The following is a 57,671-nucleotide window of genomic DNA, read 5'->3' as shown; positions in this document are numbered from 1 at the left end:
GCGCGCGGAAGTGCTGTTCGTTCACACCGATTTTCTACCCGTCGTCGAAGCGATCAAAGATCAGCTCGAAACGGTGCGCAAATTCATATGGATCGACGAGCCGGACAGCGAGGCATGCGCGCACACCATTCCGTTCGCGACGGAATACGAAGCGATGCTGGCGGCGAGTGCAACCCACTACGACTTTCCAGACTTCGACGAAAACACCCGGGCCACCACGTTCTATACGACGGGCACGACCGGCCTGCCCAAGGGCGTGTACTTCTCGCATCGTCAACTAGTCTTGCACACCATCACGCTGATGGCGGCGCTCGGGAGCCCGGTGTCGGGGCAGCGTTTTCATCGCGGCGACGTCTATATGCCGCTGACGCCGATGTTTCACGTACACGCATGGGGCATGCCGTACATCGCGACGGTGCTGGGCGTGAAGCAGGTCTATCCGGGCCGCTATGTGCCCGAGCGGCTGGTGAAACTGGTGCGCGACGAAGGCGTCACGTTCTCGCATTGCGTGAGCACGATCCTCCACATGGTGCTGAACTGCCCGGACGCGCAGTCCACGGATTTCAGCAACTGGAAGATCGTGATCGGCGGAGGCGCGCTGCCGCACGGCATCGCCCATGCCGCAGTCGAACGTGGCATTGACGTGTTTACCGGCTATGGCATGTCCGAAACCTGTCCCGTGCTGAGTCTCGCGCAGCTTCCGCCGGGCTATGAACAGCTCGACACCGAAGAACAAGTGCGCCTGCGCTGCAAGACCGGTCTGCCGGTTCCGCTCGTCGATCTGCGTATCGTCGACGACGCGCTGAACGATGTCGCGCACGACGGCAAGGCCTATGGCGAAGTTGTCGTGCGTGCCCCGTGGCTGACCCAGGGATACTTCGACAACCCGGAAGCGTCGGCACAGCTCTGGGCGGGCGGCTACCTGCACACGCAGGACATCGCGAACATCGACGCGACCGGCAATCTGCAGATCACCGACCGCATCAAGGACGTGATCAAGTCCGGCGGCGAGTGGGTCTCGTCGCTCGAGATAGAAAGCCTGATCTCGCTGCACCCGGGTGTCTCGGAAGTCGCGGTGATCGGGATCAAGGACGAGAAGTGGGGCGAAAGGCCCGTGGCGCTGGTGGTGCTCAAGGCGGGCGCCGCGGTCACCGAGGACGACATCAAGCAGCACGTTCTCAAGTTCAGCCATACCGGACAAATCTCGAAGTACGCGGTGCCGCAGCTCGTCAAATTCATCGATGCGCTGGAGAAGACGAGCGTCGGCAAGATGAACAAGAAGTGGCTGCGCGAGCAGTTCGCGTAACCGGTCACTAGGAGCATGCACGATGAGCATCAGTAAATATCGCATCGCGACGATCGACGACTTCGTTGGCCGCGAGCTGGGCGTGTCGGACTGGGTCACGGTCGATCAGGCACGCATCGACGCGTTCGCGCAATGCACGGGCGACAAGCAGTGGATCCACGTGGACGTGGAACGCGCGAAGCGCGAAAGCCCGTTCGGCGGCACGATCGCCCACGGCTATCTGACGCTCTCGCTGCTTGCCGCGCTGGCCATCGAGATCGGCCTCATTCCCGAGGACGCGTCGGCCGGCCTCAACTACGGGCTGGACAAGGTGCGTTTCATGACACCGGTCAAGGCCGGCGCGCGGGTGCGCAACCGCGTGACCGTCATGTCCGTGGAGGCGAAAGGCGGCGGCCGGATCATCGTGAAGACGATGAACGAGTTGCAGATCGAAGGCGAGGACAAGCCGGCACTGATCGCCGAGTCACTGGCGATGTTGGTGGCATGACCTCTACTACTGGTGACAAAACAAAGCGTCGTTCGAGGAGCATCAAGATGGCGGAGACAACTGACAACGCGTCGCGAAACGATCAGACGGACGATCTCGCGGCATCGGCCGCCGAAGGCATGCTGGGCCCCAACCCGTTTGTCGGGCTGCGCCCGTGCGACATTCTGGCGGCCGCGCAGCAGATCGGCACCCAGGCGCTGCGGCAACCCGGCCTGGTCCTCGAGCAGGAAGCGGCGCTGGTGCGCGAACTGATCGCCGTGCTCTACGGCGGTGCCCGTGATGGCGCGGAAGCGCCGCCGTCGAAGCCCGACAGGCGGTTTGCCGACCCTGCCTGGCGCGACAACTCGCTCTACCGCGTTACGCTGGAGAGCTACCTTGCGTGGCGCAACGCGCTCGCCGGATTTGTCGAGCGCTCCGCGCTGGATCCGAAATCGAAGGAGCGCGCGCAGTTCGTGATGTCGCTGTTCACCGAGGCGCTGTCGCCGACGAACTCGCTGTTCGGCAATCCTGAGGCGTTGAAGAAGATCGTCGATTCGGGCGGCGCGAGCCTCATTGGCGGCATGAAGAACCTCATGACGGACTTGCTGCAGAACCAGGGCATGCCCGCGCAAGTCGACAAGTCCGCGTTCGAGGTGGGCAAGAATCTCGGCACGACGCCGGGAGCGGTGGTGTTTCGCAACGAGGTACTCGAGCTGATCCAGTATGCGCCGGCGACCGCGCAGGTCTATACCCGCCCGCAATTGATCGTGCCGCCGCAGATCAACAAGTTTTATGTGTTCGACCTGTCCGAAGGCAAGAGCATCGTGGACTACCTCGTCAAGAGCGAGTTTCAGGTGTTCGTCGTGAGTTGGCGCAATCCGACCGCGGCCCAGAGCCACTGGGATCTCGACACGTACGTCGGCGCGCTCCTCGAAGCGATCGCGGCGGTGCGCGACATCACCGGCAGCGACGATGTGAATCTGCACGGCGCGTGTTCCGGTGCGATGACGATCTCCGCGCTGCTCGGTCACCTCGCGGCCCGCGGCGAAACGACCGTCAACGCCGCGACGCTGATGGTCGCCGTGCTGGACAACAAGGCGGACTCGCAGCTCGGCCTCTTCGCCACGCCCGAAGCCATTGCGGCGGCGAAACAGAACAGCCTGTCGAAGGGTGTGCTCGCCGGCGAGGAGATGGGGCGCGTGTTCGCCTGGATGCGGCCCAACGATCTGGTGTGGAACTACTGGGTGAACAACTATCTGCTGGGCAAGACGCCGCCCGCGTTCGACATCCTCTACTGGAACAACGACGCGACCCGGCTGCCCGCGCGGATGCATGGCCAGCTGCTCGACATCTTCGTGGGCAACCTGTTCAGCAAGCCGCGTGCGCTGTCGGTGCTGGGCACGCCGATCGACCTGTCCGGCGTCACGTGCGACAAGTACGTGGTGGCGGGCATGACGGATCACATCACGCCGTGGAAGGGCGTGTACAACACGGCGCGGACATTCGGCGGCGACACGCGGTTCGTGCTGAGTTCGAGCGGGCACATCCAGAGTCTGATCAACCCGCCCGGCAATCCGAAGGCGAAGTTCTTCGTCAATGCCGGCTTGCCGGCGCATGCCGACGCATGGCTGGCCGGCGCGCAGGCGCAGAAAGATTCGTGGTGGGGCAATTGGACGGACTGGCTGCGCGAGCGGTCCGGCGAGCGGCGCGCGGCGCCGGCCGCGCCCGGCAACGAGCGGCACCCGGCTGGCGTCAAGGCGCCGGGCACCTATGTGATGGAAGCATGATGCACATCCTTGTGGCCGGGTGATGGCCAGCCTTTTCCTGATGCAAATTTTTTGGAGAGTCGATCATGGATTCAACCAACGCTAACAGCATTTTCACCGAGTACACGAAGCTCACCAGTCAGTTCAAGCTGCCGGGTATCGACGCCGGCGCGATCCTCGAGTCGCGCCGCAAGGACATCGAGGCGCTCGCCGAAGCCAACACCACCGCACTCGCGGGGTTCCAGTCGCTTGCCAGCAAGCAGGCGGACATCCTGCGGACGACGCTCACCGAACTGCAGTCGCTGGTCGGTCGCTTGAGCGCGTCTGGCGGCCAGCCCGCGAAGGCCGGCGAAGTGGTTCAACAGGCACTGCACAAGGCGCTGACCGACATGCAGGAACTCGCCGACACGGCGTACCGTGCGCAGTCGGACAGCGTTGCGGTGGTCACGAAGCGCGTCGCGGAACACGTCGAGGAGTTGAAGACGCTGCTGCAGCCGAAGAAGTAAGGCGGGCTCGCGATGCGACGCGCCCAATCCCCGATGTCATGCTCCACCAGAGGGTCGTCCGGATGATAGATATGGAACCCACCCCCGCGTCTGTCGGCGGCATGCAAATCCAGATGGTCGATCTCAACGGCCAGTTGTTGCGTGTCGCGACGCGGCAGGGCAGCGACGCGTCGCCGCCGCTGCTCATTTTCAACGGCATCGGCGCCAACCTCGAACTGGTGGAGCCGTTCGTCACCGCACTCGAGGACGTGAGCGTGATCATCTTCGACGTCCCCGGCGTGGGCGGTTCGCCCGCGCCCGTCGTGCCGTATCGCTTCTCGACACTGTCCGTGCTGAGCGAGCGGCTGCTATCGCGGCTCGGCTACGACGGACCCGTCGACGTGCTCGGCGTTTCGTGGGGCGGCGCGCTCGCGCAGCAATTCGCGCGTCTCTATCCGGCGCGTTGCCGCCGGCTGATTCTCGCGGCGACCTCGCCGGGCGTCATCATGGTGCCGGCGAAGCTGTCGGTGCTGTCGAAGCTGATCGGACCGCGCCGCTATACCGATCCGGCATATCTTCAGGAGGTGGGCGCGGAAATCTACGGTGGTGCGTACCGGCGGGATCCGTCGCTGCTGCGGGATCACGCGCGGCACATTCAGCCGCCCCGTGGCCGCGGCTACCTCTACCAGCTGCTGGCCGCTTCGGGCTGGAGCAGCCTGCCCTGGCTCGGCGCGTTGCGCCAGATGACGCTCGTGATGCACGGCAACGACGATCCCATCGTCCCGCTCACCAACGCGAAGATTCTCGCCGCCCGCATCCGCAACGCGACGCTGTATGTGATCGACGACGGCCACCTGTTCCTCATCACGCGCGCCAAGGAGGTCGCTCCCGTGGTGCGCCGGTTTCTGCGGCAGGAGGCGGGTTGAGTGCCGTCGCGAATGGCGACGAAGGCGCGCGGCGTGCCGCGGCCGATGCGCCGGAGTACCTGAAAACGCTGCGCCTGAAGCGGATGCGGCGAACCGCGACGTGTTTGCTCGTGGTGCTGATCGCGCTGCTGCTCATGTCCGTCGTCTGGCAGGGCGAGTATCCGTGGCTGGCATGGCTGCGTGCGTTTGCGGAAGCCGGCACGGTCGGCGCGATCGCCGACTGGTATGCGGTCGTCGCGTTGTTCCGGCGTCCGTTCGGTCTGCCGGTCCCGCATACCGCAATCATTCCGCAGAACCAGCAGCGGATCGCCGAGAGCCTCGGCAACTTCGTCGAAGAGAATTTCCTGACGCCTGAGCTCATCATCGGCAAACTGAGCGGCCACAACGCCGCGCAAGCGATGGCGCAGTGGCTCGCCGTGCCGGCCAACAGCCGGGCGATCGCCGATGTCGTCGCGGATTCGCTGCCGGGATTGCTGAACGGGATGGACGAAGCGGACGTCGAACGGTTCTTCGAGCGTATGGTGATACCGCAATTGCGTGCGCTCGATGTGTCGCGTGCGGCCGGCAGCGTGCTGAAAGTGCTGACGGAAGAGGGCCGACATCAGCCGTTGCTGGACCACGGGCTTCTGGCGCTGGAGAAGTGGCTGACGGCCAACGTGGACATGATCAAGGCCAGATTCAGCGCGGCCTCGAGATACACGCCCGTGCCGCTCGATACGTATATCGTCAGGAAGTTCGTCGAAGGCATCATCGCGCTGCTTCATGACGTGGCGGCGGATCCCGATCACGAGCTTCGTCGTCAGTTCGACGACGCGGTGCAGGACCTGATCGTCCAGTTGCAGACCTCGGCGGTGCATCGCCGCGTCGGCAAATCATTGATGCGCGACTGCATTCGCTACTTCAGAAACGGGGACTCGTATCGCGTGCTGCTCGACTACGTGTGCACACGCGTGAGCGCCGATCTCGCGCACGAGCATTCGGCAATGCGCGGCGCGTTGGCGGGTATGCTGGCGTCGCTCGCGAGAGGCGTGGGCAGCGAGCCTGCGATTCAGCACAAGCTCAACGCCTGGTGGCTCGCGCTGGCCCACGAACTGGTCGTGCGCTATCGGCGCGAACTGTCGGCGCTGATCACCGACGTCGTGAAAAGCTGGAACGCGGATGAAGTGAGCGGGAAGATCGAAGCGGAAATTGGCCGCGATCTGCAATACATCCGGATCAATGGCACGTTCGTGGGCGGCACGGTCGGCGTGCTGCTCCATGCGGCCGCACTCATGGTCACGCGGTGAAACGCATGAGCGAGTGGCTCGTCGAAAATGCGTAAACAGCCTGCTAGGTTTGCTTTACGAGTCCCAGCGCCTGCGCGCGCGCAACGGCTTGCGCGCGCTTGTCGACCGAGAGCTTCATGAAGATGCTCTTCACGTGAGACTTGACGGTTTCCGGCGCGATGCCTAGGCTGCGCGCGATTTCCTTGTTCGACTGCCCGTCGGCGATCAGGTCGACGATGTTGCGTTCGCGTGCACTAAGCGACTCCCGTTCGGTGTCCCGCGCGGATTTGCTGCCGGGTTGGTACAGAGCCCGCCAGCCGTCGAGCAGGCGATCCACGTAGGACAGCAATGTTTTTGTCTGCGCGGTCGCGCGCGTGTCGTCGCGCACGGCCTGCAGCAGCGCGCCGATTTCCGGAAACAGGTCGATGATCGACTGGTAGATGCCCGCGGCTGCGGCTTCCTTCAGGAGGTCACGAAAGATCTCGACGGCGCGGTCGCGTTCGCCGGCACCGAGGCAAATCAGGGCGAGCACGCTTCGCAGGCGTAGCGCGAGATAGTGCTCGCGCCGTGCGTCGACGACCTCCAACGCGGCCGTCACGATTTCAATGCCGTCTTGCGTTCGCTTCTGCGCCATCGCGAGATAGGCCGCGGCGAGCGAGCGATAGGTTCCGATCTCCGGCGAGACGGCAGGCGAACCAGCGGAGCCGGGAGCGGCGAGATGTTCCAGTTGCGCGACACATCCCGCGGCTTCCGCCATTCGTCCTTCCAGCAGATAGAGCCGCGTGCGCTCGACGAGGCCGCCCGCGATCAGCCGGTTCCAGTGGCGCGCATGGCCGAGCGCCTCTCCCTGGTTGAGCAGCGCGTAGGCCCGCACGGTATCGGAACGCGCCGCTGCGATCCGGATGAGCAACCGGAAGGCGATCAAGGTGCTGTCGAGCAGGACCGCCAGTTCAATCACCGGCATGAGATCGACGAGCAAGGCCTCGGCCTCGTCGAGCCGGCCCTGCTCGTAGCGGATCTGCGCGATCATCGGTGCGCACAGCGCGGCGGAGACAGATTGCGGACCGGAATGACGCTCGGCCAGCTGCATCGCCTCGGTGAAATACCGCTCGGCCAGATCAAAGTGCATCTGCTGCATTTCCGCATGACCGAGCAGGCACAGCCGGTAGGTCGAAGCGAAGACATTGCGCTGGTCCTCTTCGATCGAATAGGGGATCCACGGCGTCGCGTAGAGCGCTTCGAGATTGCCCGCCTTCCAGTGCGCGAAACGCACGACGTTGGAGGCGACATTGGTGCTCCAGATATCGGTCGACGGCCGGTCGAGGCACGGCTGAGCGATCGCGAGCGCTCCTTGCGGATCGTCCTGCAGCGCGACCGCGACCGAGCGAATCACCCGGCACTCCCAGCGGATGCCGTCGGGGTCGGCACTCGCGTGCGCATCGCGCTCGATCGCATCCAGCATCGCAAGCGCATCGTTCGGACGTATCGCGAGCGCCATGCCCCAGGCGATCGCCAGCGTGACCTCGACCTGTCCGCGCATCAGGTGCGCCGGAAAATGGCGTTGCCAACCGAGCAGTGTCAGCAGGTCGCCTTTCTTGACGAGCGCCATCGCGCAGTTGCCGATCAGGGCAATCGCATCGTCCGTGTCGCCTGCGGCGATCGCGTGCCTGACGGCGTCTGTCCAGATTTCTTGCGATGCATACCACCGGCACGCGCGGCGATGCAGATCCGCCAGTTCGTCGCCCGACTGCGCGCCGAGGCGTTGGCGCAGATACTCGCGCAGCAGAGGGTGATAGCGGAACCAGTGCCCTTCGAGATCCATCGGCTCCAGTAGCAACTGGCGCGCGGCGATAGCTTCCAGCATGCTCTGACTGGCCTTGACACCGGTTACCGCCTGGCAGAGCGGGGCAGTCAACCGATCGAGTATCGCCGTGTGCAGCATGAAGGCGACCATGTCGTCGGGCAAGCGCATGAGCATGTCTTCGAGGTAGGCGGCGAACGGCCGTGAAGCGCCGGACGGCACACTCGACTCCCAACCCGGCCTGGGTTCTTCGCGCGACAGCACCGACGCCGAAATGCGCAACGCGGCCGCCCAGCCCTCCGTGGTCGCGTGCAGCGATTTCACGCCGGACGTGCCCAGCCGGCCAAGGCATTCGCGTTCGACAAAGCAGCGCGTCTCGTCGAAATTGAAACGCAATGTCGACGCGTCAACTTCCAGCAGTTCGTTTTGCGCTCTCAGCCTGGCGAGCGGCAGCGCGGAATCCGCACGGGTGCAAACGATCACATGCACATGCGACGGTGCGTTCGCGATGAAGAACGACATGGCGTCGTGAATCGCCGGGAGACTGATCAGATGGTAATCGTCGAGGAACAGGCACACCTCGTCCTCGACTTCGACGAGGTCGTTGATCAGCGTCGAGACGATGGCATGCGCGGGAGCCAGAGAGCCGCCTGCCGTCAGACCGATCGCCGACGCGCCTACGTTGTTGCAGGCGTGCCGCAACGAGCGGGCGAGATGGTGGAGGAAGCGCGCGGGTTCATCGTCTTCGTCATCGAGCGATAGCCACGCTACGCGCGCGCCGCTGGCGCGCAGCCGATTGAGCCAGGTGATCGCGAGCGAGGTCTTGCCGAAGCCGGCGGGCGCTTTGATGACGGTGAGCCGTTTGTTCTCCGCCTGAGCCGCCAGATCGAACAGGCGCGGACGATCGATCAGCCCCGGCGACAGGCGCGGCGGAAGAACCTTCGTAGCGAGCAGGAGGGGCAGCTTCTCGGCGGGCATCGGTTCCTCGGTCAGACGCATGAACTGCTTCGGGCATTTGGGTTCTCCCTGGGTGCCCTCCCCCGTCCATGCGATCGCGCTCCCCTGTACGGGGGATATTGCGCAGCGCTTCGCGGGTACACCATGGTTTCCATAGAGGACATCGAAGTGCAACCGGACCACCCTGCAGCGCGCCGATCGGTTAACGCGTCACGGGCCAGTCGAGCACACCCGGGACCGGTGCGTCACCGGGGAAATGATACGCCCAACCACCTCCAAGGAGGAGACATGTCGACCGCATCGAATCACGTTGCAATGCACAAACTCGGCCCGCTAGGTGCTGAACCTGAGTTGTCGGAGATGGGGCAGATGGTTCAGCAGACCGTCCATCGTTACGCGGAAGAGGTCATGCGCCCCGTCGGCGTCAAACTCGATCGCATGACGCCGGAGGAGGCCATCGCGCCCGGGTCGCCTTACTGGGACGCCCGCAAAAAATTTGTCGAGCTGGGGTTCGGCGTCGACGGGCTCTTTGAGCTCGAGCCTGCCGAACGTGCCAAAACCATGTGCATCCTGTTCGAGGAACTCGGCTGGGGCGATTCCGGACTCGCGGTTTCGTACGGCGCGGGGTTGCTCCCGGCGCTGATGAGCGCGCTGTCAGGCAACCCGTTTTGCCGGGCGCTCGCGCCGGATTCGAAGCTCGGCTGCTGGGCCATCACTGAACCCGATCATGGCTCCGACATGCTGGACGCGAGCGGCATGATCCTGCACCCGCAGGGAACCTACGGCCGGCCCAACTGCGTGGCCACACTGCGTGGCGACGACGTGATCATCAATGGGCAGAAGTCGGCGTGGGTGTCGAACGGCATCGTAGCGGATGTCTGCATTCTCTACTGCGCGGCGGACAGCGGCGCCGGTGTGGAGACGAAGCGCGGGGCCGTGATCGTCGTGCCGATGGACGCGCGAGGCGTGTCGCGTGGCAAGCCGCTCGACAAGATCGGACAGCGCGCCCTCAACCAGGGCGAAATCTTCTTTGAAAACGTCAAGCTTTCCAGGGACCACATCCTTGCCGGCCCGGATCAATACCTTGACGCCGTCTACGCCATTCACACGCTCGCCAACGCGATCATGGGCACCGTGTTTACCGGTGCGGCACGCGCCGCCTTCGAACTTGCGCTGGGCTATGCGCATGAACGCAAGCAGGGCGGCTTGCCGATCATTCGTCATCAGTCGGTGGCGTCGCGGCTCTTCCACATGTTCAGGAAGGTGGAAGCAGCCCGTGCCCTGGCTCACCGTGTCGTGCACTACAACTTCACGTCGCCGCATCCGTCGCTGCACGCGGCGATGACGGCCAAGATCACCGCGACCCAAACCGCCTTCGAAGTTGCCAACGACGCACTGCAGATCTTTTGCGGCAACGGACTCACGCGCGAGTATCCGATCGAAAAGATCTGGCGCGATGCGCGGGCGTCGTTGATCGAGGACGGCTGCAACGAAGTCCTCGCGATCAAGGGCGGCTACTACCTGATTGACCCCGAGCTGCTTTGAATCTCGCACACGGTGCAAAGCACTGCGATAGCAACTTCAAGGAGACGACGAAATGGCAACGACATACGAAGTGGTGCTCTACGGAGCGAGTGGTTACACAGGCAAGCTCACGGCGTGGAAGCTCGCCGAACGCGGGATTCCGTTCATTGCGGCGGGGCGCAACAAAGAGCGCTTGCAAGAGGAGATGTCCAAGGTGCCGGAACTTGCCGGACATGACTATCAGTGCGTCGCCGTCGAGCACGAAACGAACGCGCTGACAGAACTATTCAAAGGCAGGAAGGCGGTCATCAACATCGTCGGGCCGTTCATGCAACTCGGCCGCCCGGTGGTCGAGGCCAGCCTCGCGGCGGGTTGCCACTATGTCGACACGACGGGCGAAACCGACTGGATGGCCATGTTGAAGCGCACATACGGCGAGGCGTTTGCCGCAAAAGATCTGGCGCTGTGTCCCGGCAATTCGTACATGTGGACCGAAGGCAATCTGGCGACCGAGATCGCGCTGGAAACACCGGGCATCGACACCCTCGACGTGATCTACCTCGGGGATTCGGAAGTCAGCGTCGCGTCGACGATGTCATTTCTGCGGATGTGCACGAAGCCGCAGTTTTTCCTGCGGAACAACGAGCTCGTGCAATGGCCCTGGGCGACGCCGTATCAGGTTCACGTGCCCGGTGAACACGTGCCGCTGAACGCGCTGCCCTGGGGCGGTGGCGGCGAGCCGATCTGGTACGAGGGCGATCCGCGTGTGCGCAATTGCCAGACGCTGGTGTCGTTCAGAAATCAGGAGCGTTTCAATGCAGTCGTCGGCTTGCTGAAGAAGTTCGAGGACGAGTGCCGGCATCTCGATCCAGCCAAGCAGGAAGAGATCACCAACGAATGGGGCAAGGCCGTCACGCAAACCGAACCCGCCCGCGAGAATCCTGACGTCAACCGCTGCACGCTGTCATGTCAGGGACGAGGCAACGTGAATTCCGTCAGTGTGATTCTGCGCGGCAATTCGCCCTACGCGCAAACCGGCGTGCTGGGTGCGGAAGCAGTACGCCGCATTCTGCGAGGGCAGTTGCATGCGGTCGGCTTCGTCTCGCCGGCGCGGGCGTTCGGCGCGCGCAATCTCCTCGCGGCGCAGGCCGAAGAAGGCTACCTGCACTACGAAGTGAAGAGCGTTTGAACAGCGTGGATCGGAACGCGCCGCGTTGCATGGTCGCGTAGCCAATGAGCGAGGGAGAAGTGAACATGAGCAAGGAAGTGTACGTCGTGGGCATCGGGATGACGCCCTTTGGCAAACATCTGGACACCAGCGTGAAACAGATGACGTGCAAGGCCGTGGAGGAGGCACTCGCCGACGCCGGTTGCGATAAAGGCCAACTGCAGGGCGCGTTCTTCGGCAACTCGACGCAGGGGCATATGGACGGCCAGCACATGATTCGCGGCGAGCTTGCCTTGCGCGCGATGGGCGTGCACGGGTTGCCCGTGATCAACGTCGAGAACGCCTGCGCGAGCGCCAGTACCGCATTTCATCTGGCGGTGAACTACGTGAAGGCAGGGGCTGCGGACATCGTGCTCGCCGTGGGCGCCGAAAAGATGTTTTCGACGGACAAGGCGCGCACGTTCAGCGCGTTCGACGGTGCATGGGACGTGCACGATACCGAGAACGGCAGGCGCAGGCTGCTCGAGATGGGAAAGGGCATTGAGCCGCCCGAAGGAAGCGTATCGGAGAAGCCTTATAGCGTGTTCATGGATATCTACGCGTCGATGGGGCGCATGCACATGCGCGAATTCGGCACGACTCAACGGCAGATTGCCGCGGTGTCCGCCAAGAACCACGGGCACTCGGTACACAATCCGCTCGCCCAGTACCGCCAGGCCTACTCCGTGGAAGAAGTACTCAGCGCGCCGCCGATCACCTATCCGCTGACGCTGCCGATGTGCTCGCCGATCAGCGACGGCGCGGCTGCGGCGATCGTGTGCAGCGAGGCCGGCCTTGAACGGCTCAAAGGCGGGCGCACACGGGCAATTCGCGTGCTGGCGTCCGTGCTTCAGACCGGCAGCGACCGGCCGGCCGCCGCGCTCGACCAGCATCTGGTCCGGCTCGGCTCCATCAAGGCCTATGAACAGGCCGGCGTGGCGCCGCGAGACGTTTCGGTTGCCGAAGTACACGATGCGACTGCAATCGGCGAAATCATCCAGTCTGAAGTGCTCGGGCTGTGTGAACGCGGCATGGGCGGCGTGGCCGCGGAGCGCGGAGACACCTCGATCGGCGGGCGGATTCCGATCAATCCATCCGGCGGCCTGGAATCGAAAGGGCATCCAATCGGCGCGACCGGGCTGGGCCAGATCTATGAGCTCGTTACCCAGCTACGTGCTGAAGCGGGACAGCGCCAGGTCGAGGGCGCGCGCATCGCACTTGCGGAGAACGGCGGTGGTCTGTGCGGCGTGGAAGAAGCCGTGGCCAGCATCACGATTCTCGGACGTTAGCGTTGAGGCCGTGACGGCCGGCAGAGATCCGGCACGCACGCGATATCGAACACCATCAGGAGACACCGTGCCATGAGCACCAGACCAGACACCATCCTGGCGGCGCTGATCGCCAATCGCGTCGACACCATGCCGGATCGGGACGTACTCACGATCGAGGGCGCCGGTGTGCGGCCCGACGAGGTGCGCACCTACCGGCAACTCTGGGACAACGGCCAGCGTCTCGCTCAAGTCCTGATCGATCGCGGCCTGCGCCCCGGAGAGCACTTCGCATTGCTGATGGCCAACCATGCCGAGTTCATCGAAGCCATGGTGGCCGCATCGATCTCGGGCACCGTATTCGTGCCGATCGATCCGCGCACCAAAGGCGACAAGCTAGCCTACATGCTCGACAACGCACAGTGCAGAGGCGTCATCGCCGCCGACTACGCGCTCGGCAATCTCGCCGCCGTGCGGGGAACGCTTACGCAACTGTCGTGGGTGATCGGGCTCGAAACGGACAAAGGCGCGAGGCCGCTCTCTGACTTCGCCGATGTGCTGTCCTACCGCGCGTCACGGCCGGAGCACGTGCCCGAGTTGCCCATTCTGACGCGTGACCCCGACAGTCCGATGCAACTGATCTTTACGTCCGGCACGACCGGCGATCCGAAGGGCATCGTCATGACGCATCTGCGCTACTGCTCAACCTCGGCAGTGGTGCCGGCGATGTTCGGTTACGCAGCCGACGAGCGTCCCTATTCAGGACTGTCGCTGACCCACGCCAACGCTCAGGTCATTACGCTCGGTGCATCGCTCGCGACCGGAATGCGGGCCGTGCTTTCGCGCCGTTTCACGAAGTCGCGGCTGTGGGACATCACGCGCAAGTATCAGTGCACCACCTTCACGCTGCTCGGCGGAATGACGACGGCGATCTACAGCGAACCGGCGAGGCCAGACGACTCGGACAACCCGGTGCGCTTCGTGGTGTCAGCGGGGATGCCCGCGGCGATCTGGGCCGACTTCGAGCAGCGCTTCGACGTGCGAATCGTCGAGTTCTACGGCGCCGCGGAGGGCGGGCTCACGGTCAAGCACGTCGGGGTCGGGCCGGTCGGCAGTATTGGCAAGCCGGTGCCCACGCTCAAGCATCGCATCATCGACGACGACGGCCGCGACTGCGCGCGAGGGGTGCCCGGCGAATTGCTCTTCCGGCCGGCGGACGGCTCCCCGTTCAAGGTCGAATACTTTGGCAATCCGGACGCGTCCGCGAAAAAAAGCAAGGACGGCTGGTTGCACATGGGCGACGTCGTGCGTGAAGACGAGAACGGCTGGCTCTTCTTCGAATACCGCAAAGGCGGCGGGATTCGCCATAACGGTGAATTCATCAATCCCGCGCCGATCGAGAAGGTGATTGCCGAGTCAGGCGTAATCGAAGACGTCTATGTGTACGGCGTAGCAGCGTCATCCGGCGCGCCAGGCGAGAAGGATGTGGTCGCGGCCGTCGTGCCGAAACGGGCGGCGGACTTCGACCCGCAGCAGGTGTTCCGTCTCTGCCGCGCGAAGCTCGAAGCGAGCTCGGTGATCTCCTTCCTGCAGGTCGTGCCCGAGATTCCCAAGACTGCATCGGAGAAGCCACTGGAGCGCCATCTCGTCGAAATGTTCGGGCAGCGGCGCGACAGCGTTTTCACCGAGATCCCATGACGGTTCCCGCCAGGGAGTCGAATACCGCGCACGTGTAGTCGAGATCGAATCGGCGGACCGTGCCCCATGCACCTGAATCGACCGGTTCGTTGCCGGCCGGGCGGAGCGTTTTTGTCAAAACGGAGTAGGCAATGAAAGTACTTGTTCCCGTCAAGCGCGTCGTCGACGCCAATGTGAGGGTTCGTGTGAAGGCCGATGGCAGCGCCGTCGACATCGCCAACGTGAAGCTGTCGATGAACCCGTTCGACGAGATCGCCGTGGAGGAGGCCGTGCGTCTGAAAGAGGCCGGTACCGCCACGGAGGTGGTCGTGGTGTCCTGCGGCGTACAGGCGTGCCAGGAAACGCTGCGCACTGCGATGGCGATCGGCGCCGACCGCGCGATCCTGGTCGAGACCGACGCCGAACTACAGCCGCTCGCCGTGGCCAAGCTGCTGAAGGCACTGGTCGACAAGGAGCAGCCGCAACTGGTGCTGCTCGGCAAACAGGCCATCGACGACGACGCCAACCAGGTCGGCCAGATGCTCGCTGCGCTGCTCGGCTTGCCGCAGGCGACGTTCGCATCGAAGGTGGTCGTGGAAGCCGGGAAGGCGACGGTGACGCGCGAGATCGACGGCGGCCTGGAAACGATCGAGGTCGACCTGCCTGCAGTGATCACCGCCGATCTTCGGCTCAACACGCCGCGTTACGCAACGCTGCCCAACATCATGAAGGCGAAGAAAAAGCCGCTCGATGTCGTGACGCCCGAAGCCCTCGGTGTCGACGTCACGCCGAGGCTGACGACGCTCAAGCTGGCGGAGCCCGCGAAACGGGAGGCGGGCATCCGCGTCGCCGACGCCGCCGAGCTGGTGGAGAAGCTGAAGAACGTGGCACGTGTGATCTAGAGAAAAGAGGAGATGAACATGGCCGTACTCGTTATTGCAGAACACGACAATCAAACGCTCAAGGCAGCGACTCTGAGCGCCATCACCGCTGCCGCTCGCCTCGGCGACGAAATTCATGTGCTTGTGGCGGGATCGCAATGCGGAAGAGTTGCGGAGCAGGCGGCCAGCATCGCAGGCGTAGCCCGCGTGCGCGTGGCTGACGCCGCGCAATATGAGCACGCGTTGGCGGAGAACCTGGCCGCGCTCATTGTCGGGCTAGCTCCCGGCTACAGCCACCTGTTCGCGCCCGCCACCACTTCCGCGAAGAACGTGATGCCGCGCGTGGCGGCTCTGCTCGACGTCGCGCAGGTCTCGGAGATCGTGGCGGTGGAGTCGGCGGATACGTTCGTGCGTCCCATCTACGCGGGGAACGTGCTCGCCACCGTACGAAGTGCGGATCGCATCAAGGTCCTGACGGTTCGCACCACGGCCTTTGCCGCGGCGCCGGCCGAAGGGGGCTCCGCGGTGATCGAATCGCTCGCACCGGCCGCGGAGGTTTCGGCTTCCCGCTTCGTAAGCCAGCAGCTGACGCGCTCCGAGCGTCCTGAACTCACCGCCGCGCAACGCGTCATCTCCGGCGGCAGGGGCATGGGTTCCAGCGAGAGCTTCGCGCTCCTCGACGAGATCGCCGACCGGCTCGGCGCGGCGGTCGGCGCATCCCGCGCCGCCGTGGATGCCGGTTTCGTTCCCAATGACTATCAGGTGGGCCAGACCGGCAAGGTCATCGCTCCGCAGCTTTATATCGCGGTGGGCATATCGGGCGCGATCCAGCATCTGGCCGGCATGAAGGACTCGAAGGTGATCGTGGCGATCAACAAGGACGAAGAAGCACCCATCTTCCAGATTGCGGACTACGGCCTCGTCGGCGACCTCTTCAAGGTGTTGCCGGAGTTGTCGCGTGAACTGGACAAGCAGCAACAGAACTGATTTTCGGAGCACATGATGACCACCTATATTGCGCCGTTGCGCGACATGCATTTCGTGATGAACGAATTGGCCGGCCTCGACGCGTTATCGTCGCTACCGGGCTTTGAGGACGCGACGCCGGAACTCGCCGGCGCCGTGCTCGAGGAGGCCGCAAAGTTCGCCACCGAAGTGCTTGCGCCGTACAACAAGACCGGCGACGAGCAGGGTGCGCGCCTGAGCCGCGATGGCGTCATTGCGGCAGACGGCTTCGGGGCGGCCTACCAGCAATTCGTCGAAGGAGGTTGGAACGGGCTCAGTGGCGATCCTGATTACGGCGGTCAAGGTCTGCCCGAACTGCTGCATGCGGCGACCGTGGAGATGTGGAACTCCGCCAACATGTCCTTCGCCCTGTGCCCGCTGTTGACGGCGGGTGCCACCGAGGCATTGCGACTGCACGGCTCACAGGAACTCAAGGCCTGCTACTTGCCGAAGCTCATTGGCGGAGAGTGGACCGGCACGATGAATCTGACCGAGTCGCAAGCCGGTTCGGACCTTGCCGCCGTTCGCACGAAAGCCGTTCCTGAGGGAGATCACTATCGCCTGTATGGCCAGAAGATCTTCATCACGTGGGGCGATCATGACATGACCGGCAATGTCATTCATCTCGTGCTGGCGCGTACGCCTGATGCGCCCGAAGGCGTGCGCGGGATTTCGCTTTTCCTGGTGCCCAAGTTCCTTGTGAACGCCGACGGCTCTTTGGGACAACGCAACGATGTGCACTGCGTGTCCCTCGAACATAAGCTCGGCATTCACGCGAGCCCGACCTGCGTGATGAGCTTCGGCGATCAGGACGGCGCGATCGGCTATCTGGTCGGCCAGGAAAACAAGGGCCTCGCGCACATGTTCACGATGATGAACGAGGCCCGCCAGAAGGTCGGCATTCAAGGACTCGCGATGGCCGAGCGTGCGTATCAACAGGCACGTGAATACGCGAAAGAGCGCATTCAGGGCAAGCCGGCCACAAGCAAGTCGAGCACTGCGGTGGCGATCATCCAACATCCGGACGTGCGGCGCATGTTGCTGACGATGAAGGCTCAGGTGGAAGCGATGCGAGGCTTCGCCTATGTGATGGCGGCCAATGCGGACTACGCGCACCGGCATCCGGACACCGGCGAACGCAACCGCTATCAGACCCGCGTCGATCTCCTGATTCCGGTCCTGAAAGGTTGGTGCACTGAACTGGGTCAGGAGATCGCGTCGCTCGGCGTACAGGTGCACGGCGGGATGGGCTACATCGAAGAGACCGGCGCGTGCCAATACCTGCGCGACGCCCGCATTTCAACCATCTACGAGGGTACGACGGGCATCCAGGCAGCAGACCTTGCAGGCCGCAAGCTCGCCATGGACCAAGGGGCCGCAATGGCTGAGCTGATTGCAGAGATGCGCGAGCTCGCGCTTGAACTGGAGCACAGCACGGATACGCGCCTGTTCCCGATCGGCGCCGCGGTGGCCACCGGCGTGCAGGCGCTAGAGGACGCCACCGGATGGATGCTTCGAGCCTTGGCGAAAGACGTGGACGAAGCGTTGGCCAGTTCATTCGACTATCTGATGCTCACCGGCTATGTGTGCGGTGGATGGCAGATGGCACGCGCCGCGCTGGCCGCGTCGAGAAAATGCGCTGCGGGCGAAGATCCGGACTTCCATGAGGCGAAGATCGCGACGGTACGGTATTACGCCGACAAGATACTGCCCAAAGCGAACTCGCATCTGGAGATGATCCGGTCAGGCCCATCCAGCGCGTCGCACATTGCCGTCGAGCAATTCTGATCCAGGTTTTCAAATGAGTCGGCGAAATAACAAGTCTATATAAGTTCGTTATGCAAAATATAAAGTGGAGGCAATGGTGAAGAAAGTCAGGTATGTGCCCTTGTTGGCAGGGGTAATGTGCGCCGGGGCACTGGCCCAGAGTGCGGGCAGTTTCATCGCGACTGGCGGCGGTACATGGATTGACTATGGCATGTCGTCGGCAACGCCATTGCAAAGCACTTCGGCGGCAGGCACCTTCACCTCATCGGGGACGAGTGGCCAGATACACAATACGTGGACGGTCGAGACGGCGTTTACCTATTTCATCACGGACAACATCGCGATTGATCTGGCTACGGGCGTGCCCCCGAAGCTCAAACTCTACGCGCAGGGCACGGTGACACCGTTCGGCGCCGGCGGTCCCTCCCTCGGACTAGGCAATCTGCAACCGCTCGCGACAACAAGAGCGTGGCCGCCAATTCTTTTCCTCAAGTACTACTTCGGCGCGGCGCAGGCGAAAGTGCGTCCGTTTATCGGTGTGGGTGTCAACTACACTTGGTATACGGCGGTCCAGCTCAATCCGACATTCAATGGTGCGTTGCACACGGTCGCCGGGCCAAGAGGGGACGTGAAGGCATCGCTCAGTCCGTCGTGGAATCCAGCATTCAATGCGGGCCTCTCCTATAACTTAAGCAAGAACTGGTATGCCACCGCATCGGTGACGTATATGCCGCTCAAGACGAATGCGACGATCACCGCCGTCGCGGCCAACGGGCAAACGGTGCTGACCAACAGGACGCGCATTACGGCCAATCCGTGGATCGGCTTCGTCGGGATCGGCTACCGGTTCTAGCTGAATTGTTCAGTGATGCCCTTTCGGTGCGAGGGCGTACAACCAGGAGGGAAGCATGCTAGTGACTCGATACCTGGCGAACGACCTGTTCGCAGGCAAGACCGTTTTCATCACAGGTGGCAGCAGCGGCATCAATCTCGGTGTGGCGAAGAATTTCGCCGCCTTGGGCGCCCATGTGGCTATTTGCGGCCGCACTCAGGAAAAGCTGGATACGGCTGCAACGGAATTGCGCGCACTCGGCGCCGCGGTTTGTCCCATCGTTGCCGACGTGCGTGATTTCGCCGCGCTGGAAGCGGCTTTCGCGAGGAGCAGGGCGGAACTGGGTCCGATGGACGTGCTGGTGTGCGGCGCGGCCGGCAATTTCCTGGCCCCGGCGGAGAAGCTCTCCGCCAACGGCTTCAAGACGGTCATCGATATTGATCTGCTTGGAGCCTTCAACGCGTCACGGGCGGCCTTCGAGCAGTTGAAGGAGACGCAGGGCGCCATCATCTACATTTCCGCGGGCATGGCGTATATGCCGCACGCCTTCCAGGTGCATGTGGGCGCCGCCAAGGCGGGCATCGATATGTTGATGAGAAACCTGGCGCTGGAATGGGGCCGTTATGGTATTCGCACGAACAGCATCGTCCCCGGACCCATCGAGGGGACCGAAGGCATGAAGCGGCTGTTGAGCGAGGAGCGGCACGACGAGTTCGTCAACGCCATTCCGCTGCGGCGCATGGGCACGGTGGACGACATCGGCCAGAGCGCGGTCTTTCTCGCTTCGCCGCTCGCTTCCTATATTTCGGGCTGTGTGTTGGTTTGCGACGGCGGGCAGAACCTGTCCGGGTCGGCGCTGTTCAACATGGGTGCTGAGCAAATGCTGCGTGCCCAGGCGAGATGAAACGAGGGTGAGCTTCGAAGGCTGAGCGCTAGTTTTGCCGATGGCAATGCCGGCGCTCAGAACGTGGGGGACGCTCCCCGGCGGACGATGACGCCTTTTGTGAGGTCGATCTCCCGAACCTGCCTGGACGCGTCCCTGTCGACCTGGTAGCATGAGATGCTGTGCGCGCAGCGTCTGTCGAATCAGGGAGCGGTCTTATGCGGAAGCGGAAGTTCGCAGGAAAGATGACTGGGGAATCGAGTCTGCCGGATCTGCTGAACCGGCTTGAACTGGCATTGGCCGGAATGCCCGATCGCACGTCTGTCTGTAAAGCACTGTCGGATATTAACAAGCGCCTCAGCTCCGTCGGCGAACTAGCTCCTGCACGAACCAGTCGATCAGCGGTGTCGCGACGTGGGCGGCAAACGGTGGTTGAATCTTTACCGCTGTTTTCTTGATGTCAGCACTTGCTAGGCAAGCAACAACAAGGCATCAGCGAGCGAGAGCACCGTCGTGCGCGAATCGAACGCCGTTGAAAAAAGATGATCGTGCACGACCTGATCCGGGTCGTAGCAGCAATCCTTGACCGTGAATAAGCGGAAGTCCGCGTCACTCGCGTACGCAACCGACGACAGCACGACACCGGTCGACGCTATGCCCACCATGAGCAGCGTATCGATCCCCTGCGCGGAAAGCCGCACCTGCAGATCGGTACCAAAGAACACGCTGGCACGATGCGCGATGATGAGCGGTTCAGTGGCCTGCTGGCCGAGTTCCGGCGCGATCTCGTCGTCGACGAAAAGACCCAGTTGCTTGATTCCCTGCCCGTTCCTGTTCAACGGACTGACTTCCGGATAGCCTGGACTGAAGTGGATCCTGGCGAAATAAACGCTGACACCTTTGGCCCGCGCAGCGTCGCACAGCTTGCGCGTATTGGCGAGCAGAGTGGGCGCGACCGATGGAAATAACCGCAGGATGTCCGTCTGATAATGCATGACCACTAGAGCGGTTTGCGCTGGAACGATCGCTGGAATCTGCATGTTTACGCTTTGCGCCGCGGCGGCGCTTCCCATTCCCTGTTGATGATCTGCCGGATCGACGGGTCCAGATTCGATGCGTGGCGGCATAAGGGCTACGCGATAAAGAAGGATGCTCGACTCTACCACGACCACCATGAAGCGACGTTTCAAGAAACGAAGCGTCGTCTCTCTTGACCGTGGACAGCCGTACGTCCGGCGCCGAGGTGGCGTTCCGGCCCAGCGTGCAGAATGTTCCGCCGTTATGTCGTGTATAGCGTGATCAGAAAGATCGCGAATCGATAGCCAGGAACGATCAGGCCAGCAGCCAACGTCATTGTCGCCGCCTTGACGAGGCGCGTTATACCGTGAGAACCGAAGACGGGTTTCAAAGCGAGAAACAAATAGCCGCCGCAGAGGCCAAGATTGATGATCGAAAGAATGTTGTCGACATTGGGCGAATCGAGCCCGAGACCACCCAGACGGACCTCAATGGCCGCGATGGCTAGCGCGAGCGAGAACAGCAACAACAGGAACGTGTAGAGATGGAGTGAGAAATAGACGAAGGCAACGAATGGTTTGCGTACCCGCAGAGAGGTCATCCACAACAACAAAGTGAACGGAACGACCATGAGAATGATGAGTGACTTGGCATTGAGCACTGCCGCACGGTCGAAAGTGGTCGTGTACTGGCGCAGGCTCGTCCCCAGTTTTGCGACGCGTTCCGCCACCAACGACTGGGAGAGCGAACTCCAGTCCTGGTGATGGAGGTGCGACTCCAGAGTCGAGCCGAAGATCTGGGTATCGGTAAGCGACTGCATCGCGAAGAAGAAGGCGTTCGCGATGAGAAACAGCTGGAACGGGGCCACATAAGGCATCCGCTTTCCATTCAGATGCGCGACGGTCAACTCGCCTGGGTGGCGTAGCAGGACCCACATCGTGCTAATCAGGCGCCCGTCGATGCTTGTCGCCGCGTGCAGGACCTTTGCGCCGATCGCGCGCAGCGTAAGGTCGGGCGGCCTAAGTGGACTCTCGCCGCACAGCGGACAGAAAGGCGTGGTGACGTGATTGGCACACGTCGGACATGTCCAGGGTTCGATCGAAGACATGACTTCCTCCGTTGGACCGCTCGCACATACTCATCAGTCGGTTGCGAGCGCTGGGGGCTATCATCTGCGCAAAGCTGCGCACCTCACCAGAGTTTGCGCCTTTCGAGACCCGGATCACACTCATGCGCGGCAGTACCCGGCCCAGAAGCGGACATCAAGGCACGAACGCCGGAATAAAGCCGACCCGTGAAACGGGTTCGGCTTGAATGATTTGTCAGGCTGCAATTCGTGCCTCGGGAGCGTGTGCAAGATTGCATGTTCTTACTGCAGGGAGTGTTAATCGACTTCTTCGAACGTTCCTGTGCGCACCTCGCCGTCACGCACGTAGCGGGTAATCAGCACGCCGCCAGGCGTGCTGGTCGAGTGCGTCAGAGTGAAGGCCGACGCTAGTGCATCGTCGCCGAATAAGCGCTTGCCGTGCCCAAGTATGATGGGGTAAATCACAAGCGAAAGCTCGTCCACCAAGCCGGCTACGAGCAGTTGGCGCACCATGTCGCTGCTGCCAAACGTCAATAGATTGGCGCCGTCCTGAAGTTTAAGCGCGCGTATCGCGTCGGCAAGGTCGCCCTCCAGCGGATGACTGTTCTGCCAGTCAAGGGTACCGGATCGATGTGTGGCCACGTGCTTAGGTACGCGGTTGAACGGATCAGCGATGGTGCGGCTGTTTGAATCGGCCGGTACGCGCGGCCAATACGCCGCGAATATGTCGTAGGTGCAACGCCCCAACAGCAACTCGAACGGCTGCGCGAGCAGGTCCTGCAAGTTTTGGCCGATGGCTTCGTCGGCATAAGGAACGATCCAGCCACCAAGGCGGAAATCGCCGCTGGGATCTTCTCCAGGCCCGCCAGGGGCTTGAATTACACCGTCCAGACTGATGAAAGCGGAAACAGTGAGCTTGCGCATAATGTCCTCCAGGTCTACGGACCCGATCGGTCCGTAGATACGACGAACGACTCACATGTGGATCGACAACCAGCCCAGCGGTCAACCGCGCTGGTCGTGCCAAGCCTAACGCTGAATTAAGCCGTGCCACGAAGCGGCGCCGGCTTTAATCAATGTTAACCCTCACCTGAGCGGACCGCCTATGCGATCTCCGCTTTGTTGGTCCAGAGCCCCCCGTCGAGATCGTCGCTTGAGTGCGCAGACTTTGTGTTGGGTGACCGCACACAGACGCTCGAAAAACGTTGTCTATAGCCAGACGTCGTCGTTGCTCGATCCACCTGTAAACGCCCGGGTGGTCGAGGTCAACATTGTTTGTTTTCAGGCAGTTAAGGCGCTCGGAAGATGAGCGAATCAGGCTTGGCACAACCCATGCATTTATAGCGGTGGGCACAACGGCAGGACGGTTTGGTGTTACCGCCCACGGCATCAGCATGCATTGCTCAGATTCCGAGAATTTGTTGTTCGTTTGAGCCACTTTGTTAGCGCGCGGCAAAGTCCGACACGTCGACCCATCCACGTTGACCATAGCGCGCCGCCATGGACCTGATCCGGGTGCGTTCGACTGTTCAACAAGCTCATTGGAGTCGTCATGAAAGCGAGACCTATCGCCGCCCTGTTAGTCGCAAGCTCCGCTTTGCTGGTTGCACCCGCCTTCGCGGGCGGTAACGACCAGACTTCCTCCTATCGGAGCGACGTCGGTGCGTCAGTATCGCACCGCGGTCAAACCGCTCACACGAAGGCAACGGCAGAGGGCCACGGCAGCGTGGTTGACGGGAGCCACGGTGGCGTCGGCGGTAGCGAATCGGGCAAGTCGCAATCCGGTCGGCGTGCCCCGGGTGATAGCATCAACCCGATGTATCGCGGTGGTTGATGAGCTTGTTCGCGGAGCGCCAGTTCGCTGGTACTCCGCGACTGAACCGTTGCTTCTACGCCGATCGGTGCTCATGTCTCGACGGTGACGTTGCGATAAACGGCGTGCGCCGAGCGAATGATTGGGGTGGGCCTCCTCTCCCTTCGCCTTGACCATCGTTGCCCGCCCAACTAAACGGCCGGCCAGGGAGGCCTCCAGGCCGGCCACAATCGACCGACGACACGATACGGGACCACTGAACGTCCCAAGGAATCGCATCGCGTCACTCAAGTGCCGTGGTCCACTAGCGGCAGAGCACAGCCATTCGCCTAAAAGCGCTCGCGATCGAACTCCGGCAGCACGCGCGTTCCTTCAATAGCGACCGAGTGCAGCAGTTCTGGCTTCAGATCGAGTAAACGCAGGATCGTCGGCGCAACCTGCGTGGTCAGCACACGCTCGTCGTTCGTCCGTCCAGCGTGATGCGCGTGAGGCACATAGATCACGAGACCGAGATGGCTGTCGTCGGGGGCGTTGCCGCCATGCTCTTCGTCCTTGGCCGTACTCGACGTATAGATGACCCCCGGGTTCGGCTGGACGACGATGTCAGGCGTGCGTCCGCGTGCCGGATCGCCGAAGCGGCCGGCGAGCTGTGGGCCATACAGAATGTACGCCTGCGGGCCGTCCGCACAAATGCCGGGTGCGTTGCAGCTCAGGTTGTCTTTCAAGGTCTTCACGACAGCAGGCAGTTGGCTTTGGTCGCGCAACCAGATCAGGCCGACGTCATCGGTCTGCACGAGACCCGTACCAACGAGCCCCGTTCCGTCATTGAGGTTGCCGCTCTTCGTACTGTTTTGCCCGAAGTTGCCGTTCGGATCCAGATAGTTGTTTGCTTCAAGCAGTTTCGAGAGCGTGTCGCCGTTCTTCACCAGCTTCGAATGATCGGTCGGGGACTGCCCATGCTTCGCCGTGACGATGATCGCCGTCGACGAATAAAGGTTGCGCTGCTTCAGTTCGGACACGATGCGGCCCAAGGCGTTGTCCAGATAAGCAATCGCGTTGGTTACCTGCGGACCCGGCGTGAAGCCCGCGTCCAGATAGCCGCCGCCAGTCGCGACCGTTGCCTTCTGGGCGACGCTCAAAGTCTGGAAGTTGGTCCCAAACATCGTGGGCACGTCCGCGGTGGATTGGCCTGTCGAATCCTTGCCGTCAATTTCATCGATCAGCGACTGCACATGGAAATTGTCGAACTGTTCCGTGTGCGTGTAGACGTCGGTGTAGTTCGTGTTGGTGGCCGGATCAATCGAATTGATTTCGGTGCGCGAAAGATCGTCGACGCCTGTGCCAGACGGTCCATTGAGCCAGTCGTAGCCCCACGCGTGTTTGTCTGCCCAGGCAGTGCGAGCGCCTTTCACGTTGCGTTTGACCACTTCGAAGATCGTGTTGGTCTTCACATAGTTGTGCGGATAGACGGGTGTACAGACGCCATTGAGCAAAGCATGCGGGATGGCCTGCGGATTGAACGCGCCACCACCGTTGAGATGCGTCAGTGCGCCGCCGTTCTCGCCATCGATGCCGGTAGTCTCGTCGAATACGACATTCCAGCCTTGCTTGCCGGTGCAATTGCTATCGGACGGCGCGTAGAGCGTGCGGTCATAGGATACGTCGTAGAACAGGCCTGCGGATTTGGGCGAGCCCCCAGTGACGAGCGCCGCGAGGCCCGGGAACGAATCCGAAAGGCCAGGCGTGTGCGCGTTGGTGTAGGTCGTACCCGACTTGGCCAGCAGCGCAAGATTCGGACATGCATTCGATCCGACGCAGCGTGCGACGTCCTGCTCATGCAAACCATCGAAGCTGATCAGCAGCACGTGCTTCACTGACTCATGCTCCCGATCGTGTTCATCCGCCGCTGTCGCGGCCGCCGAGTACAGTCCGGCAAGCAAGACAACGCCCACACCAACGGCGATTTGCGTACGCTTCCCTATCCTGATTGTCTTCATTTCCCGTCCTTTTAGGTGGCTACGAAATATTTGGTAATCCGGGAGATGAATGTGCAGTGGAATTGAGTCGTCCAGATGAATCGACGCTTTCGATTCCATAACTCATCAGCGACTAATGCGATCGGCAAAAGAAACTACGTGATAAAGCGCGCTCCTTAAGGTTTCGTTAAGGAGTAGGTGATCTAGTAGCAGATTCAGCCATGAGGAAGAACGCGTCTGCGACCGGACCACCCACATCGGAAAGACTAGCGGGTCGAGAACACCGAGATGCCGCCGTTGGGAAATCCTGCCGCGCCGGGCTGGAACGGCACGTACACTTGCCCAAGTGTGCTGTCGATGGCGACGGAATGTGCCCCTGTGCCCACCGGAATCTTGAAGATCAATTGCCGTGACGTGCCATCGATTACGCCCATCTGCGGGCTAAAACCCGATGCCGCGGCGATACCGCTCGTGACGTAGTGCCGGGCCGGCAGGAAATAGCGGTTGGAAGCCGGATCGTAATTGACCTGGTCCACCCCGCCAAATGGCAGGCTGGCTTGAATTGCGCCAGTTGTACGATCGAGGATCAGCGTGATGAGCGGGTTGCCGGCCGGCGGATCGCATCCAATGAGCACATCGTTATTCGGGCCAAGCACGATTCCCGTCGGTCCGCATTTCCCTAGTGGAAACGACTTGCTGACAGAAGGGCTGCCCGCCACCGCTGAACTGGCGGTGATGACATCGAGTTCGCCATCGGGATTGGCAGAGGTCCCGTCATTGTTGATCAGGAAGCTCTTCGAAGCAGGGTCGTATGTGCACGCTTCGAGTCCCGACGAACCGTTGAAAGGAAGCTTGACCACCGCCTTTTGTGTCAGCGTGGAAATGAACGTGACGAACGGCGGCGAGTCTCCGGGGCTCGCATACATCACGAGATGATCGTCGGGATCGTAGCAACCCTCATCGACGCGCGATCCGGAGTTACTGATGGCGATCGTGTTGACCGTCTTTTGCGCAGCCGTATCGATCACCTTGACTGAGTCGACGTCGCCGACATAGATGGTGTTCGTGCCGGTGATACCTACAATGCCGTCGGGACCGGACTCATTCGTTGTGGCGCCAGCACCGATGAACGGCCCTGGGATCTGTGCGATCAACGTGTTCGATCGGGTGTCCACGACATCGACTGCTTTGTTATTGCGGTCGGTAAGAAAGTACTTGCCGGCCTCGACGTAGCCGATGTCGAAACTGAATGGCGGGCTCGAAGCATTGGGCACGGCGATGTTCGTCAATAACTTCGGCGGCGTCGGTGCGCTGACGTTATCTCCACCGCCGCAGCCGGCCAATGCGGCCGCAGCGAGCAACATCAAGGTCATCAGGCGCTTTTCCATCGATTCGTCTCCTTTCCGTTTATTGGCTTGACCGTCGGTCCATGGATCGGCCTGAGTACTGAAATTGCTCCCGTTCCCGAGCGACGACAAGCAGTCAACTATTTCTTAAGGAATCTTAAGAAATGGCCGTCTGAAGAAATAGCCACGTTTTCCATGGATCCGGCTGCGCAGCGCGTGAATCGTGGCTATAGACTTGGCTGTCCGGCTCACACAATGGCGGCGCGCCGGAAAATCGGAAAGTAAAACTTATTTATGGTCTACATTACGTGGACGCTATACCTGTAATGAATCTGAAGCTTCCACAGTTGACGCAGGACGACAACGCTCGCCCCGGCCCGCTTGACCCACCACTCCGCAGTAAAATGACTTCGTCTGGAGCGCGCGGAGTACCAAGCGTTATGAAAAACCGTACACGGTTCGTCACGGCAATATCGGCCGTTCTCGCCGCTATCGCGTTGCTCTTTATCCCATTGCCGCAGCGGGTCGGACTCGACACGCGCATCGTGACGGTTGCGTCGATTCAACGTCCACCCACAGTCGTATTCGACTATGTCACGACCCCGGCTCACTGGCCAGCCTGGCATCCGTCATCGCTCGCGGTTAGCGGCTCGGTTGACCATTCACTCGATCTCGGCGAGCAGGTGACGGAGGAATTCCGTGTAGCGGGCAGGCGCGGCCGCGTTGTATGGACGGTCGCTGCACGGGAGCCTCCGGGCAAGTGGGCGATAGACGGGAAGATTGATGGCAGACCGGCCGGCACCGTCACTTATTCGCTGACATCGACCGCGAACGGAACTCGCTTCGAACGTGAATTCACCTATCGCGCGCCGTCGTTATGGTTCGCGATTCTCAACTGGTTTGTGCTGCGCGCGCGGATTCAATCCGAATCCGATACGGCGGTTTCGCGACTGAAGAGCCTTCTGGAAGCGTCGCCGCAGCATTAACCCCCTCGCTCATGCCCATCGCGGGCTTGCTCGGCCTTAGTCGCAGCACTTGATCTGCGCAGCGTCTCGACGACCAGTTCGCGAAGCCAGCGGTTGCCCTCGTCGTTGTCGAAAGTGGCGTGCCAATGCACCGAGGACTCGATGGCCGGAAATTCCACCGGCAGCGGATAGATCGAGAACTGACCCGTTTCGTTGAAAACGCGTGCGACGCCGCGCGGCAGCGTAACCATCCAGTCCGTGCGCTGAAGGATCTGCGGAATGACTGTGAAATGCGGCACGCGCAGCGCAATGTGCCGATGCAGGCCACGCGCCCGCAGCGCTTCGTCGATCTCCAGGTGGCTACTGTCGCTCGATGCGACGGCCACGTGCGCCATCTCCAGAAACTTCTGCCGCGACAATTGACGCGCAGGCAACCCGGGCCGCTTGCGCGTCATGCACGCATACTGCTCGTGGAACAGAAGGGCCGACTTCGTCACCGGTTTGAGCGCCGATAGATTGCCAATCGCAAAATCCAGTTGCCCCAGGCGCAGCTTCTCCTCGATATCCGCAAACGACACCTGCTCAGCCGCGATTCGCACCAGCGGCGCCACGCGTTGCAACTTCTCGCAGATGGGCGGCAGAAACACCTGCTCCCCGATATCGGACATCGATAGACGAAATTCCCGCGAGCTTGTGGCGGGATCGAAACGTTCCCCGTGACGCAATGTCTCGCGGATCGATGCAATCGCACGGCTGAGTGGCGCGGCCAATTGTTCGGCCCTCGGCGTCGGCAGCATGCCTTCCGGTGTTCGTGCGAATAGTGGATCGTCGAACAATGCGCGCAAGCGCCCCAAGGCATAACTGACCGCCGGCTGGGACAGCCCGAGCTGTTGCCCGGCACGCGTGAGGCTGCGTTCCTCGAGGATCACCTGGAACACGCGCAGCAGGTTCAGGTCGACCTTATTGAAATCAGTCATATTTATGGGCCACCCATAATTGATTAATTTGACGGATATACTACCCGAACCTAGACTCGGCCTCAGACATAGGAGAGGCACGAGCACATGGGACTTATCGAAACCCTCGTCGAACCGCGTACGAGTCCGGACCAAGGGCGCGCTGCACAGCGCACATTGCCGGCGCTGCTGGCGGCGCGCGCTGCTCGCAACCGCACTGCGCCGCTGTTCTCTGATCGTACGACCACGTGGACAGCTTCCGACGCTCTTACAATCGCTGCGCGCCGCGCAGGCGCACTTGCCGCGCAAGGGGTCGAGCGCGGCGACCGCGTCGCACTGCTGTGCGGCAACCGCGTCGAATTCATGGAGATCGTGCTCGGCTGTGGCTGGCTCGGCGCGGTGGTCGTGCCGATCAATACCGCATCGCGCGGGCTGCAACTGGAACATATTCTGCGCAACTGCGGCGCACGGCTACTCGTGGCGGAAGCGCATCTCGTCGACGTCGTTCACGCACTCGAGGCTCAGGATCTGCCGCTGGAAACGATCTGGCTCATTGGTGAACCCGCAGCGGATGCGCTGAAGCCTGCGTACACCACGATTGCGATGCCGCCGGCAGACAAGCCGGTCAGTCCTGCCGCACTCACGGACGGCGACCCGTTCGCGGTGCTTTACACATCCGGGACTTCGGGGTTGTCGAAGGGAGTGATCTGCCCGCACGCGCAGTTCTATTGGTGGGGCCACTACACCGCGCGTGACCTCAGCGTAGCGGCGGGCGACGTGCTCTACACCTGCCTGCCGCTGTTTCATACGAATGCGCTCAACAGCTTTTTCCAGGCGCTGATTCACGATGCCGAACTCGTCGTCGACCGGCGTTTTTCGGCGGGCGGTTTTTTCGATGCGCTGGTTGAAACGCGCGCCACCGTGACCTTCGTGCTCGGTGCGATGGTGCCGATTCTGCTCAGCCGGCCGGTCGCGGCGAGCGAGCGCGAGCACCGGGTGCGCGTGGCGCTGGCGCCGGGCGTACCGGGCCATTTTCAGCAGGAATTCACGACGCGCTGCGGCATTGCACTGGTTGACGGCTACGGCTCGACGGAGACCAATTGCGTGATTAGCGGTGCGATCGACGCGCAGCGTCCCGGCCACATGGGCAAGCTCGTGGCAGGTTTCGATGCCCGTGTCGTCGACGAACACGACCAGGCGGTTCCGGATGGCGAAGCGGGCGAACTGATCCTGCGCGCCGACACGCCGTTCGCGTTCGCGAGCGGCTATCTGGGGATGCCGGAGAAGACGGTGGAAGCCTGGCGCAACCTCTGGTTTCATACAGGCGATCGCGTGGTGCGCGAGGCCGATGGTTATTACCGTTTCGTCGACCGTCTGAAGGACACGATCCGTCGTCGCGGCGAGAACGTTTCCTCTTTTGAAGTCGAACAAGTGCTGCTGAGCCACCCGTCGGTCGAGACGGTGGCCGTCTTCGCGGTGAAGTCGGCACTCGCCGAAGATGAAGTGATGGCCACCATCGTGCTGCGTGACGGCGAGACGCTCGAACCGCTCGACCTGATTCGTTACTGCGAACCGCGCCTGCCGTATTTCGCCGTGCCACGTTATCTCGACTTCGCGCGAGACCTGCCGAAGACGGAGAACGGCAAGATCCAGAAGTTCAAGTTGCGCGAGACCGGTGTCACCGCGACGGCCTGGGATCTCGAGGCCTCGGGATACCGGCTCAGGCGCTGACGACATCAAACCACCCCGTCGTTCTTTGGACGCGCTCGTCGCGAGCACGGCACGGCAGAAACATCCGCAACATTGAGTGCGTCGACAGATGCACAGCTGGAGGCACAGATGGCAAGCACGCGAACGTTTTCTGCCGCAAGCACCCACCACGATGACGCGGCGGCCGCGCCAACCGGTTCAGTCGATAAGAGGTCGCTGCGGCGCATTGTCTTCGCATCGGTCGTGGGCAATGCGCTCGAGTGGTATGACTTTTTCCTCTACAGCACGGCGGCGGCACTCGTGTTCGGCGGACTGTTTTTTCCGAAGGGCACGGATCCGCTCGTCGGCACCCTTGCCGCGTTCGCCGGCTTCGCCGTCGGCTTCGCGGCGCGGCCGTTCGGCGGCGTACTGTTCGGTCATATCGGCGATCGCTATGGACGCAAGGGCGCACTGGTGTGGACGCTGTCGATCATGGGTGCGGCGACGTTCCTGATCGGCTTGCTGCCCACCTACGCGCAAGTCGGCCTGTGGGCGCCGGCGTTGCTGCTGGTTCTACGTCTGCTGCAAGGCATCGCCGCCGGCGGCGAATGGGGCGGCGGTGTGCTGATGATCAGCGAGTCGGCGCCGCCCGAGAAGCGCGGCTATTACGCGGCATGGAGCCAGATCGGCGTGGGCGGCGGCTTCGTGTTGTCGGCGGCGGTGTTCTTTCTCGTGCAGATGCTGCCAAAAGACGCTTTCATGGTCTGGGGATGGCGCATCCCGTTCCTGCTGTCGATCGTCATTTTCGGTGTCGGCGTCTACGTCCGCTCGAAGCTGCCGGAGAGCGCCGAGTTCGCGAAGGCCGAAGCGGCCGGCAAGAAAGCGCGCATGCCGGTGCTCGAAGTGATCCGCAAACACCCGAAGGAGATCCTGATGGCGATGGGCCTGCGCGTCGCGGAGAACGGCGGCTCGTACATCGTGCTCGCCTTTTCGCTGGTGTACGGCAAGTTCATCGGTGTGCCCAATCAGATCATGCTGGCCGGTGTGATCGTGTCGATGACCCTGGAACTCGGCACGATGCTGCTGTGGGGGCGCCTGTCCGACCGCATCGGCCGCAAGCCCGTGTACATGATCGGCGCGGCGGGTTTCGTGTTGATCGCGTTTCCGTTCTTCTGGCTGATCGGCACCAAGGTGCCGGCGCTGATCTGGCTCGCGTTTCTGCTGGGTAACGCGGTCTGCCACGGCGCGATGATCGGCACGCAGCCGAGCCTGATGGGCGAGCTGTTCAGTACCGAAGTGCGTTATTCGGGCATGGCGTTGGGCCACGAAATTGCATCGGTATTCGCGGGCGGTCTGTCGCCGCTGATTGCGACCGCGCTGCTCGCGCATTATCACGCGGCCTGGCCGGTGGCGTTGTTGCTGATCGGGATGGGCATGATCACGGTGATCTCGCTGCTGTTCACACACGAGACCGTGGCCCGGCGCGTGCATTGACGCCCGGCATGAGGATTCCTGATATGCAACCCCACTCATTCGACAACGTCGTGCTGACGGCCGGCGTGGAAGTGCCGTACCAGCGCCAGGCGAGCGCTGCGTCAACGGGAGATCTGCTCGCGCAGGCGTTCGGCGCGGCTCTCGCTCAGTCGGGTTTCTCGGCGAAGGACATAGACGGACTCGGTGTGGCGTCGTTCACGCTCGCACCCGATCACGCGATCGACCTTGCGTGGCGACTCGGCCTGAGCCCGCGCTGGTGCATGGACGATTGTCACGGCGGCGCGAGCGCCATCAACCTGCTGCAGCATGCGATACGCGCGATTCAGCACGGCGACGCGAATGTCATCGCCCTCGTATCCGGAGACCGCTTCGAGCCGGCCGATTTCAAACAGCTGGTCGAGCATTACAACCTGACGACGCGCACCTGGCTGCGTCCGCTGGAGAACGGTGGCCCGAACAGCCTGTTCGCCATGCTTACGCAGCGTCACGCGAAGCGGTACGGTCTGACGCGTCGCGATTATGGCGCGCTATGCGTCGCTCAACGCGCCTGGGCCGCGTTGAACCCGCATGCCGTCTACCGCACGCCGCTGACGATCGACGACTATCTCGAAGCGCCGATCGTCGCCGAACCGTTGGGACGCTTCGACTGCGTGCCGGTGGTGTGCGGCGCAAATGCGGTGATCGTCGCCCGCGCCGACCTCGTGCGCAACGCAGTGAACGTGCGCGTGCGCGCGCTGCAATGTCGCTACAACCTGGACCACCAGGCGGGTGATGGCTTGCAGACTTCGTTGGCGGCGATTGCCGGCGATTTATGGCGACAGGCCGGCGCGACGCCGGAGGACATGGACATGGTGTCCGTCTACGACGATTACCCCGTTATGACGCTGGTGCAGCTCGCGGATCTTGGCTTCGCGCGTGACGGCGATCTGCGCGGGTTGATCTCTCGCATCGGCTCGCGCGCGCTCGCCGTCAACACATCGGGTGGGCAACTATCCGCGGGACAGGCCGGCGCCGCCGGCGGCATGCACGGCCTCGTCGAGGCGATCACGCAATTGCGCGGCGCGGCGGGCGAGCGGCAGGTGGCCGACGCGCACCTGGCGGTGGTGAGCGGTTACGGCATGGTCGAGTATCGCTATGGGATGTGCGCGAATGCCGTCGTGCTCGAAAGCGATCGGCGAGGTGCGCAATGACACTCAAGGTATTTCAGTGCACGCAGTGCGGGATGACGCTATTCCCGGCTCGGTATTTCTGCCCCGCATGTGGCGGCGCGCAGTGGAGTGAATGTGCGGTGGAACACGGCAGCGTCGCCGAATCGACCGTTGTGCGGCATCGCGTCGGCGCGCAGGGCGGTGGCGACGTGCATCTCGCAAGCGTGGCCACGAGCGCCGGGCCCATCGTCATTGCGCGGCTCGAGGCCGCCATGCAGTCCGGCGATTCGGTGAGTCTCGACGTGGACGATGCCGGCCGTATCGTCGGCCGCGCGGCTTGAGGCTGTGCGGTATCGAGTGCGGATGCAGGCGAAAAAGCAAAGTAAAACGTTCGGAGGTCGTGATGCAGGTTGATGGCTGTATAGCGTTTGTGAGCGGAGCCAATCGCGGGCTCGGCGCGTGTTTCGTTAAGAAGCTGTTGGAACAGGGCGCGCGGAAGGTGTACGCGGGCGCACGGGACATTAGCGTGCTGGACGACCGTGACCCGCGTATCGTGCCGGTCGCACTCGACATTACGAATGCGGAGCAGGTGGCGCGCGCGGCTGCCCTGGCGAGCGATGCCAACCTGCTCGTGAACAACGCCGGCATCAACCGTCTCGAACCTGCACTTGCCGCGACCGACCTGAACGCGGCGCGCGCCGAGATGGAGGTCAACTACTTCGGCACCCTGAACATGATCCGGGCGTTCGCGCCGTCGCTGCGACTGAGTGGCGGTGCGATCATCAATGTGTCGTCGATCTTCGCGCGCGTCGCGTTGCCGGCCATGGCGTCGCTCTGCGCGTCAAAGGCGGCTGCGCTTCGGATGACCGAAGCTGTACGCGCCGAGCTTGCACCGCATGGAGTGCGTGTGCTGTCGATCCTCCCAGGCGCGATCGACACCGACATGAGTCGCGATTTTCCTCCGCCAAAGATTCCAGTTGTCGACGTCGTTCATGCGGCTTTTGCGGCGCTGAGGGGTGCCAGCGACGAGGTTTATGTCGGCGCCATGGCCCAACAGATCGCAGCCGGTCTGGCGACGGACCGGCAGGCAGTGCAGTTGAGCTTCGCACGCGGCGCATGAAAGAACGGTAGGTGATGCACCAACATTTCTAGAAGGAAGGAACGGATCATGAGCGGTGAGTTCATCCAGATCGATGCAGGCAATGGGCAGGCATTTTCTGCATACATGGCGAAACCCAAGCAAGGCTCGGGGCCTGGCCTGATCCTGTTGCAGGAAATTTTCGGCATCAACGGATACATGAAGACGATGGCCGATCGCTTCGCGGAGGAGGGCTACGTGGTGCTGGTGCCGGATCTGTTCTGGCGCATGCAACCGCGTGTCGAACTTGGGTACGGCGAAGAAGACTTTGCTGCCGCGCTCGACTACAACGCACGACTCGACCTTGGCCTCGCGGTCGAGGACATCGCCTCGACCCTCAGGGCGCTGCGCGCGTTGCCGCAACAGGCAGGCAAGGTCGGTGCGCTTGGATACTGCCTCGGCGGGAAACTGGCGATGCTTGCCGCTGCCCGCACGGAGATCGATTGCGCGGTGAGCTATTACGGTGTGGGCCTCGACGCGTTTCTGGACGAGGTGTCCGCGATCCGATGCCCGATGGTGTTCCACTTTGCCGGCCGGGATGCGCTGTGCCCGCCCGCGATGCGCGAGAAGATCCAGGCGGCATTCAGCGAGAATCCACGGATCGAACAGTACGTGTACCCCGATTGTGATCACGCATTCGCGACCCCGGAGCGCGAGCACTTCGACAAACCGGCCGCCATGATGGCGTATTCGCGTTCGCTTGCGATGCTGCGCAAGGTGCTGGGGCCCATCTACGACCTGAATGCGCTGTGGGATTTGCACTGCCACTATGAATTCGCCACGCGCGACGTCAACGCGATCATGCCCACCATGGTCGCCGAGCCATATGTCAACCACGTTCCGACGATGACGGGTGGAGTCGGCCATGACGAGCTGAAGCGCTTCTACAAATATCACTTTGTTGACGCGAATCCCGACGACACGCGGCTCATTCCGTTATCCCGCACGATCGGATCGGACAGGATCGTCGACGAATTCGTATTCTGCGCAACTCACGACCGCGAGATCGACTGGCTGCTGCCTGGGCTTGCGCCTACCGGGAGGTACATCGAGATTCCGATGCTTGCTGTCGTGTGCTTTCGGGGCGACAAGCTGTACAACGAGCATATCTATTGGGATCAGGCCTCCGTGCTCGTGCAGATCGGTGTACTCGATCCAGCGGGGCTGCCAATTGCCGGGATTGAAACCGCCAGGAAGATGGTTAATGAAAACTTGCCGGGCAACACACTGATGCGCAATTGGGCCTCCAGCGAGGGCAAGCCGATCTGACCCACGATCATCTGCTGCCCGCTCTGAGTGAAACCAGGCAGCAATAGTGGGGGAGTCGAGCAGTTCATCTTACCACGCGCTTTCTATTTATTTCGGTATGCAAACTAAAACGTAAGATAACTAACCAAGGAAAAATCGTGAAGAAGCTGCTCGTCGCTTTTCCCGCAATGCTATTCATCAGTCTTGGGGCCTATGCCCAGAGCAGCGTGACGATCTACGGCATCGTAGACGACGGGCTGACCTGGTCGAGCAATCAGGGCGGCAAGAGCGCCTGGCAGATGCAGGGCAGCATCTCGCAAGGCAATCGGTGGGGGCTCAGAGGCGTGGAAGACCTGGGAGGCGGCACGACGGCAATCTTCAGGCTCGAGAGCGGCTTTAACGTCAATACCGGCACGTTGAGCCAAGGCGGCCGGCTGTTTGGCCGGCTGGCTTATGTGGGTCTGTCCGACAATCGCTACGGCACGCTGACGCTCGGGCGGCAGGGCGAAGAAGTGGGCGACTATATTGGCCCGCTGTCCGCCAATGGCACCTTGCCAGGCGGTATTCTGTTTCCGCATCCGGGAGATCTGGATAACAACGGCGTCGATTTTCACCTGCAAAACGCCGTCAAGTACGTGTCGCCGACCATAGCCGGTTTCACGGGTGTGGCCACCTATAGCTTCGGCGGCGTCGCGGGCGATTTTGCGCGGTTCGGCGCAAAATCCTTCGCGCTTCAGTACGCAAGTGGCAATCTGCAGGTGGTGGGCGCCTATACATCGATCGACCATCCGGCCACCGCCGTACCGGAAGGAGTGTGGACGGCCGCCAACACGGTCGACGGCAACTATGGTCTTGCCGCCGGCAGCTACAAGGTGTTTGGTCTCGGCGCGGCCTACGCGTTCGGTGCGGCAAAGATCAGCGCCGACTGGACTCACACGCAGTTCGGCGACCTTGACCCTACCCTGGGCGCGAAGATTGGCGGACATGTGACCTTCAATATCGGCGAGGTCGTGGCCAGTTACATGGTGACGCCGGCGCTGCAGCTTGGCGTGGCGTACAGCTATACGGAAGGCAACGTCTCCGCGACCGGGCAGGAACCGCACTATCACGAGGTGGATGCGAGCGCGGACTATTTCCTGTCGAAGAGCACCGACGTGTACGGATCGGCAACGTATATGCGCGCCGGAGGCGGCGCGGTCGCCGATCTTGCGCCGGTTTTGCAAGCGTCGAGTTCGGCGAATCAGATCGCGCTGCGGGTCGGGATTCGCAAGAAGTTCTAGTTTTGGTGGGGCTTCGGATCGTTTTCCACGGGCCGCCCGAGCACGAATAACCAGCACAAAATGATGCAAGGGTAAATTTGCACTCGTATACTGGCGCCTATCTCAGTCAAGGAAACAGTATGCGGCGCGTGATCGTACGGCGGTCGTCAGTCCACGGGAAGGGGGTGTTCGCGATGCGGCCGCTCGCGGCGGGAGAGTGCGTGCTTGAATACCGGGGCGAATTGACGAGCTGGCGGGAAGCCGTGCGCCGGCATCGGCGCGAAGGTGTCGCCGGGCACACGTTTCTTTTTGGCCTGTCGGACGGGCGCGTGATCGACGGAAGCCGTGGTGGCAATAGTGCGCGATGGCTGAACCACGCGTGTGCGCCGAACTGCGAGACCATCGAAGATGCTGGCCGCATCTTCATTCACACGATCCGGCCGATCGAGGCGGGCGAAGAGCTGTTTATTGAATACCTGCTGACGACCGACGATCCCTCAGACGAGGACGTTCGAGCCCAATACATTTGCCGGTGTGCCGTGGCGGGCTGTCGCCAGTCGATGCTGGCGGCTGTCGCGTGATTCAATGGGCTGACGAGCTTGCAAGGAGTCAGTCCGCCTCGACCAATATCTCGAGAGCGCCGTCGACAAGACGCGCACGGCCGGCACTTCATGCCGACGCGCCGACAGGATGCTTGTCGAAAGGTCAGCGTACGACCGAATGACCAAAGCTACGCGCGCATCAACCATTGCCGCGACGCCCGATTGAAGCACCGAAACGGTTCGCTTTCGAATCCACAAGACTGGCACAATCGAGAGGATATTCGATCCGCTTGGGAATCCTCATGCCAGACGCTAGGACGTCGCCGCCGCCTTCACCCCGTATCGGCCCCCTCTTTGCATTGTTTCCTTTCCTGCGCCCCTATGCCGGCCGCTGGGCGCTCGCGTTCCTCGCGCTGGTGACCTCGGCGGGCGCCACACTGGTGTTGCCGGTGGCGTTCAAATACCTGATCGATCGTGGCTTCGCCGCGGGCGACCGGGGGCACATCGATCGCTATTTCCTCGCGCTGCTGGTCGTTTCGCTGGTACTGGCCGGCGCCACGGCGCTGCGCTTTTACCTCGTGTCATGGCTGGGCGAGCGGGTCACGGCCGACTTGCGGCGTGCGGTCTACGATCACGTGCTGAGCATGAGTCCGCAATTCTTCGAAACCACGCAGACCGGCGAGGTGCTGTCACGGCTCACCGCCGACACCACTTTGATCCAGACGGTGGTGGGCACCAGCCTGTCGCTGGGATTGCGCAACTTCTTCCTGTTGACCGGCGGCGTGGCGATGCTGGCAGTGACGAGCCCGGTGCTGTCCGGCTACATCATCGCGACGCTGGTCGTGGTGGTCGCGCCTATCGTGATGTTCGGCCGGCGCGTGCGGCGACTCTCGCGCGCGAGCCAGGACAAGATCGCGAACACGAGCGCGCTGGCGGGCGAGGTGCTCAATGCCATGCCGACCGTGCAGTCGTACACGCAGGAGCCATTCGAGGCGCGGCGCTTTGCCGGCGCGGTGGAGGCGGCCTTCGAGACCGCGCTCACGCGCATTCGCGCGCGCGCCTGGTTGACCGCCGTGGTGATCGTGCTGGTGTTCACCGCCATCGTATTCGTGCTGTGGCTCGGCGCGCAGGCGGTGCTGGCCGGGCGGATGACAGCAGGCCAATTGTCACAGTTCATCCTCTACGCGGTGTTCACGGCGGGCGCCGTGGGCGCGGTCGCCGAGGTATGGGGCGATCTGCAGCGCGCGGCCGGCGCCACCGAACGTTTGCTGCAATTGCTGGCGGCGCGCTCGCCGGTGGTGGAGGCCGACACTACCGTCGCGCTGCCTGCGCGAGGCGAGGGTATCCGCTTCGAGGACGTCAGCTTCTCGTATCCGTCACGCCCAGGCATTGCGGCGCTTTCCGCAATTTCGCTCGATGTCCGTCCGGGCGAACATGTCGCACTGGTCGGTCCTTCCGGCGCGGGCAAGACCACGTTGTTCCAGTTGCTGTTGCGCTTTTACGATCCGCAAGCTGGCCGCATTCTGGTCAACGGCGTCCCGAACCGTGACGTGCCGCTCGTCGAATTACGCAAGGAAATCGGCGCGGTGCTGCAGGAATCGGTGATCTTTTCTGGGAGCGTGCTCGACAATATCCGCTATGGCGCGCCGGAAGCCACGCTCGCGCAAGTACAGCGGGCGGCCGACATGGCGGCAGCGGCCGGCTTTATCGAAGAATTACCGCAGGGCTACGACACCTTTCTCGGCGAGCGCGGCGTGCGACTGTCCGGCGGACAGCGCCAGCGCATTGCGATCGCTCGCGCGATCCTGAAGAATCCGCCCATCCTGCTGCTGGACGAGGCGACCAGTGCACTCGATGCCGCCAGCGAACGGCTGGTACAAAAGGCGCTGGACAATGCCGCGCAGAACCGCACCACACTGGTCATTGCACACCGCCTCGCGACCGTCCAGCAGGCCGACCGCATTGTCGTGCTTGAACAGGGGCGTATCGTCGCGCAGGGTCGTCACGCCGAGCTCCTGCTGAGCTCCCCGCTCTATGCTCAGCTTGCGGCGTTGCAGTTCGGCGAGCAGTTGGGACAGACGGCGCAGCGCGGCGCCGTGAGCGACCCTATTGGGTCGGCGTAAGGCCGACGTAAAGGGCGCAAAACTGGCTGCACGGGTAGCGTGGATGAACCACCAACGCTAGTGATCGAAGCAGGCGACTCACACCTTGCGGCCCGCTCTCTTTTTTTGGTCGTAAAGCAATGCGCCCGTTTCAACCGGAATGAACGGAGCCTGAAAGTGATCGATCAGAAAATCGATGAATGCCCGTGCGCGCGCCGTCTGGTTTCGCTGGCTGGGATAGTAGACAAACAGGTCGGCCGACGGCAGTACCGTATTGGGTAAAACCAGTTTTAGCCGGCCGCTTTGAACGTACTTCGCCAGATCCCATTCGGAGCGAATCAATATCCCATGTCCGTCGAGTGCCCACCTCAGCACGATATCGCCATCGTTGCTCGAAAGCGCGCCTTTGACCTTCAACGCTTCGGTGTGGTCCCCTTGCATATACCGCCACACGCCATAAGCATCATCGTTCTGGCGATGAATGATGCAACGGTGCCGAACCAGATCCTCGATACGCTCCGGTGTCCCGAATCGTTCGAGGTATTTCGGCGAGGCACAAAGAAAACGGCGATTGCTCATGATGCGCCGGGCGCTAAGCCGGCTGTCGGGGAGCGTTCCAAAGCGGATCGCCATGTCGAACGCTTCCTCGACCAGATCAATGGGCCGGTCCGTCACTTCAAACTGGATCTCCACATTGGGAAAGCGCTTCGCGAAGTCGGACACGAGCGGCGCGATGGTCGTACGCCCGAAACCGAGCGTCGCATTGACGCGTAACAGTCCATGGGGATCGGATCGAGCCCCCGATATCTCATCCTCCATCTGCCGGACTTGCCCGACGATCTGTGTCGCGTAGCGCAGGTAGGTCTCGCCCTCCGGCGTCAGGCTGACACTGCGCGTTGTCCTGTTGACCAAGCGCGCCCCCAGTTTTTGTTCCATCAACCCAAGGCGTTTGGTTGCGGCCGGCGGCGTGAGATCGAGCGCTCGCGCCGCCCCCGACAAGCTTTTGAGTTTGGCGAGGAGGATGAAAAACTCGAAATCGGATGCCGGGTCAGTGGTCACTTTGGTTATTCACCTAAAGTAAAAAATGAAATGAATCTGAGCGAATTCTAACGCCTCATTTCGCGGATAAGCTAGTTTCCATTGCAGCCAGATGCATGCGATACGTGCCCAAAACTCAGGAGACCCCGTCATGAGAATCGTTGAAATCCGCGAGAAGACCGTTCCGATCAGTTCCCCGATCCGCAATGCCTACATTGACTTCAGCAAGATGACGCTGAGTCTCGTCGCCGTGGTGACGGACGTCATCCGCGACGGCAAGCCGGTGGTGGGTTATGGCTTCAATTCGAACGGCCGCTACGGTCAGGGCAAGCTGATGCGCGAGCGCTTCATTCCGCGCATTCTCGAAGCCGACCCCGCCACGCTCGTCAACGATGCCGGCGACAACCTCGATCCGCACAAGATCTGGGCAACCATGTTTACGAACGAAAAGCCGGGCGGCCACGGCGAACGGTCGGTCGCGATCGGCACCATCGACATGGCGATCTGGGATGCGGTGGCGAAGATCGAAGGCAAGCCGCTGTTCCAGTTGCTGGCCGACCGTTACGGTGATGGTCAGCCCAATCGCAAGATTTTCGTGTACGCGGCCGGTGGCTACTACTACCCAGGCCAGGACCACGAGAAGCTGAAAGACGAAATGCGCAGCTATATCGACCGTGGCTATACGGTGGTGAAGAAGAAGATCGGCGGCGCTTCACTCGACGAAGATCTGCGCCGCATCGACTCGATTCTGAGCGTGCTGGGCGACGGACAAAAACTCGCTGTCGACGCCAACGGCCGCTTCGACCTCGACACGGCGATCCAGTACGCGAAGGCACTCTCGCAATATGACCTGTTCTGGTACGAAGAGCCGGGCGACCCGCTCGATTACGAATTGCAGGCCACGCTGCGCAACTACTACGACAAGCCGATGGCGACCGGCGAAGACCTGTTCTCGATGCAGGATGCCCGCAACCTGATCCGTTACGGCGGCATGCGCCCGGATCGCGACTGGTTGCAATTCGACTGCGCGTTGAGCTACGGCCTCGTCGAGTATCTGCGCACGCTCGATATGCTGCGCCAGCACGGCTGGTCACCGAGCCGCTGCATTCCGCACGGCGGCCATCAGATGTCGTTGAACATCGCGGCCGGACTTGGCCTCGGTGGCAACGAATCCTATCCGGACCTGTTCCAGCCGTATGGCGGCTTCCCCGACGGCGTGAAGGTGGACAACGGCTTCATCACGATGCCTGATCTGCCCGGCATCGGCTTCGAAGGAAAAGCCGATCTCTTCGCCGAGATGCAAAAGCTGTCCGCATAAGCGGCAGTCCGGCAAAACGCGCCGACAAGAAGCGTCGGCGTAGCGTTGATAAAAATAGACAAAAGAACGCTGGAGAAATCGGTCCTTGTTTGCTGCCGCGGCAGATCCCGCTGCGGCGAGCACGGACCCGACTTTCATTAAAAGATGCCACGCATAGGAGACAGTCATGCGGGTTTCAAAGATCGGAAAATCTCTTTCCAAGCTCTACGTACAGGTTCTGATTGGCATTATTGCCGGCGTGCTCGTCGGGCATTTCTACCCTGACATCGGTTCTCAACTCAAACCGCTCGGAGACCTGTTCATCAAACTGATCCGGATGCTGCTTGCTCCGATCATTTTTGCCTCCGTTGTCGTCGGCATTGCCCGCATGACTGACCTTCATGAGGCGGGTCGCGTCGGCGTCAAGGCGGTGGTTTACTTCGAAATTGCATCGACGATTGCACTCGCTATTGGTCTCGTCATCGTGAACGTCATCAAGCCGGGCAGCGGTATGAACATCGACCCCGCGCATATCGACAGTTCAGCGATCTCCACCTATACGCACGCGGCACAACAGCACGGGATGCTCGACTTCTTCATGAGCATCGTGCCGAACAGCATTGTCGGAGCGTTCGCGAATGGAGACATCCTGCCGATCATCTTCTTTTCGCTTCTGTTTGCCATCGCGCTCGCCAGGCTGGGGCCCCGCACCGCGCCGTTCGTCGATATGCTCGACATGTTTCTTCAGGGCATGTTCGGCGTCGTGCGAATCGTCATGTATGTCGCGCCCATCGGTGCCTTTGGCGGCATGGCATTCACCATCGCGAAGTACGGGATCGGCACGCTGGCATCGTTCGGCCAACTGATGCTGTGCCTTTACCTGACCTCGATTTTCTTCGTAGTCGTGGTGCTGGGTCTGGTGATGCGGATAAGCGGGCTATCGCTGTGGAAGTATCTCCGCTACATCAAGGACGAAATTTTCATTACCCTCGGCACCGCTTCGACTGAAGCGGTGCTCCCGCAGATGCTCATCAAGATGGAGAAACTGGGGTGTTCGCGGCCCGTGGTCGGGATGGTGTTGCCGACGGGCTATACCTTCAATGCCGATGGTACGGCGATCTATTTGACGATGGCCTCGATGTTCGTCGCGCAAGCAATGAATATCCACCTGACGATCTGGGATCAGTTGCTGCTGCTCGGCGTGCTGCTGCTGACATCCAAGGGGTCCGCGGGCGTGGCCGGAGCCGGATTCGTCGCGCTGGCCGCCACGCTGGCCTCGATGCACAAAATCCCCGTCTCTGGACTGGTGCTGCTGCTAGGTGTCGATCGCTTCCTCAACGAGGCTCGTGCGGTCACGAACCTGATCGGCAACGGAGTGGCGACCATTGTGGTAGCTCGATGGGAAGGGGCGCTCGATATGAACAAGGCCCGCGCGATGCTCGACCGTGCCGACACGAGCATCGATGCGTTGGAGTCCATCGACGACGGGGCGCCTACGGACCGGAAGCCTTCGAAAGACGCCATGATTCGGTCCCACATTCATTGAGCCGTTCAGTCAACGCGCCGATAGGTTCAAGCGGGTTCGTGCAGGATCGACGGATCGAATGGCGCCATCCTGCGCAGCGCGAGACGAAAGTCGCGTGCGATCGACGAGAGTGCGGCATCGCGCCGGCGAATCAGACCGATGGTTCGCGCGACGGTTGGATCGACCAGCGGCCGGATCGCGATGCGCGCGTGCGCGTCGCGCGGCGCCGCGCAACGCGGAATGATGGAGATGCCGAGCCCCGCTTCGACGAGCCCCAATGAAGTGGTGAGATGCTCGATCTCGATCAGCCGGTCGGGGCGCCAGTCGATATCCCTGAGCGCGGCGTCGAGCATGCGCCGGTTGCCGCTCGACGTGCCCGACACGATCAGCGGCCACGGCCGCAATTCCGGCCACGTCACATGCTCGCTCGCGGCGAGCGGATGATCCGCGGGACAGGCCAGCACGTACGGATCGACAAGCAGTTCGTCGATTGCCAGCTCCGGCGATTCGTTCACCAGGAACGCAATGCCGAACTCCGCCTCACCGATCGCGACACGTTGCACGACCGTCGCGAGGTTGGCCTCGATGAGCCTGAGCCGTACTTCAGGACGCCGCTTGTGATAACTGCTGACGATTTTCGGCAGCATGAATTTGGCTACCGTCGGAATACACGCGATGGTCAACTGACCGGTGCGAATACGCGTCGCTTCGCTCACGAGTTCGAGCGATGCATCGAGTTCACGCAACACGCCCTGTGCGCGCGGCAACAGCAATTCGCCGGAACTGGTGAGCGCGACGGTACGCGTGGTGCGTTCGAACAGCATGGCGTCGAGCGCTTCCTCGAGCCGTTTGATGCGCCGCGTCAAAGCGGACGCGGACAGGTTCAGTTCGATCGCCGCGTCGTTGAACGATGCGTGCGACGCGACCGCGACGAAAGCCCGCAATGCGTCGAGATCGACACCCGGAAAACGGTTCATCTGCACCCCGCTGACTCTTGCATGTGACGCAATAATAATCACGTCGCGTGCAATTCACAAACGCGTTCGGGCTGCGGATACTGAGGGCACGACATTTACGTGCACCCAAAACGGCACCCGAACGATGAACCAGCACAACGACGTAGGCGCAAACCCTTATACCGGCGGCGTGGCCGCATTCGTCGCGGGCTTGCGGTATGAGGCGATACCGGACGAGGTGCGTGCGCGCATCAAACTGCTGATCCTCGATTCGCTCGGCTGCGCCATTTTCGGCGCCGGCTTGCCGTGGAGCCGCATTCTTGCGGATACCTTGCAGCGCGTCGACAGCACGCCCGGTTGCCGTGTGTGGGGCATGCCGATGCGTTTGTCCGCGCCACACGCGGCGCTCGTCAACGGCACCTTGATCCAGAGTTTCGAACTCGACGACGTGCATCGCGTCGGCGTGCTGCATGTCGGGGCGGTGACCTTGCCTGCCGTGCTCGCCGTTGCCGAACTGCTGTCCGCCGGCGCGCCGATGTCGGGCCGCGATTTCCTGCGTGCCTGTGTGGCGGGCTATGAGGTCGGCCCGCGCGTGGGCATGTGCATGGGACCGGAGCACATTGCGCAAGGCTGGCATTCGGGCGCGACGGTCGGCGTATTCTCGGCCGCGGCGGGCGCGGCAGCCGCGTTGCGGCTCGATATGGAACAGACGGTGCACGCGCTCGGCATCGGCGGCACGCAGGCGGCGGGACTGATGGCCGCGCAGTTCGGCGCGATGGTCAAGCGCATGCATGCGGGGCGTGCCGCGCAAAGCGGCCTGTACGGCGCGTTGCTCGCGCAGAACGGCTTCACGGGTATCGTCGACGTGTTTGAAAATCCGTACGGCGGATTTTGCAGCACGTTCTCGCGTTCGTCGGACCGCTTCGATCTGACGCAACTCGTGGATGGCCTCGGCGAGCGCTTCGAGACCATGCGTATCGCGCTGAAGTTCTACTCGTGCGTGGGCAGCAATCACACCACGCTCGATGCGATCCGCGCGATGCAGGCGCGTCATCCGTTCGGTCCGGACGATATCGAGCGGATCGTCGTGCACGGTTCGCGCGTGACGGTCGATCATGTGGGCTGGAAATACGTGCCACAGGGGCTGACCTCCGCGCAGCTCAACCTGCCGTATTGCGTCGCAACGCTGCTGCTCGAAGGCGACGTCTTCGTCGACCAGTTCAGCGAGGACAAGGTCGCGGACCCGCAGCGCATGGCGCTGGCCGATCGCGTGCAGGTGGTCGAGGATCCGTCCATCACGGCGCGCGGTTCCATGCTGCGGCATATGGTGCGCGTCGAGGTGCTGTTGCGCGACGGCACGCGGCTCGAAGAAACGGTCGAGGCGCAGCGCGGCAGCGAACACGCGTTCGCGAGCGAAGCGGATATCGTCGGCAAGATGAGAAAGCTTGCCGCGCATCGGATCGACGCACGGCAGATCGCGCGCATCGTCGACTGGGTGATGCACGCCGAAGATCAGCCGGATGCGAGCGAACTCGCACGGCTCCTCGCGAGCGCCCCCTGAGGAGCGATCGTGGCCGCCACTGCGCATACTCTCCCGTTGTCCGCCACGCCCGCCGCGCGGCGCGAACGGTTGCGCTCGATTATCGGCGGCAGCGCCGGCAATGTCATCGAGTGGTACGACTTTCTGGCGTATTCGATCTTCTCGATCTATTTCAGCAAGGCTTTTTTCCCGGGCGGCAATCAGACCGCGCAACTCCTGAACGCGGCGGCCGTCGCGGCGATCGGTTATGTCGTGCGGCCACTCGGCAGCTGGGCCATCGGCGCGCTCGCCGACCGGCATGGGCGGCGCGTGGCGTTGAGCGTATCGGTGGCGATGATGAGCGTCGGCTCGCTGATCATCGCGTTGACGCCGACGTATGCGTCCATCGGCGTGGCCGCGCCCGCCGTGCTGGTCTGCGCGCGTCTTCTGCAAGGCTTCAGCATGGGCGGCGAAGCGGGCACGAGCGCGACCTATCTGAGCGAAATGGCGCCGACGGGCCGGCGCGGCTTCTTTGTCGGCTTCGTCCAGGTGACGGTGGTAATGGGACAACTGGTGGCGCTCGCGCTGATGCTCGTGCTGCAACGGTTCGTGTTGACGCCCACGCAACTCGAACAGTGGGGCTGGCGGATTCCGTTTGCGATTGGCGGCGCGCTGGCCGTCTTCGCGCTCTATCTGCGGCGCGGCATTGCCGAGACTGACGCGTTCGAGCGCGAAGGCGCGCGCCCGCAGATGGAGCGCGGCAGTCTGCTGGTGCTGCTGATCCAGCACCGGCGCCAGACGCTGTGGACGATCGGCATCAGCATTGGCGGTACGGTCGCGTTCTACACGTTCACGATCTATCTGCAGAAGTTCATGGTCAACACCACCGGCTTTAGCCGGGATACGGCGACGCTGATCGCAACCGCGGCGCTCGTCATTTACATGGGCTTTCAGCCGCTTTTCGGCTTGTTATCCGATCTGATCGGACGGCGGCCGGTCATGATGATCTTCGGTGTCGGCGGCACGTTCCTGACGGTGCCTCTGATGCATGCGCTCGGTTCGACTCATAGCGCGCTCACCGCGTTCGCATTGAATCTCGCGGCGCTCGGCATTCTCAGTGGCTTTTCGTCGATTCACTGGCTCGTCAAGTCGGAGCTTTTTCCCGCGAGGGTTCGCGCGCTCGGTGTCGGCCTGCCGTTTGCGATCGTGTCGTCGGTAATGGGCGGTACCACCGAATATCTCGCGTTGCGCTTCAAGCACGCGGGCCACGAATCCTGGTTCTTCTATTACGTCAGCGCGTGCGCGGCGGTGTCGCTGCTCACGTATGTGCTGATGCCCGAGACGCGCCATCGGTCGGTGATCGACGAAGAAGCGCGCCAGTAATGTGGTCACGTCAGTGGTCACCAAGCTGATCACCAAGATCAACGGAGACGCTTTCATGCAGCCGGCTTCATCCGCTGGACGCACCGCCGCGCAGTTGTTGTCGGAGTACGCGCTCAGCGTGCGCTTCGAGCAGTTGCCCGCCGATGTCGTGCGGCTTGCCAAAGACTGTCTGATCGACGCGATCGGCGCGGCGTTGTACGGACACGAAGTGGAAGCGGGCAAAGCCGCGCTGCGCTATGTCAGCCATGCGGCCGCGGGCCCGTGTGCAATCCCTGGCACGAGCCGGCGCGTCGCTCCCGAGGCGGCGGCGTTCGCGGGCGGCGTGCTAATCCACGCGGCGGAACTCGATAGCTTGCGGCAACCCGGCGCCGGCGTTCATCCCGGCGCGTCGCTAGTGCCAGTTGCGCTTGCCGCCGCCCAGGTCTATGGCGCGTCGGGATGCGACGTGCTGGCGGCGCTCGTCGCCGGTATCGAGGTGCTGTTCCGGATCGGCACGGCGACGAAACACTCAGCCGAAGCACGCGGCTTTCATGCGCCGGGTCTGACCGGACCGTTCGGCGCCGCGATCGTCGCGGGCAAGCTGGCCGGCGTCGATACGGATACGCTGAGTCGCGCGTTGGGCATTGCCGGCTCGTTGAGCGGCGGATTGCTCGAATTCGCGAAGTCCGGCGATGGTGGTCTCGTCAAGCGTATCCACCTGGGGCGCGCGGCACAATCGGGCATCGTCGCCGTGCAACTGGCGCAGGCGGGGTTCGACGGGCCGTCGACGGTGCTCGAAGGGCGCTACGGTTTTCTGGAGGCGTATTGCGAGGCCTCGGACGCGGCGCGTCTGACCGACGGCTTAGGCACGCGCTATGAAACGCCGACGCTATGCCTGAAGCGCTACGCGTGTCACATCGTGGCGCACACGCCGGTCTACGCCGCGCAGCAATTGCGCGCCGCGTACGATATCGACGCGCGTCGTATCGTCGCGATCCGGATCGCGGGCGCGCCGCGTCTTGCGGCGAATCACGATATCAAGCTGCCGGCCAATCAGGTGCTCGCGCAATACAGCGTGCCGGTGTGCGTGGCGGCGGCGCTGCTGCACGATGCCGACGATCCGTCGACCTTCGGCGCCCGCCTGTTGCAAGACGAAGCCATCCGCGAGCTCGCGCAGCGCGTGACGCTCGTCGCCACTGACGCCACCGGACTTGCAACCGTCACACGCATCACGCTCGATAACGGCACGACGTACGAACTTGAGCAGACGGACTTCCCGGGTTGTCCGTCGACACCGTTCACACCGGCCCAATTGCGCGCCAAGTTCATGCGGATGACGAAGCGACTGGGCGTCGCGGCGCACACGTTGTTCGAGCAGCTGGACCGGGTGGAAGACGAAGCGGACCTGCACTGGCTCGACGCGATGCCTGCACCGTCGCCCGATTCATTGCACAGGCCGTCGCCGGATCTATCGCTTGTACGAGGAGACCGCTGATGAGCATCGCGAAATCGCTGGGCGAACGCATCGCGGCATTCACTTCCGCCGACGTGCCCGACGAGGCGTTGCGCTGGGCGCGCATCGGCATCATCGATACGATCGGCGTGACGCTGGCGGGTTCGGCGGAACCCTGTGCGCGGATTGCGCGGACCGTGGCGGCACCGTCCAACGGTGCCGCGCTCGTGGTCGGCACGCGCGAGCGGATGAAGCCGAGCGACGCAGCGCTCGTCAATGGCACGGCCGCGCATGCGCTCGACTTCGACGATTGCAGCAATACGCTGGGCGGCCATCCTTCCGCACCGATTCTGCCGGCGCTCTTTGCGCTTGCCGAAGAAGTGCGCGCGAGCGGGCGGCGCCTCGTCACCGCTTACGTGGCGGGTTTCGAAGCGCAGGCGCGTATTGCGCATGCGGTCAATTTTCATCATTACGACAAGGGCTGGCATCCAACGGCGACGCTTGGCGTATTCGGCGCGTGTGCCGCGTCGGCGCATCTGGTCGAACTGGATGCGGCGCGGACGGCGACCGCGTTGTCGATTGCCGCGTCGTTCGCTTCCGGCATCAAGGCCAATTTCGGCACCATGACGAAGCCGTTGCATGTCGGTCATGCGTCGCGCAACGGCTTGATCGCAACGCTGCTTGCGCGCGAAGGTTTTAACGCCGGCGACGAAGCCTTCGAACATCGCCAAGGTTTTTTCAACGTCTACAACGGCGCTGGCCATTACGACGCCGAGGCGGCGCTGACGCATTGGGCCGATCCGCTCGACATCGTCGAACCTGGCATTGCGATCAAGCAGTACCCATGCTGCGGCAGCACGCACCCCGCGATCGACGCGATGCTGATGCTCGTCAGCGAATACGGACTGAAGCCGGACGATGTCGAATCGGTCGTGTCTTGGACGCATCCGCGTCGCCTTCAGCATACGAACCGCCCACAGCCGGCCAGTGCGCTCGACGCGAAATTCAGCGTGCAGTACTGCGTGGCACGCGCACTGGCGCAAGGGCGCGTGGTGCTGTCCGATTTCGAAGGCGAAGCGTACGCCGACCCGGCGATTCGCGCGCTCATGTCGAAGATCGTCGCGGAGCCGGATCCGTTGGCGGACCAGCAACCGGATCATTTCGGCGCGGAAATCGTCGTTCAGTTAAGCGATGGGCGGCGTGTGTCGAAACGCGTCGCGCGCGCGGCGGGCCGGACGTCGGCCAATCCGTTGCCGGATGCGCGGATCGAAGCCAAGTTTCTCGACTGTGCGAATCACGTATTGACGCCCGAGGCGAGCCGCGACGCGTTGGGGATGCTGTGGCGCATCGACAGTGTGGAAGACATCACTACGTTGACCGGTTTGCTCGAAGCAGGGTTGCGGCACTGACGCAGTCGTCGGGGACCGCGTTGGATAGTTTCATTCGAACGAGCAAGACAATCGCGCGGCTATGACCGCGGGCGGCTTTGCATGGGACCAGAGTAAGCGCTAAAGCGCTAACTCTGGTCGACAGCTTTGCATGGGGCTGGAGTAAGCGCTGAAGCGCTAACTCCAGCCGACAAAGGAGACAGGCATGAACGACTCACTCGTCGCGGCGCGCGTCGACCGTTTGCCGAACTCGCGGATGCATCGCGAATGGATGTTCCTGTTCGCGATTCCTCTCTTCTTCGATAGCTGCGATATCAACACGTTCGCATCGGCGGCACCCGCGCTGATCCGGCATTGGCATATCGCGATCAATGAAATCGCGCTGATCACGTCCGCGAGCTTCATCGGCATGTTCTTCGGCGCGACGCTCGGCGGTTTGCTGTCCGATCGGCTGGGGCGCAAACGCTCGCTGATGCTGTTCGTGCTGATCTCGTCGCTCGGTTCGCTGGCAACGGCGGTCGTGCCGAGCGTCCCGTATCTGTTCGCCGCGCGGGTCGTCACCGGTTTCGGCATTTCCGCCGGCATGGTGACGGTGATGACCTATATCGCCGAGCTGTTCCCGGCGCGCTCGCGCGGCACCTGGCAGTCGTGGGCCATGGTCATCAACCTGTGCGCGATTCCGCTGACGAACTTCGTCGCGCGGCTGCTCGTGCCGTACGGGCCGGACGGCTGGCGCTGGGTCTTCGTGTGGGGCGCGCTAGGCGTCGCGTTTCCGCTGATCGCAAAGCGGCTTCCCGAGTCGCCACGCTGGAGCGCGCGAGCAGGACGCTTCGACGAAGCGGAAGCCGCGCTCGCGGCGATGGAGGCAAGGAGCATCGCCGAAGGGAACGTGCTGACGACGCCCGAGGTGGTGGTGCGGCCGCCCGAAGCGCGCGAGCCGTGGATGACGATGTTCAACAGCGTCTACCGCCGCCGCACGCTCACGCTCTGCGCGATCTGGCTGCTGCAGACGATCGGCTTCTACGGCTTCGAAGCGTGGGTGCCGACCCTGTTGGTGCATCACGGCATCACGATTGCACGCAGCCTCACGTATTTCACGCTGATCAACGTGGGCGCGCCGCTTGGCGCATTGCTCGCGGTCTATCCCGCCGACCGCTTCGAACGCAAGCATCTGATCGCGCTAGTCGCGCTATTGATCGCGGGATTCGGCCTGCTGTACGGGCTGAGCTTCACGCCGGTGCTGATCGTGACGTTCGGGTTCGCGGTCGGCATGCTGACGCAGACCTTCGCGACGCTGCTCTATTCGTACACGCCCGAACAGTTTCCGACCGGCGTGCGCAATAGCGCGACGGGCCTCACGTATGGCGCGGGCCGGATCGCGAATGTCGCGAATGCCTTCGTGATCGCCGCGATCTACACGAACTATGGCTATGTGACCGTGTTCATGTATATCGCGGGCGCGTGGTTCCTGACCGCGTTGATCACGCTCGTCTTCGGCCCGCGGACCACTGGCCGCAGCCTCGAAACCCTGAACCCGGTCGTGGATGAAGTGGACGCGGCGTCGCTGACGCCGCTCGCCGAATACCCGCGACGCTAGATCACACTGGACTTGGAGAGTGAACTGATGACCCTCGACGAACTCAACGATATCGACGTGCTCGTAATCGGCGCGGGAAATGCCGCGGCTAACGCGGCGCTGGCCGCACGCGAAGGCGGTGCGAAGCGCATCGCGCTGCTCGAAAGCGCACCGGAGGAAGCGCGCGGCGGCAACTCCGCATTCACGGGCGGCGCGTTCCGTTTCGTCTACGATTCCGTCGACGACCTGTTGAAGCTTGCTCCGGATATCGCGGAACTGGATCTGCCTAACATCGATTTCGGCACCTACACGCGCGAGCAGTATTTCGACGATATCGGCCGGCTCACCGAGTTCCGCGCCGACCCGGACCTGACCGACGTACTGATCGGCAACAGCTACGACGCCGCGCTGTGGCTCAAGCAGCATGGCGTGCGTTTTCAACCCGCGCTGGGGCGGCAGGCGTTTCGTGTCGAAGGCAAGTTCCGTTTCTGGGGTGGGCTGGCTTGCCACATTCTGGGTGGTGGCACGCATCTGGTCGAAACGCTGCATCACGCGCTGAAGGACGCGGGAATCGGCGTGCTCTATCGCACGCAGGCAATGGGCCTGCTGCACGGCGACGGGCGCATTGAAGGCGTGCGCGCCATGCATGAGGGCCGGCAGGTCGACATCCGCGCGAAAGCGGTGGTGCTCGCATGCGGCGGTTTTGAATCGAGTGCGGAAATGCGTGCGCGCTATCTCGGGCCGAACTGGGACCTGGCGAAAGTGCGTGGCACACGCTACAACACCGGCTGGGGCCACAAGATGGCAATGGAAATCGGCGCGGCGGTAACGGGGCACTGGTCCGGCGCGCATGCGGTGCAATGGGACATGAACGCGCCCGAGTACGGCGATCTGACGATTGGCGATCGCTTCCAGAAACATAACTATCCGTTCGGGATTCTGGTGAACGCGAAGGGCGAGCGTTTTCTCGACGAGGGGCTCGACTTTCACAGTTTCACGTACGCGAAGTATGGGCATGAGGTCTTGCGCCAGCCAGGCCTTTTCGCGTGGCAGATTTTCGATCAGAAAGTCGTCAAGCTGCTGCGCGACGAGTACCGGATTGCGCGTATCACCAAAGAGACGGCGAACACGCTCGAAGAACTGGCGCCGAAACTCACGGGCGTCGATCCGGAAGGTTTTCTGCAGACCGTGCGTGCGTATAACGAGGCGCCGCGGCCCGATGTGTCGTTCAATCCGAATATCCACGACGGTCTGCGCACGCGCGGGCTCGGCATCGACAAAACCAACTGGGCCAATCGGCTCGACACGCCGCCTTTTGAGGCCTATGGCGTTACCACTGGCGTGACTTTTACGTTCGGTGGACTGAAGGTGTCGACGGAGGCCGAAGTGCTCGACACGTCGGGTACGCCGATTCGAGGGCTGTTCGCGGCGGGCGAGATTGTCGGCGGTCTCTACTATCACAACTACGGCAGCGGCACGGGGCTCGTCGCCGGCGTGGTGTTCGGGCGGCGCGCCGGGGCAGGCGCGGCGCGGTTGGTTGCGCGCTGATTTGGACGCTAACGGGAACGCTCGGGGGACTCACTACGATGCTGCTTATCGATAACGACTGCGTCGCGCGCGTGCTGACGATGCGCGATTGCATCGACGTGCAGGAACGCGCGTTCGCCGGGTTGCCGGATGGCGCGTCGATTGGGCGTCCGCGTATCGACACCTATGTGCCGACACAGCGCGACGACAGCTATTACCGTTTCGGCTCGGTGGACGGCGCGACCGGCGGCATTCTCGCGGTGCGCCTGAAATCGGACGTGATGGTGTGGCCGCGTGACGCCGGCGGCCGCGCTGGCAGCGAGCAGAAGTACTGCGTCGAGCCCGGCACGTATTGCGGACTGGTGATGCTGTTCAATACCGAGAACGGCAAGCCGCTCGCGATGCTCAACGACGGCCACCTGCAACACATGCGCGTGGGCGGCGCGGCGGGACTCGGCACGCGGCTGCTCGCGCGCGAGGACGCGCATACCATCGGCATGATCGGCTCGGGCGGCATGGCGGAAACGTTTCTCGAGGCGCTGGTGGCGGTGCGCGATATTCGCCGCGTGCGAGTCTTCAGCCGTCGCGAGGCGAATCGTGTGCGTTTTGCGCGGGACATGGCGGCGAAACTTGGGATCGAAATCGAAGCTGTCGGCTCGGCCGAAGCGGCGGTGCGCGGCGCCGACATCGTCGCCACCTGCACCGACAGCATGACGCCCGTGATCGACGCCGACTGGCTGGAGCCAGGCATGCACGTGGTGGCGCTCACGCCGCGTGAATTCGACGCCAGGGTGGCGAGCCGCTTCGACGTGTGCATCGCGCAAGGCCATGAACGCTTACCGATGGAGGAGAGCGAGCGCTTCAGCCAGCGCGTGTCGGGCAGCCCGAATGCGTTTATCGGCGGAAGCGGCGAGGAGCGGGCGCGTCTGCCTGTGTCGCGCGGGGAGAGAGTGGATACGACCGGCTGGCCGGTCTACACCGATGTGATAACCGGCCGCGCGCCGGGCCGCACGGATGCCCGGCAAATCACCTTCTATTACACGGTGGGCAACTGGGGCGTCCAATTTGCGGCGGTGGGCGGGCATGTGTATCGGGAAGCGTCGCGACTCGGCCTTGGCATTGCGTTGCCGGATCACTATTTCCTGCAGTCCATCAGAAATTGAAAAGAGGGCGCCCCGCCATCGTGACGCAGGGAATCGATGGCTCCGGCAGGTCGTGTTCGAGCGATCCGCGCGGGACGTGGATACGCTTTAGGACATCGTGACTTCATCTTCCTCGCGGGGTTGTGTCACGACGCCGCTCCAGTGCTTCAACTGGTCGAGTGCAAGCTCACCGAGTGCGTCGATGAACGGCCTTGAGGCGTTCACGCAATCGATCCGATGGAACTCCCTGCCGCCCCATTTGAGGAACGTGTCCCGCCCCTCAACACCGATTTCGTCGACGGTTTCGATGCAGTCGGCAGTAAAACCCGGGCAAAAAACGTCCACGCGATGCGTGCCGGACGCGCCCAGTTCAGCCAGTGTTTCCGCGGTATGTGGTCCGATCCACTCCTGTCTTCCGAACTCCGACTGAAACGTGACTCTGCAGTGTTGCGCGTCAAGGCTCAACGCCTCGGCGAGCAGTGCACCCGTCTCGAGGCACTGCGCATGATAAGGGTCGCCACGCTCGATAGCGCGTTGCGGTAAGCCGTGAAAACTCAAAAGCATCTGATCGCCTCGGGTGAAGTCGGGGCGTCCATGGACGGACCAATGCCGCCGTACGGTGTCGGCGAGTGCGGAAATATAGCGTGGATCTGCAAAGTACTGTTTGATGAAACGTACCTCCGGTTGATTGCGGATCTGTGCGAACGCGGAGGCCACCTTGTCGAAGGCAGTTGCGGTGGTCGACGCCGCGTATTGCGGATACATCGGCAAGATCACGATGCGATCGCAGCCTTGCCGGATCAGACGATCGAGTTCTTCCGCGATGCTCGGCGTGCCGTAACGCATCGCGTAAGAGACATGCACCCGTTGTCCGCGTTCGGTCAGCCAGCTTCGAAGTGCGGTGGCCTGCTGTTCGGTATGCACACGGAGCGGCGATCCGTCCGGCATCCAGATGGATTCGTATCGGCGCGCCGCCGCGTGGCTCCTGAATGGAAGCACGAGGCCGTGAAGAATGGGTTGCCAAAGCCATTGCGGCATTTCGATCACGCGTGGGTCGGACAGGAATTCCGCAAGATAGCGATGTACTTCACGCGGAGTGGGTGCGTCCGGTGTCCCAAGGTTGATCAGCAAAACTGCCGCGCGGGGCATTGAAACGGCAGGGGACGTTTTCTGAAAAGAGATGTCAGCATACATTTCGCGTCACCTAAAGGTTGGCCCTCTGATCCATTTGCGGGTTGGGCGTTGTCATCGATTGACGATTCACCCTCTGGATCAATCATCACCAATTCCGCGCTTCAGGTCCAAGTCGTATTTTCTAGCGCTTCCATAAGTCGCGACTATCGGCTGCGCGAGATGGTCTGCAATGCGTGACATTGACTTGTGCTAGCACCTATGTCATCAAGGCCAATGAAGCATGCTGGCAGTTTTCCCACGTAGATTGTCCTTATTCGACGTATGAGCTGGCATGAGGGACTTAGTATTCTGTTATCCAATCAGTAAATAATTCCAAACATGGCAACTGCACAGCGCTGCTATTCTTGAATCGACAAACGATGGTTGTGATTCGCAACGGTTTGCATCGGTTTTCATCACCCCAAATGCGAGGATAGGAACATGAATATGAAGAGGAAGTTGACTACGGTATTTGGCGCACCTGTTGCCGACAATCAGAACATTCAGACCGCGGGCCCGAACGGTCCGGCGCTGTTGCAAGATGTGTGGCTCCTCGAAAAGCTGGCGCATTTCGACCGTGAAGTCATTCCGGAGCGCCGGATGCACGCGAAGGGTTCAGGCGCATTCGGCACGTTCACTGTGACGCACGACATCACAAAATATACGCGTGCAAAGATTTTCTCGAAGATCGGCAAGAGCACCGAAATGTTCGCGCGCTTCTCGACGGTTGCCGGCGAACGCGGTGCGGCCGATGCTGAACGCGACATTCGCGGCTTTGCATTGAAGTTCTATACCGAAGAAGGCAACTGGGACATCGTCGGCAATAACACGCCGGTGTTCTTCTTTCGCGACCCGTTGAAGTTCCCGGACCTGAACCACGCGATCAAACGTGATCCGCGCACGGGCATGCGCAGCGCACAGAACCAATGGGATTTCTGGACACAGCTTCCCGAGGCGTTGCATCAGGTTACGATCATCATGAGCGACCGTGGCCTGCCGAGTTCTTTCCGCCATATGCATGGCTTTGGAAGCCACACGTATAGCTTTATCAACGCGGCAAATGAACGCTTCTGGGTCAAGTTTCATTTCCGCACGCAGCAGGGTGTCAAGAACTTGACCGACGCTGAGGCCGAGGCGTTGGTTGGCCGGGATCGCGAATCACATCAGCGCGATCTGTATGAGAGCATCGAGCGCAAGGATTTCCCGCGCTGGACGCTGTTCGTGCAGATCATGCCCGAGAAGGAAGCGGGTACGTACCGCATCAATCCGTTCGACCTCACGAAGGTATGGCCGAAGTCCGATTATCCGTTGATCGAAGTTGGCGTGATGGAGCTCAATCGTAACGCCGACAATCATTTTGCGGATGTCGAGCAGGCTGCATTCGCGCCGTCGAACATCGTGCCGGGAATCGGTTTTTCGCCGGACCGGATGCTGCAAGGGCGGCTCTTCTCTTATGGGGATACGCAGCGTTATCGTCTGGGCGTGAACTATGCGCAGATTCCGGTGAATGCGCCGAGGGGAGCGAGCTATGTCAACAGCTATCACCGTGATGGTCAAGGACGTACAGACGGCAATCAGGGTGGCACGATCTCCTACGAACCGAATACGCGCGGCGAGTGGGCCGAGCAGCCGGACTACCGCGAACCGCCGCTGAGCCTGGAAGGCGCTGCGGATCACTGGAATCACCGGGTCGATGACGATTACTACTCGCAAACGGGCGTTCTGTTCCGCAACATGTCACCCGCGCAACAGCAAGTGTTGTTCGAGAACACCGCGCGCGCACTGCAGGGCGTGTTGGATCCGGTGGTTCAGCTTCATATCGAACATTGCCGTCTTGCGGATGCGGCTTACGGTGCAGGTGTCTCTGACGCGGTCAGCAAGCTTGCGAAGGTAAATTCGAGCGGCGACAACATAAGCTA

General features: G+C 62.2%; 45 protein-coding genes (2 of these 45 cut by a window edge). 35 read left to right on the top strand and 10 right to left on the bottom strand.

Translation table 11 applies throughout. The features are described from left to right. The 6 genes from PQR42_RS06630 to PQR42_RS06605 form a co-directional block, all read left to right on the top strand. Positions 1–1,306, top strand: partial view of a fatty acid--CoA ligase gene (locus tag PQR42_RS06630; protein WP_408383425.1) — the 3' portion only. Its footprint begins 338 nt before the window's first position; the window shows 1,306 of its 1,644 coding nt (coding positions 339–1,644); its start codon lies beyond the left edge, outside the window; the stop codon is at positions 1,304–1,306. A gap of 22 nt (positions 1,307–1,328) precedes the next feature. Further along, positions 1,329–1,793, top strand: a complete 465-nt coding sequence (locus PQR42_RS06625; protein ID WP_408383427.1) for a MaoC family dehydratase — start codon at positions 1,329–1,331, stop codon at positions 1,791–1,793. Positions 1,794–1,840: 47 nt separating this feature from the next. Continuing rightward, positions 1,841–3,559, top strand: coding sequence for an alpha/beta fold hydrolase (locus tag PQR42_RS06620; protein ID WP_408383429.1), 1,719 nt, complete (start codon positions 1,841–1,843; stop codon positions 3,557–3,559). A gap of 65 nt (positions 3,560–3,624) precedes the next feature. Then, positions 3,625–4,044, top strand: a complete 420-nt coding sequence (locus PQR42_RS06615; protein ID WP_408383431.1) for a phasin family protein — start codon at positions 3,625–3,627, stop codon at positions 4,042–4,044. 71 nt (positions 4,045–4,115) lie between these two features. Beyond that, the gene (gene phaZ / locus PQR42_RS06610) at positions 4,116–4,949 is read left to right on the top strand and encodes a poly(3-hydroxyalkanoate) depolymerase (RefSeq protein ID WP_408383433.1); all 834 of its coding nucleotides are present in this window, start codon (positions 4,116–4,118) and stop codon (positions 4,947–4,949) included. After that, entirely contained in the window at positions 4,946–6,235 is a 1,290-nt protein-coding gene (locus tag PQR42_RS06605) for a DUF445 domain-containing protein (protein ID WP_408383435.1), read from the top strand. The genes phaZ and PQR42_RS06605 overlap by 4 nt, the downstream gene beginning before the upstream one ends. A gap of 43 nt (positions 6,236–6,278) precedes the next feature. Here the strand turns inward: PQR42_RS06605 and PQR42_RS06600 are convergent, their stop codons facing one another. Next, positions 6,279–9,014: a winged helix-turn-helix domain-containing protein gene (locus tag PQR42_RS06600; RefSeq protein ID WP_408493594.1), complete on the bottom strand. Its 2,736-nt coding sequence runs from the start codon at positions 9,012–9,014 to the stop codon at positions 6,279–6,281. A 246-nt stretch (positions 9,015–9,260) separates the two neighbouring features. On the opposite strand from PQR42_RS06600, the gene PQR42_RS06595 reads away from it, so the two are divergent. The 9 genes from PQR42_RS06595 (at position 9,261) to PQR42_RS06555 (ending at position 20,037) form a co-directional block, all read left to right on the top strand. Continuing rightward, positions 9,261–10,517 carry an acyl-CoA dehydrogenase family protein gene (locus PQR42_RS06595; protein WP_408383440.1) on the top strand — a complete coding sequence of 419 codons (1,257 nt, stop codon included), beginning with the start codon at positions 9,261–9,263 and terminating at the stop codon, positions 10,515–10,517. 52 nt (positions 10,518–10,569) lie between these two features. After that, positions 10,570–11,685 carry a saccharopine dehydrogenase family protein gene (locus PQR42_RS06590; RefSeq protein ID WP_408383442.1) on the top strand — a complete coding sequence of 372 codons (1,116 nt, stop codon included), beginning with the start codon at positions 10,570–10,572 and terminating at the stop codon, positions 11,683–11,685. Positions 11,686–11,750: 65 nt separating this feature from the next. After that, positions 11,751–12,992 carry a thiolase family protein gene (locus tag PQR42_RS06585; RefSeq protein ID WP_408383444.1) on the top strand — a complete coding sequence of 414 codons (1,242 nt, stop codon included), beginning with the start codon at positions 11,751–11,753 and terminating at the stop codon, positions 12,990–12,992. A gap of 72 nt (positions 12,993–13,064) precedes the next feature. After that, positions 13,065–14,669, top strand: coding sequence for an AMP-binding protein (locus PQR42_RS06580; RefSeq protein ID WP_408383445.1), 1,605 nt, complete (start codon positions 13,065–13,067; stop codon positions 14,667–14,669). A gap of 131 nt (positions 14,670–14,800) precedes the next feature. Next, positions 14,801–15,550, top strand: a complete 750-nt coding sequence (locus PQR42_RS06575; protein WP_408383447.1) for an electron transfer flavoprotein subunit beta/FixA family protein — start codon at positions 14,801–14,803, stop codon at positions 15,548–15,550. 18 nt (positions 15,551–15,568) lie between these two features. After that, entirely contained in the window at positions 15,569–16,516 is a 948-nt protein-coding gene (locus tag PQR42_RS06570) for an electron transfer flavoprotein subunit alpha/FixB family protein (RefSeq protein ID WP_408383449.1), read from the top strand. Positions 16,517–16,531: 15 nt separating this feature from the next. After that, the gene (locus PQR42_RS06565; RefSeq protein ID WP_408493593.1) at positions 16,532–18,322 is read left to right on the top strand and encodes an acyl-CoA dehydrogenase C-terminal domain-containing protein; all 1,791 of its coding nucleotides are present in this window, start codon (positions 16,532–16,534) and stop codon (positions 18,320–18,322) included. A 73-nt stretch (positions 18,323–18,395) separates the two neighbouring features. Then, positions 18,396–19,154, top strand: coding sequence for an OmpW/AlkL family protein (locus PQR42_RS06560; RefSeq protein WP_408204642.1), 759 nt, complete (start codon positions 18,396–18,398; stop codon positions 19,152–19,154). Positions 19,155–19,209: 55 nt separating this feature from the next. After that, the gene (locus PQR42_RS06555; RefSeq protein WP_408204643.1) at positions 19,210–20,037 is read left to right on the top strand and encodes an SDR family oxidoreductase; all 828 of its coding nucleotides are present in this window, start codon (positions 19,210–19,212) and stop codon (positions 20,035–20,037) included. Between the two features lie 449 nt (positions 20,038–20,486). On the opposite strand, the gene PQR42_RS06550 is transcribed toward PQR42_RS06555, so the two are convergent. From PQR42_RS06550 to PQR42_RS06530, 5 genes are all read right to left on the bottom strand, one after another. After that, positions 20,487–21,089 carry a cysteine hydrolase family protein gene (locus PQR42_RS06550; RefSeq protein ID WP_408383454.1) on the bottom strand — a complete coding sequence of 201 codons (603 nt, stop codon included), beginning with the start codon at positions 21,087–21,089 and terminating at the stop codon, positions 20,487–20,489. Between the two features lie 206 nt (positions 21,090–21,295). Next, a complete protein-coding gene (locus PQR42_RS06545) occupies positions 21,296–22,141 on the bottom strand; it encodes a DUF3667 domain-containing protein (protein WP_408383456.1) in 846 nt (281 codons plus the stop codon). A gap of 276 nt (positions 22,142–22,417) precedes the next feature. Beyond that, positions 22,418–23,044, bottom strand: a complete 627-nt coding sequence (locus PQR42_RS06540; protein WP_408383457.1) for a dihydrofolate reductase family protein — start codon at positions 23,042–23,044, stop codon at positions 22,418–22,420. A 1,218-nt stretch (positions 23,045–24,262) separates the two neighbouring features. Then, positions 24,263–25,930, bottom strand: coding sequence for an alkaline phosphatase family protein (locus tag PQR42_RS06535; RefSeq protein ID WP_408383458.1), 1,668 nt, complete (start codon positions 25,928–25,930; stop codon positions 24,263–24,265). Positions 25,931–26,175: 245 nt separating this feature from the next. Next, the gene (locus tag PQR42_RS06530; RefSeq protein ID WP_408383460.1) at positions 26,176–27,387 is read right to left on the bottom strand and encodes a YncE family protein; all 1,212 of its coding nucleotides are present in this window, start codon (positions 27,385–27,387) and stop codon (positions 26,176–26,178) included. A 308-nt stretch (positions 27,388–27,695) separates the two neighbouring features. Between PQR42_RS06530 and PQR42_RS06525 the strand changes: the two genes are divergently transcribed. Then, positions 27,696–28,241, top strand: coding sequence for an SRPBCC family protein (locus PQR42_RS06525; protein WP_408383676.1), 546 nt, complete (start codon positions 27,696–27,698; stop codon positions 28,239–28,241). Here the strand turns inward: PQR42_RS06525 and PQR42_RS06520 are convergent. Beyond that, positions 28,238–29,197: a LysR family transcriptional regulator gene (locus tag PQR42_RS06520; protein ID WP_408383462.1), complete on the bottom strand. Its 960-nt coding sequence runs from the start codon at positions 29,195–29,197 to the stop codon at positions 28,238–28,240. The genes PQR42_RS06525 and PQR42_RS06520 overlap by 4 nt on opposite strands. Before the next feature lie 87 nt (positions 29,198–29,284). Here PQR42_RS06520 and PQR42_RS06515 point away from each other — a divergent pair, with 87 nt between their 5' ends. From PQR42_RS06515 to PQR42_RS06475, 9 genes are all read left to right on the top strand, one after another. Next, entirely contained in the window at positions 29,285–30,907 is a 1,623-nt protein-coding gene (locus tag PQR42_RS06515; protein WP_408204649.1) for an ATP-dependent acyl-CoA ligase, read from the top strand. 96 nt (positions 30,908–31,003) lie between these two features. Beyond that, positions 31,004–32,359 carry an MFS transporter gene (locus tag PQR42_RS06510; RefSeq protein ID WP_408204796.1) on the top strand — a complete coding sequence of 452 codons (1,356 nt, stop codon included), beginning with the start codon at positions 31,004–31,006 and terminating at the stop codon, positions 32,357–32,359. A gap of 23 nt (positions 32,360–32,382) precedes the next feature. Next, positions 32,383–33,549 carry a thiolase family protein gene (locus PQR42_RS06505; protein WP_408383464.1) on the top strand — a complete coding sequence of 389 codons (1,167 nt, stop codon included), beginning with the start codon at positions 32,383–32,385 and terminating at the stop codon, positions 33,547–33,549. Further along, a complete protein-coding gene (locus tag PQR42_RS06500) occupies positions 33,546–33,848 on the top strand; it encodes a zinc ribbon domain-containing protein (protein ID WP_408383466.1) in 303 nt (100 codons plus the stop codon). Before PQR42_RS06505 ends, PQR42_RS06500 begins: the two co-directional genes overlap by 4 nt. Beyond that, a complete protein-coding gene (locus PQR42_RS06495) occupies positions 33,845–34,627 on the top strand; it encodes an SDR family NAD(P)-dependent oxidoreductase (RefSeq protein ID WP_408493592.1) in 783 nt (260 codons plus the stop codon). The genes PQR42_RS06500 and PQR42_RS06495 overlap by 4 nt, the downstream gene beginning before the upstream one ends. Before the next feature lie 48 nt (positions 34,628–34,675). Beyond that, a complete protein-coding gene (locus PQR42_RS06490) occupies positions 34,676–35,914 on the top strand; it encodes a dienelactone hydrolase family protein (RefSeq protein ID WP_408383470.1) in 1,239 nt (412 codons plus the stop codon). A gap of 137 nt (positions 35,915–36,051) precedes the next feature. Beyond that, positions 36,052–37,173, top strand: a complete 1,122-nt coding sequence (locus PQR42_RS06485; RefSeq protein WP_408383473.1) for a porin — start codon at positions 36,052–36,054, stop codon at positions 37,171–37,173. Between the two features lie 119 nt (positions 37,174–37,292). Beyond that, entirely contained in the window at positions 37,293–37,733 is a 441-nt protein-coding gene (locus tag PQR42_RS06480; protein ID WP_408204654.1) for an SET domain-containing protein, read from the top strand. Between the two features lie 263 nt (positions 37,734–37,996). After that, positions 37,997–39,817, top strand: coding sequence for an ABC transporter transmembrane domain-containing protein (locus PQR42_RS06475; RefSeq protein WP_408383475.1), 1,821 nt, complete (start codon positions 37,997–37,999; stop codon positions 39,815–39,817). A 78-nt stretch (positions 39,818–39,895) separates the two neighbouring features. Here the strand turns inward: PQR42_RS06475 and PQR42_RS06470 are convergent, their stop codons facing one another. Then, positions 39,896–40,855 (bottom strand): LysR family transcriptional regulator, encoded by a 960-nt coding sequence (locus tag PQR42_RS06470; protein WP_408383477.1) that lies wholly within the window; start codon positions 40,853–40,855, stop codon positions 39,896–39,898. A 130-nt stretch (positions 40,856–40,985) separates the two neighbouring features. Here PQR42_RS06470 and PQR42_RS06465 point away from each other — a divergent pair, with 130 nt between their 5' ends. Beyond that, positions 40,986–42,152 (top strand): mandelate racemase/muconate lactonizing enzyme family protein, encoded by a 1,167-nt coding sequence (locus PQR42_RS06465; RefSeq protein ID WP_408204657.1) that lies wholly within the window; start codon positions 40,986–40,988, stop codon positions 42,150–42,152. A gap of 166 nt (positions 42,153–42,318) precedes the next feature. Beyond that, on the top strand, positions 42,319–43,677 hold the full coding sequence (gene dctA / locus PQR42_RS06460; RefSeq protein ID WP_408383479.1) for a C4-dicarboxylate transporter DctA: 1,359 nt from the start codon (positions 42,319–42,321) through the stop codon (positions 43,675–43,677). A 26-nt stretch (positions 43,678–43,703) separates the two neighbouring features. Here the strand turns inward: dctA and PQR42_RS06455 are convergent, their stop codons facing one another. After that, positions 43,704–44,633 carry a LysR family transcriptional regulator gene (locus tag PQR42_RS06455; RefSeq protein ID WP_408383481.1) on the bottom strand — a complete coding sequence of 310 codons (930 nt, stop codon included), beginning with the start codon at positions 44,631–44,633 and terminating at the stop codon, positions 43,704–43,706. A 124-nt stretch (positions 44,634–44,757) separates the two neighbouring features. On the opposite strand from PQR42_RS06455, the gene PQR42_RS06450 reads away from it, so the two are divergent. From PQR42_RS06450 to PQR42_RS06420, 7 genes are all read left to right on the top strand, one after another. Continuing rightward, on the top strand, positions 44,758–46,173 hold the full coding sequence (locus PQR42_RS06450) for an MmgE/PrpD family protein (protein WP_408204660.1): 1,416 nt from the start codon (positions 44,758–44,760) through the stop codon (positions 46,171–46,173). A 9-nt stretch (positions 46,174–46,182) separates the two neighbouring features. Next, positions 46,183–47,514 carry an MFS transporter gene (locus tag PQR42_RS06445; RefSeq protein ID WP_408383483.1) on the top strand — a complete coding sequence of 444 codons (1,332 nt, stop codon included), beginning with the start codon at positions 46,183–46,185 and terminating at the stop codon, positions 47,512–47,514. Between the two features lie 55 nt (positions 47,515–47,569). Continuing rightward, positions 47,570–48,988 (top strand): MmgE/PrpD family protein, encoded by a 1,419-nt coding sequence (locus tag PQR42_RS06440; protein ID WP_408383485.1) that lies wholly within the window; start codon positions 47,570–47,572, stop codon positions 48,986–48,988. After that, positions 48,988–50,355 carry an MmgE/PrpD family protein gene (locus PQR42_RS06435; RefSeq protein ID WP_408383488.1) on the top strand — a complete coding sequence of 456 codons (1,368 nt, stop codon included), beginning with the start codon at positions 48,988–48,990 and terminating at the stop codon, positions 50,353–50,355. Before PQR42_RS06440 ends, PQR42_RS06435 begins: the two co-directional genes overlap by 1 nt. 184 nt (positions 50,356–50,539) lie before the next feature. Continuing rightward, positions 50,540–51,931 carry an MFS transporter gene (locus PQR42_RS06430; protein ID WP_408204664.1) on the top strand — a complete coding sequence of 464 codons (1,392 nt, stop codon included), beginning with the start codon at positions 50,540–50,542 and terminating at the stop codon, positions 51,929–51,931. Between the two features lie 27 nt (positions 51,932–51,958). Next, positions 51,959–53,458, top strand: a complete 1,500-nt coding sequence (gene tcuA, locus PQR42_RS06425; RefSeq protein ID WP_408493591.1) for an FAD-dependent tricarballylate dehydrogenase TcuA — start codon at positions 51,959–51,961, stop codon at positions 53,456–53,458. Positions 53,459–53,496: 38 nt separating this feature from the next. Beyond that, positions 53,497–54,600, top strand: coding sequence for an ornithine cyclodeaminase family protein (locus PQR42_RS06420; protein WP_408383491.1), 1,104 nt, complete (start codon positions 53,497–53,499; stop codon positions 54,598–54,600). Positions 54,601–54,687: 87 nt separating this feature from the next. Here PQR42_RS06420 and hemH read toward each other — a convergent pair whose 3' ends face one another. Continuing rightward, a complete protein-coding gene (gene hemH / locus PQR42_RS06415; protein ID WP_408383493.1) occupies positions 54,688–55,728 on the bottom strand; it encodes a ferrochelatase in 1,041 nt (346 codons plus the stop codon). 465 nt (positions 55,729–56,193) lie between these two features. On the opposite strand from hemH, the gene PQR42_RS06410 reads away from it, so the two are divergent. Next, positions 56,194–57,671 carry the 5' portion of a catalase gene (locus PQR42_RS06410; RefSeq protein WP_408383494.1) on the top strand. Its footprint extends 1 nt past the window's final position, so only the first 1,478 of its 1,479 coding nucleotides appear in the window; the start codon lies at positions 56,194–56,196; only part of the stop codon is in view: it crosses the right edge, with 2 bases visible at positions 57,670–57,671.

This window comes from Paraburkholderia sediminicola (assembly GCF_046027355.1).
Lineage (GTDB): Bacteria > Pseudomonadota > Gammaproteobacteria > Burkholderiales > Burkholderiaceae > Paraburkholderia > Paraburkholderia sediminicola_B.
Note: the sequence above shows the minus strand (reverse complement) of the source record. Positions and strands in the feature narration are given on the sequence as shown.

Excerpts from the sequence above, each read along its gene's own strand:
- PQR42_RS06625 (WP_408383427.1), top strand. The coding sequence starts at position 1,329 with ATGAGCATCAGTAAATATCGCATCGCGACGATCGACGACTTCGTTGGC.
- PQR42_RS06620 (WP_408383429.1), top strand. The coding sequence starts at position 1,841 with ATGGCGGAGACAACTGACAACGCGTCGCGAAACGATCAGACGGACGAT.
- PQR42_RS06615 (WP_408383431.1), top strand. The coding sequence starts at position 3,625 with ATGGATTCAACCAACGCTAACAGCATTTTCACCGAGTACACGAAGCTC.
- phaZ (WP_408383433.1), top strand. The coding sequence starts at position 4,116 with ATGGAACCCACCCCCGCGTCTGTCGGCGGCATGCAAATCCAGATGGTC.
- PQR42_RS06600 (WP_408493594.1), bottom strand. The coding sequence starts at position 9,014 with ATGCGTCTGACCGAGGAACCGATGCCCGCCGAGAAGCTGCCCCTCCTG.
- PQR42_RS06595 (WP_408383440.1), top strand. The coding sequence starts at position 9,261 with ATGTCGACCGCATCGAATCACGTTGCAATGCACAAACTCGGCCCGCTA.
- PQR42_RS06590 (WP_408383442.1), top strand. The coding sequence starts at position 10,570 with ATGGCAACGACATACGAAGTGGTGCTCTACGGAGCGAGTGGTTACACA.
- PQR42_RS06585 (WP_408383444.1), top strand. The coding sequence starts at position 11,751 with ATGAGCAAGGAAGTGTACGTCGTGGGCATCGGGATGACGCCCTTTGGC.
- PQR42_RS06580 (WP_408383445.1), top strand. The coding sequence starts at position 13,065 with ATGAGCACCAGACCAGACACCATCCTGGCGGCGCTGATCGCCAATCGC.
- PQR42_RS06575 (WP_408383447.1), top strand. The coding sequence starts at position 14,801 with ATGAAAGTACTTGTTCCCGTCAAGCGCGTCGTCGACGCCAATGTGAGG.
- PQR42_RS06570 (WP_408383449.1), top strand. The coding sequence starts at position 15,569 with ATGGCCGTACTCGTTATTGCAGAACACGACAATCAAACGCTCAAGGCA.
- PQR42_RS06565 (WP_408493593.1), top strand. The coding sequence starts at position 16,532 with ATGACCACCTATATTGCGCCGTTGCGCGACATGCATTTCGTGATGAAC.
- PQR42_RS06560 (WP_408204642.1), top strand. The coding sequence starts at position 18,396 with ATGGTGAAGAAAGTCAGGTATGTGCCCTTGTTGGCAGGGGTAATGTGC.
- PQR42_RS06555 (WP_408204643.1), top strand. The coding sequence starts at position 19,210 with ATGCTAGTGACTCGATACCTGGCGAACGACCTGTTCGCAGGCAAGACC.
- PQR42_RS06550 (WP_408383454.1), bottom strand. The coding sequence starts at position 21,089 with ATGGGAAGCGCCGCCGCGGCGCAAAGCGTAAACATGCAGATTCCAGCG.
- PQR42_RS06545 (WP_408383456.1), bottom strand. The coding sequence starts at position 22,141 with ATGTCTTCGATCGAACCCTGGACATGTCCGACGTGTGCCAATCACGTC.
- PQR42_RS06540 (WP_408383457.1), bottom strand. The coding sequence starts at position 23,044 with ATGCGCAAGCTCACTGTTTCCGCTTTCATCAGTCTGGACGGTGTAATT.
- PQR42_RS06535 (WP_408383458.1), bottom strand. The coding sequence starts at position 25,930 with ATGAAGACAATCAGGATAGGGAAGCGTACGCAAATCGCCGTTGGTGTG.
- PQR42_RS06525 (WP_408383676.1), top strand. The coding sequence starts at position 27,696 with ATGAAAAACCGTACACGGTTCGTCACGGCAATATCGGCCGTTCTCGCC.
- PQR42_RS06520 (WP_408383462.1), bottom strand. The coding sequence starts at position 29,197 with ATGACTGATTTCAATAAGGTCGACCTGAACCTGCTGCGCGTGTTCCAG.
- PQR42_RS06515 (WP_408204649.1), top strand. The coding sequence starts at position 29,285 with ATGGGACTTATCGAAACCCTCGTCGAACCGCGTACGAGTCCGGACCAA.
- PQR42_RS06505 (WP_408383464.1), top strand. The coding sequence starts at position 32,383 with ATGCAACCCCACTCATTCGACAACGTCGTGCTGACGGCCGGCGTGGAA.
- PQR42_RS06500 (WP_408383466.1), top strand. The coding sequence starts at position 33,546 with ATGACACTCAAGGTATTTCAGTGCACGCAGTGCGGGATGACGCTATTC.
- PQR42_RS06490 (WP_408383470.1), top strand. The coding sequence starts at position 34,676 with ATGAGCGGTGAGTTCATCCAGATCGATGCAGGCAATGGGCAGGCATTT.
- PQR42_RS06480 (WP_408204654.1), top strand. The coding sequence starts at position 37,293 with ATGCGGCGCGTGATCGTACGGCGGTCGTCAGTCCACGGGAAGGGGGTG.
- PQR42_RS06475 (WP_408383475.1), top strand. The coding sequence starts at position 37,997 with ATGCCAGACGCTAGGACGTCGCCGCCGCCTTCACCCCGTATCGGCCCC.
- PQR42_RS06465 (WP_408204657.1), top strand. The coding sequence starts at position 40,986 with ATGAGAATCGTTGAAATCCGCGAGAAGACCGTTCCGATCAGTTCCCCG.
- dctA (WP_408383479.1), top strand. The coding sequence starts at position 42,319 with ATGCGGGTTTCAAAGATCGGAAAATCTCTTTCCAAGCTCTACGTACAG.
- PQR42_RS06455 (WP_408383481.1), bottom strand. The coding sequence starts at position 44,633 with ATGAACCGTTTTCCGGGTGTCGATCTCGACGCATTGCGGGCTTTCGTC.
- PQR42_RS06450 (WP_408204660.1), top strand. The coding sequence starts at position 44,758 with ATGAACCAGCACAACGACGTAGGCGCAAACCCTTATACCGGCGGCGTG.
- PQR42_RS06440 (WP_408383485.1), top strand. The coding sequence starts at position 47,570 with ATGCAGCCGGCTTCATCCGCTGGACGCACCGCCGCGCAGTTGTTGTCG.
- PQR42_RS06435 (WP_408383488.1), top strand. The coding sequence starts at position 48,988 with ATGAGCATCGCGAAATCGCTGGGCGAACGCATCGCGGCATTCACTTCC.
- PQR42_RS06430 (WP_408204664.1), top strand. The coding sequence starts at position 50,540 with ATGAACGACTCACTCGTCGCGGCGCGCGTCGACCGTTTGCCGAACTCG.
- tcuA (WP_408493591.1), top strand. The coding sequence starts at position 51,959 with ATGACCCTCGACGAACTCAACGATATCGACGTGCTCGTAATCGGCGCG.
- PQR42_RS06420 (WP_408383491.1), top strand. The coding sequence starts at position 53,497 with ATGCTGCTTATCGATAACGACTGCGTCGCGCGCGTGCTGACGATGCGC.
- hemH (WP_408383493.1), bottom strand. The coding sequence starts at position 55,728 with ATGCCCCGCGCGGCAGTTTTGCTGATCAACCTTGGGACACCGGACGCA.